Here is a 54,488-nt window from a genome sequence, read left to right as displayed (position 1 = left end):
CACAGCGGATGATGGAATAGCGCAGGCCTTTTTCGGCATCGAAGGTGGAGGCTTCCGGATTGGCATAGACGCGGGCGGCGACGTCGCAGCCCTTGATGTCGCGATAGCGGTCGCAGGCGCGCTCGGCGAACCAGGCGGCGTTTTCCAGATTGATCATGTCCGGATGGTCGCCGGAATTGCCGTCCCAGCTCCAGTCCAGCCCCCAAAGGCACGGGTTCCGGACACCCGCCTCGCAGCCGGCCCGGGCCGTGGCGACGGCGCGGCCGTAATTGCGCGCCGGTGAGCTGGCGCTGATGAAGTGGCCCAGCGAGCGGCTGCAGCCATCCTCATGCCCCATCGTGCAGGCCTGCGCCATGTATTCCACGCCCAGTTCGACATTCCGCTCGAGATTGCCCTCGCCGACGCTCATCAGATAGCCGGCCGTATTGCAGCCGTCCGGCACACCCAGATTGCAGGCGCGCAGGAAGAAATCGACGGCGCGCTGCTTGTTCTCGGGCACGCCCTGGCCCTGCGCGTACTCGGCGCCGGTATAGAAGCAGGCTTCGCCATCGCCGGTGGCACACGCGGCCTGGGATGGCGATTGCTGGGCCTGCACAGCCGGTGCGAACCCCAGGGCAAGCCCCAGGATGACAAGCGTTCTGAACATGTATTTCTCCCGTCCGATCATGGTCTTCGGAAAAAATAGGCCAGACGCCGGAGTTCCGGTCTCCCCGGTTCAGGGGAGGTGTGGCGCCGGGCGCGGCCAGCGGCATCCCGTCACGCCGCAGTTGCGCTGTCACGGGCCTGTGCTAACTGCACATGCATGGACACGACCCAATGGCCCGAGGCCCTCGTCAAATTCGGTATTGAAGACCCGTTCGAACCGGCGCGCACGGCGCCGCGCATGCGTCAGGCCCTGCGCAATGCCACGCCGCACATGGATGTGAAGGCGCCGGAACTCGAAGCGGTCGAGGACTTCGCCATTCCCGGACCCGCGGGCGATATTCCCGCGCGTCTCTATATCCCGTTCGGCTCGGTGGGGCCGGCGCCGCTGACGCTCTACATGCATGGCGGCGGCTATGTGATCGGCGATCTGGATACGCATGACCGCGAATGCCGGCGGCTGGCCGCGCACAGCGGTGCACGCCTGATGGCGATCGATTATCGCCTGGCGCCGGAACATCCCTTCCCGGCCGCGATCGAGGACACGCTGGCCGCCTTTGACTGGCTGGTCTCGGATGAGGGCCAGGCGCGCGCCGGGGCCGATCCGCAGCGCATCGCCGTGGCCGGTGACAGTGCGGGCGGCGGACTGGCCGCCATGCTCACCCAGGCGCGGCGCGAGCAGATCCGCTTCCAGCTGCTGATCTATCCGCTGTTGCAGCTGGTTGAACGGCGCAAGCCGCGGCTGAAGGCGCTGGAGGGGCATCTCCTGGCCGCCTTCACGCTGGAGAAGATCGCGCTGGCCTATCTGCCCGATCCGGAACTGGCGAAGGATCCGCGGGTCTCGCCGCTGTTCGAGAGCGATCTGGCCGGCCTGCCCAAGACGCATATCTTTGCCGCCGAGCTCGATCCGCTGCTGGATGAGGGCAAGGCCTATCGCGACCGGCTGATCGCGCTGGGCCTGCCGGTCGACTACACGCTGGGCAAGGGATTGCCGCACGGCTATTTCAACCTCACGGCCGTACTACCGGGCGCCAAGGCGCTGGTGGACGCGGCGGCCGTGGCGCTGGGTGACGGGCTGCGCGGCTGATCCGTTTGCATTCGGGCGGGCAAGCGCCTAGCTCGGTAGCATGACCGTTTCCGCGACCTACCGCCCCGATCCGCGCTTCGCGGCCCTGGGCGATGATTTCTCCGACCCGGTGCGCCCGGCCGATTTTCCCGAGGCGCATCTGCGCTTCTGGAACGACCGCTGGGCCGGACCTGTCGGCCTCGACACGCTGGATGCGGCCGAACGCGCCGCGCATTTCCACCGTTTCCAGGCCCTGCCGGACAACCAGTCCCAGCCGCGCGCCATGCGCTATCACGGCCATCAGTTCCGCACTTACAATCCTGATCTCGGCGACGGGCGCGGCTTCCTGTTCGCGCAATTGCGCGACGATCAGGATCGCCTGCTGGACCTGGCCACCAAGGGCTCGGGCACGACACCCTGGTCGCGCTCCGGCGACGGGCGGCTGACGCTGAAAGGCGCCGTGCGCGAAGTGCTGGCGGCGGAGATGCTGGAAGCGCTGGGCGTCTACACCTCCAAGGCCTTTGCCGTTTTCGAGACCGGCGAGGCCCTGCAGCGCAATGACGAGCCCTCGCCGACGCGTTCCGCCGTGCTCACCCGGCTTGGCCATTCCCATGTCCGCCTCGGCACCTTCCAGCGCCATGCCTATGAAGGCGAGCCCGAGCGCATCGAGGCCCTGATCGGACATGTGATCGAGACCTGTTATCCCGGTCTCGCGGAAGCAGAAGACCGGCCGGCCGCGCTGCTGGAGGCGGTGATCGCGGCCAATGCCCGCATGGCGGCGGGGTGGATGGCGGCCGGCTTCGTGCACGGCGTGCTCAACACCGACAATATCAATGTCACGGGCGAGAGTTTCGACTATGGCCCCTGGCGCTTCCTTCCCCATTATGAGCCCGGCTTCACGGCGGCCTATTTCGACCATTCCGGGCTTTACTGTTTCGCGCGCCAGCCGGAGGCCGTGTACTGGGCGTTGCAGCAATTTGCCGGCGCGCTGTCGCTGGTGGGAGACCGGTCGAGCCTGGAGACCGCCCTGGCCGGCTTCCCCGCCGTCTACCGCACAGCCCTGCTGGAGGCTTTCCTGGCGCGTTTCGGCCTGGCGTCTGCCGGTGAGGCGGCCGACGAGGCGCTGGTGCGGGCGTTTCTGGCCTTCATGGAGAGCTCGCAACTGCCCTGGGAAGGCGTGATCTTCGACTGGTTCTGCGGCGAGGCCTCGGCAGAGCGGGCAATGTCGGGACCGCGGGCACCGGCCTATACCGGCGAAACGTTCGATACCTGGCGCACGGCGATGGCCGCCCATGATCCGGTGCGTCCGGAACGCCTTGGCCATGCCGTGTTCGGGCAGGACGACCCGGTCGCGATGACGATCGAGGTGGTCGAGGAAACCTGGGCGGCGATCGACGCGGCCGATGACTGGTCGCGCTTCGAACAGCGCATCGCGGATATCCGGGCCGCGGGCGAGGGCTATGATCTCGGCCGGGGGCGGCTAGGATTTCGGCCATGACGCTCGATCTGATTCGCATGCCGGTGCTCGACCGGCCCGGCATTGTCCACGCCTTTACCACGCGCGCAGGCGGTGTCAGCGAGGGGCCCTATGCCGCGCTCAACCTCACCCGGTCGCGCGGCGACGATCCGGCGCATATCTCGGAAAACCGCGACCGCGTGCGTGCGGCGCTGGGGCTGGATCATCTGGTCTTTGCCGTCCAGGTGCATGGCCGCGACGTCGTCACAGTCGAGGGCTGGCCGAAGGGCGATCAGCCGGCCGGCGAGGGCGATGCGCTGATCACGGACAGGCCGGGCCTGGGCCTGGTCTGCCAGACAGCCGACTGCACGCCCATCCTGCTGTTCGATCCCGTGCGCCGTGCCGTCGCGGCGATCCATTCCGGCTGGCGCGGCACGGTGGTCAATGTCGCCGGCGCGACGATTGCGGCGATGACCGAGCGCTATGGCACGCGTCCCGCCGATCTGCTGGCCGCCATCGGCCCGTCCATATCGCCGGCGAATTATCGCGTCGGACCGGAAGTCGTGGCCGCGTTCGAGGCGGCGTTCGAGAATACCGGTGGCATCGTCTCGCCGCGCGATCCGGAAGGCGGGGCGCAGCTCGATGTCGCCGAGGCCTGCCGCCGCCAGCTGGTGCTGGCGGGTGTGCCGGAGGGCGCGATCGAACGCTCCCCCCTGTGCACCTATGCCGAAGAAGCCCGTCTGTTTTCCGCCCGCCGCGCCCACCATCGCGGCGAGAGCGGACTGTTCGGCGGCCAGGCGGGCATTATCGCCCTGACCGAGGCTTGAGCCGTCAGGCGTTCTGGACGGCCCGCGGTTTCGGCAGAAGACGGCAGGCGAGATCGCCCGAGGCCGAGCTCCATACCCGCAGCGCCCATTCCAGCGGCCCCTGTTTCGACACCGACAGCCACAGCCGGGCGAAGACGATGAGCGCGACGGTACCGATCAGGGCTGCGGCCGTGATGCCGTAGCGGTCGAACGGACCCAGCGCCAGGCCGGCACCGGTGAAGGCGAAGAGCGCGATTGCCGTGCCGCCCAGATAGAGCGTCAGGGCCAGGCGGCCGACCGGCGCCAGCGTCGCCATCAGCGCCGGGCGCAGGGCCGGGGCCCGCATGGCCAGCATGATCAGCGCGGCATGGCCCAGCACGATGAAGGGCTTGCCCAGCGTGGTCAGCGGATGGGATTTCACGACGATCTCGAACCCGCCGGCCGCCGCCATCGCGGCGACACCGCCGCACAGGGCGAAACCGATGCCATAGCCCGCGGCAAGCAGGGCCGTCAGGCGTCCGGCCGACCAGCCGGTGAAGGCGCCCAGACGGAACAGGCCCAGGCCCAGCAGCATGTAGCTGCCCGCTTCCAGACACTTCCAGACAATGCCCGTCGACAGGCTCCAGGACTGGAATTGCACCAGGGAGAGGCCGACATGATCGAGATAGGAACCGGCATGATAGGCCGCAGCATCGGCCAGGCTGGCCCCGGTCACCGGTGCGGTGGTGAGCTCATTGGTGAACTCGTGCAGCGCGAGCAGGCCGAACCCGCCCAGGCCGCCCAGCACAAGAAGGCGCGGATCCAGCCGCGACAGGGCCAGGGCGACGACACCGGCCAGCGCATAGACGTGCAGGATGTCCGAGGCTTCGGCCAGCAGGATCACGTGGAAGACCAGACCGAAGGCGAACAGGCCGGCCGTGCGGGCCAGGTAGCGCGTATAGGTCTCGGTGAGGGCGACGCCCTCGCGCGGCCGCGTCATCATCCACAGCGAGACACCGAAAAGCAGCGCGAACAGGCCGCGCATCGCATCGTCGACCAGGACCGAGTTGAGGAACCAGATCGCCTGTTCCCCGATGGACCAGCCGAGAATGTCCGGGTGTTCGATTGCGAGAATGGATCCGCCCTTCGCCGGGAAGCGCGCGAACAGCAGACCGATCACGGCCAGACCGCGCAGGACATCGAGATGATCAAGCCGTTTGCACTTGGCGACGTGTTCGGCAGCGATGGATTGGGTCATGGCGCGCTGTCTCCTCCCGGGATTTCCCCTGCGAGGCGAGCAAGAAGAATGCCAGAGGGTGCGCGAGTACAGCGGACTGCTGCGAGATCAAATCCATCGGACCGTCCCGGTCCGAAAGCGCGACCGCGCGCCGGCCGGCTAGGCCGCCCCATCGGAGGCGTCCGCGAAGCGGACTGCCGTGAGATCGAAAGACTCTGGTGACCCCGGCGCGATTCGAACGCGCGACCTACGGATTAGGAATCCGTTGCTCTATCCTGCTGAGCTACGGGGCCGCCAGACAGGCGTCTTAGCGGGTTTTTCCGGACGGCTGAAGCCTGCGATGCGGGGATGGGGTGCGGGGCTATTCCGCAATGGCCTGCGTTTCGGGCCCGACCGGTGCGTACTCGACCACATCATTGTCAGGACAGGACGCAATCGTGATCAGCTCGACCTCGGCGTCGGTCGGGTTGTGCAGGTAGTGGAAGTCGCCCCGGCCCGCCGGAAAGGCGACATAGTCGCCGGGGGCCAGGATGGTGGTTTCGCTTCCTGAGTGAACGGTCGGGGACCCTTTCAGAACGATATAGAACTCGTCCCTGGCACTGTGGACATGCGGTGAGGACGCGCGGTGCCCGGGCGCGAGCGTCTCGAACATCACGGATACCGAGCCGATGCCGGCCGGTTCCGACAAAGACTTGTAGAGCGTGAAAATCTCTGCCGTCGACCGGCTTCTGACCGGTTCGAGCGGCGCGTCCCTGAGCTTTCCGACGAGCACCTTGCATGTCTCCTGGCAACCGCGCCGCCGTCAGCGTGGCAGCACGGTTGCGAAGAGTCGCACCTCAGACCGGCGCGTATCAAGTCGTTTCCGATGACCCGTCGCGGAATATCCGCAGGAACTCCACCTTTTCCTTGATGGCATCCGCCTCTCGTTCCGAGGCGTTGAACTCGCCGATTTCCTCAAGATCGCCCTGCGCATCATAGCGGAAATGCGTGATCTTCGCCTCGCGCGGGTCGAAGTTGAACTTCGCCGAATAGCGGCAATGCAGGTCGCCGAGGAAAATATCCTTGAACTGCATGAAGTAGACGGTGTCATACCAGCCGACATGCAGGACCACGTGGCGGTCGTGCAGCATGGGGGATTGCCAGTCCCAGGCCGGCTGGACCCGCGACCGGATCATCATGTCGGACGCACCGATCTCCTTGAGGCATTTTTCGACCTGCTCATCGGTCTCGAACTGCATCTCCACCCGCGTCAGATGGGTGGGGGCGATGTCGAAATTGACCGGCGTGCCGATACTGACGAGCTCGTGCTTGGGCAGATCGTGTTTCAGGCGGCGCAGCAGTTTGGCGAAGGTGACGTCCTTGGTGACGCGTTTTGTGCGGCCATAGACGTCGGTCACGTATTGCGGCGTGTAGCCGATCGATGAGCGGACAATGACGTCTTCGGTATTGCCCGACGCGACGATGATTTCCGTCAGGCCGTCCTTGGTGATCCTCGATTCCGGTTGCATATCTCACTCCCGTTCTCAGCGAGTAAGTCAGGGTTGTATCAAATCACGATAACAATTTAAAGATAATCCGGCGCTCACAAAAAAAGCGGCGGAGCCGGGCCCGCCGCTTCTTTGTGGCACCGGCTGGCGAAAGCCTAGCCGATGGTCTGGCGCAGCGTGTTGAGCTGCTGGGCGACTTCCTGGGTCGCCTGGGTCATCTGGTCGACGGCGACCTTGCCGCGGGCGACCGACTGGCCGGAACCGCGTACACCGTCGAGGATTTCCTTCACTTCGGTGTCCAGGGCGGCGATGCGCGAGGCGATATCTTCGGTGGCCTTGGCGGTCTGGCCGGCCAGCGCCTTCACTTCGCCTGCGACAACGGCAAAGCCGCGGCCGGCTTCACCGGCGCGGGCGGCCTCGATGGTCGCGTTGAGGGCGAGGAGGTTGGTCTGGCTGGCGATCGCCTCAATGGTCGACAGGATCGCATTGATGCGCTGGGACGCGTCGGTCAGCGCCTCGACGCGACGCTCGAGAACCTGGCTGGACTCTTCCACCTGGTTCATGGCGTCGCGGGCGATCTGGGCTGCCTCGGCGCCCTGCGAGGCGCGGGCGGCCGTCTCGCCGACCGCTTCGGCGACCGCGCGGGAATTGCTTTCAGACGCGCCGGCCGGATGGGTCATCGCGTCGTCGGAATAGGCATATGCGTTCATCGTGGGAGCGTCCCTGATTGTTGGCTGCCCGGATCATTACGCCCAGATGGTAAACGGATTGGTAAACACGCGATGCGAAAGCCGGGCTTGCAATGCAATTACAGGTGGTATAACCATGGAATGAACGGAAAGCCGGAAAGCGATGCGCGCGACCATGCCCCTCCTGTTTCTACTGGCCCTGGCGGCCTGCTCCTTCGGTGCCGACCCTTTCACACCGGGCGAGACCGGACAAGTCGCTGAAGTTTCTGGCGCATTGACGCTCACCGTGGACACTGGCGAAAGCACGCTGGAGGTGCGTCTGGCCGAGCTGGATGCGCCGGACGAGGCCCTGAGCCGGACCTTGCTGGAGGCCGAAGCGACGGGTCATGCGGTGCGTCTTGCCTATGCCGGTCAGGAGCGTGATCGCTATGGCCGCGCGCTGGCGCAAGTGCATGTCCGGAACGCGGACGGAGCGGACACCTGGCTGCAGGCCCGCCTGGTCGAAGCAGGGGCGGCCCGCGTGCTCAGCCATGCGGATAACCGGGCGGCCGCGCGCGACCTGCTTGTTCTGGAAGGGTTTGCCCGGGCCGAGGGGCGGGGGCTGTGGGCGGACCCGGCCCATGCCGTGCGCGACACCCATCCGGACGCGCTGGCGCAGGACATCGGATCGGTGCAGCTGGTCGAGGGCCGGGTGCTGGAGGCGACGCAATTGCGCTCCGGCCGCATCTATCTCAATTTCGGTGCAGACTACCGCACCGACTTCACCATCATGATCGAAGCGGAGGACGCGCCGGCTTTCATCGAGGCCGGTCTGGGCCCCGATGCGCTGGAGACGCGCCGCATCCGGGTGCGTGGCTGGATCGAGGACGAGAACGGTCCGATGATCCGCATCGATCATCCTGAACGGATCGAAGTCCTCGTCGACTGACCCGGCCTCGGCTTCGGGGTCTGCGAAGAGCGACCCGGTGCCCGACGCGGGTCGGGCTTTGCCGTGATCAGTTCGGGATCAGCCCGCACGTGGCCGGGTCGCCATGCCGGTCGGTCAAAGCCCTGCGGATCTTGTCCAGGGCTGCAGTCTCGATCTGGCGGACGCGTTCCTTGGAGATACCGAGGCGGTCGCCCAGCATTTCTAGGGTCGAGCCTTCCTCGCTGAGGCGCCGTTCGCGAATGATCAGCTGTTCGCGCGGGTTCAGCGTGTCGATGGCCTGGCCCAGCCACGCCTTGCGGCGTTCGCTGTCGGTCCGGTCCATCACCTCGTCCTCCGGTGCACAGCTCTCATCGACCAGCAGGTCCTGCCACTGCATCTGGTCCTCTTCGCCGACCGGCGCGTTGAGCGAGCGGTCGACGGCGCTCAGGCGCGAGGCCATCATGTCCACATCCTCCTCGCGCACCTTCAGCTCCTCGGCGATCAGGCGGCGGTTCTCCGGCGTCAGCCCGCCGCCATCGACATCGCCCGTGCGGGCGCGGATGCGGCGCAGGTTGAAGAAGAGGGATTTCTGGGCCGAGGTCGTGCCGGTGCGCACGATCGACCAGTTGCGCAGCACATAGTCCTGGATGCAGGAGCGGACCCACCAGGTCACATAGGTGGAGAAACGGACATCGCGGGAGGGATCGAACCGCTCCGCCGCTTTCATCAGGCCGATATTGCCTTCCTGGATCAGGTCGGAGAAGGGCAGGCCGTAGCGGCGGAAGCGGGCGGCCGTGGCCACGACAAGGCGCATATGGGCTTCGGTGAGGCGGTGAAGCGCGGCTTCGTCGCGGTGCTCGGACCAGCGGCGGGCGAGGTCCTGTTCCTCCTCGCGCGACAGGAGCGGTACCGCCATGGCGGTTTTGACAAAGCGCTGTTCGCCGGCATCGCGCTGGCGCGGCGCGGCGGTTGTCTCGGGGGCAGTCCGGGTTGCAGGCATCCTCACATCCTCCTTACCGTCTCTTACGGCGGGCAGGGCGGAGCGGATCACCGGGCCAGGCAGGGGGCGGCACGGCGGCAGCGGATGCATAAAGAAAAACGCCCGGCCGGAGCCGGGCGTCTGTCTGGGCGTTACAATGCGTGACGGATCAGGCGGCTTTCTTGGCCAGCGAGACCGACAGCATTTCACGGGCCTTGTCGTGCTCGATATTCTCGACGGCAGCCAGTTCGCGGACCATGCGGTCGAGCGCGGATTCATAGAGCTGACGTTCGGAGTAGGACTGCTCGGGCTGGTCTTCTGCACGGTGCAGGTCGCGAACGACTTCGGCGATCATGATCAGGTCGCCCGAATTGATCTTCGCTTCGTATTCCTGTGCCCGGCGGCTCCACATGGTGCGCTTCACCTTGGCCTTGCCCTTCAGCGTCTTCATCGCGTCCTTCACGATACGATCGCTGGACAGCGGGCGCATGCCCGACGCGTCGGCCTTGGCGGTCGGCACGCGCAGCGTCATTTTATCCTGTTCGAACGTGACGACGTAGACTTCGATGTCGAAACCCGCGACCGTATCCTTCTCAACGCCCGTGACCTGACCGACACCGTGGGCCGGGTACACGATAAAGTCGCCTTGCTTGAAAGACTTGTTGTCGTTGGCGGTTTTTTTCGTCATGGATGCTCTCTGGTTGGGCCTTCCTTGCCGGTGGGACCCAATAGCACGCAGATCGCTCCCGAAGTTGTTCCGGCACCCACCCGGCTCCGAGATCGACTAATCCTGCGTGCAAGCCACCGCACAGAAAAGCGGGCAGCGCCACATGCACTGCCCATCAATCCGTGGAACATATCACAAACTACGGAATTTTCCAAACGGTAGCGTTTGGTTAACCCGGCGCGGCTAGTCGCCCGATCCGGGTTTTTCGGAGAAGTACTTCTCGTACTTGCCCTCTTCCTCGGCCATGGCATCGGCGTCGGCGGGCGGATCCTTGCGCACCGTGATGTTCGGCCAGACCTCGGCGAATTTCGAGTTCACGGCCAGCCACTTGCCGTCCGGGTCGTCCTCGGTGTCCGGCTTGATCGCCTCGACCGGGCATTCCGGTTCGCAGACGCCGCAATCGATGCACTCGTCCGGATGGATGACGAGGAAATTCTCGCCCTCGTAGAAGCAGTCGACGGGGCAGACTTCGACACAATCGGTGTATTTGCAGCGCACGCAGGCGTCAGTGACGATATAGGTCATGGCAGCCGGATTTCATGGACGGGGCAGGTATGCCGGCGGGACATGGGCCGCAGGCGCGGTTTTGTCAACGGGGCCGCATGTGCGCTTCTGCACGCGATCGGGCGAAGACGCGCTCCCGGTCGCCGACGGCGAGCAGGGGCGTGACGCGCCGGATGAAGGCGTCCTCGAAGGGCGATTTCTCGCCATCGGCCAGGGCAACACGCCACAGCTGTTCCACCAGCGCGACGCGTTCCTGCTTGTCCAGACAGGCCTTCACCACCTTGGTGAAGCTGTGATGATCGACCGCAGTTTCGGCCAGGCTCTCGGCCTGGTCGAGCACGCGGGCCGCCTTCTCGTCGGACATGGAAAAGGCTGCCGACAGGATGGCGCGGATCTGCTCCTGCTCGCAGTCGGCATAGATGCCGTCGGCCAGTGCCGCCTCGACGAGCAGAGCCGTCGCCGCAACATGCGGATCGAGTTCGGGATGGGATTCGCCGGTATCGGCGGTGAAGAGACGCTTGATGGATTCGAACATGGCCGGGTCCTCTAAGGTCCGGGTTTATCGGCATATTTACGCGGCGGGCTCGGCCGGCTCCCCGGCCTCGTCGAGCCGGCGATAGAGCAGGCGGGCTTCCGCCGCCGGGCCGCGCCGTTCGCCCAGGCCCAGGATTTCGAGCCGGACAATCTGATTATTCAGGGGGAGCGTCAATGTGTCGCCCTCACGAACCAGGGCCGAAGCCTTGGTGATCCGGCGCGTTGTGCCGGCGGTCTCGATACGAATCTGCCCCTTCGTCACGATACGGGTGGCCAGGGTGCGGGTCTTGAACAGGCGGGCATGCCACAGCCAGACATCCACCCGCTGTCCGCTACCCGCCTCGCTCACGGCTTGGAGGCCTTGCGGCTGCGCTTGCGGCCCGGCTTGCGGGCGTTCGCGGCACCCGTGCCGGCGACATTCAGGGCGGCCAGAGCGGCAAACGGGCTGTCGGCGGGCGGCGGGGGCGCGGCAGCCGGCTTAGGCCGCGGGCGGGCCTGGGGACGCCGCTTGCGCCGGTCCCAGCGTTCGCCTTCGGCCTTTTCCGGATCGGGGCCCTTCTGGATGCGCTTGTAACCCAGCGTGGTCAGCGTGCCGCGCAGGTCCTCCACCGAACAGCCCAGCAGCGCCGTCATGTCGGCGGTCAGCGGGAAGCCGGGCTCCTGATCCACCGCGCGGGCATCGCGCAGCGTATCGGCGAGGCGTTCGAGCATGTCGAAGCGCACGGCGCGCGGACCGCAGGGGTAGAAACCGACGGTCGCATAATCGGCACGCGAGCGGCCGCGATCATTGGCGATCGAGGTCAGGCCGGGCGCCGGCAGCCAGCTGATATCGGTCGACCCGGCGGCGATCGCCTGCAGCAGGGCGTTCAGCCGCGCCGGGGCGGGTTTCACAAGCTCGGGCACGTAGACCATGTGCTCGCCGATCCGCACGCCGACAGCGCGCAGGGCGCGGCGCTCGTCCTGGGACAGGGCGCGCACCTCCTCGGAGATGGTCAGGCGGGCGAGGGCGCCACCGGCCTCGTGCAGGCGCCAGGCGACGCCGCGGGCCGGGCCGGGCAGCTCGTCGGACTGGCCGGCTTCGCGCAGCTTGAACAGCGGTGCCAGAACCGTCTCGATATGTTCGCGCACGCGGGCTTCCAGCGTCGACTGGGCGGCTGCCTGGGCTTCCGTCGTTCCCAGGTCGCCGCCGACCAGCTTGATGGCCGGTTTCAGCGGGCCGGGGCCGGGGATCAGCTGGGCCACGGTCTCGCCGTTCCAGATGATCTGGCCATCATCGGTGAAGGTCAGGTCTGTCATGTCTGTCCTAGCCAGGGCGCCGAGGCGCCGGTTGATTTCAGGTCGCAACGCTCTCAGCGCCGCGGACTTCAGGGTGCGGGCGGCCAGCTCGCGGCCTTCTGCATCGGGCCTGAACGTCAGTCCGTCAAGACGTCCGACGAAATGACCCTCTACCGTCACCTCGCCCGTGTGCGATACGCCGGCCAGCAGGTCGCGCTCGTCGCGCAGGCCTTTCACCAGTGCACTGGTGCGGCGGTCGACGAAGCGCTGCATCAGCCGTTCGTGCAGGGCGTCGGACAGTGCGTCCTCGATCTGGCGCGTGCGGCCGCGCCAGTGATCGGGGTCCTGCGTCCAGTCGGCGCGGTGCGCGGCATAGGCCCAGGTGCGCACATAGGCGAGGCGCGAGGCCAGCGCGTCGACATCGCCGGAGGTCTTGTTCAGCCGTTCCAGATGGCCGGCCAGCCAGTCGTCGGGCAGGCGATTGCCGGGGCCGGTCAGGTGCAGATAGATCGACTTCACCAGCCGGGCATGGGCGTCCAGCGTTGCCTTGCGGAAATCGGGCAGGCGGCAGGCATCCCATAGCCGGCTCACCCCGTCGCGGCCGGTCGCGCGGTCACGCACTTCGCGATCGGCCGCCAGCACGCCCAGGGCGCGCTCGTCCATCGCTTCGCCGACCCGCTCCAGCGCCGGGTGGCGCGAGGGTTTGCCGAGCGAGAATTGCAGCGCGTCCAGCGAGCTTTCGTCGAGATCGGGATTGCGCCAGCGCAGGCGTTCCACGGGGGCAAAACTGTGGGCCTCCACGGCCTCGACGACATCCGGCTCGAACGGCCGGCAATCGGCGGTCTCGCCGAATGTGCCGTCGGACCGGAAACGGCCGGCCCGGCCGGCGATCTGGCCGAGCTCGGCCGGGGTCAGCCGGCGCCGGCGGCGGCCGTCGAACTTGCGGCTCTCGGCAAAGGCGACATGGTCGATATCCATGTTCAGCCCCATGCCGATGGCATCGGTGGCGACGAGGAAGTCCACTTCGCCGGACTGGTAGAGCTCGACCTGGGCGTTGCGGGTGCGCGGCGACAGACCGCCCATCACGACCGCAGCCCCGCCGCGCCGGCGGCGCAGGAGTTCCGCGATGGCGTAGACCGCCTCGGCCGAGAAGGCGACCACGGCCGAGCGGCGTGGCAGGCGGGTCAGCTTGGCTGGCCCGGAATAGCTCAGCTGGGAGAAGCGTTCGCGATGCTCGGTATCGGCGCGCGGCACGAGTTCGCGGATCAGCCGGGTCATCGTGCCCGAGCCGAGGATCATGGTCTCTTCGGTGCCGCGGGCGCGCAGGAGGCGGTCGGTGAAGACGTGCCCGCGTTCCGGATCAGCGGCCAGCTGCACCTCGTCGATGGCGACGAAGGCGACGCGCTTTTCCACCGGCATGGCTTCGGCGGTGCAGATGAAATAGCGCGCCGAGGCCGGCACGATCTTTTCCTCGCCGGTGATCAGCGCGACGGCGGCCGCGCCCTTGGCTTTCACCACCCGATCATAGACTTCGCGTGCGAGCAGGCGCAGGGGCAGACCGATCATCCCGGAGGACCGGCCCAGCATCCGCTCGACGGCGAGGTGTGTCTTTCCGGTATTGGTCGGTCCGAGCGCGGCCGTTATCTGGCCGGGACCGTCATTGCGCGCCAACATGACGCCCCCTCCTTAGGCCGGACGCCGGGGGCAGCGCAAGGCTGCTCACCGGCTCCCGGCATGCAGGATCAGCTTTCCTGGATCGAGCGGGCAGTGATCGTCACCCCGCCAAAACCGGCATTCGTCCGGATGCGCACGGGGACATAGAGATCGCCGCCATGCACCGGCGCCATCCAGAAGGTGATCGGATGGGAGATGGTATCCTCGTCGGGGAATTCATCCGCCTCATAGCCCGAGATCGGCTCGTAGTAGGCGTGGCAGATCTGGGCATCGCCCGACCAGGCCCGGGTGCGGACCCGTTCGGTACCGCCATCCTCGAAGCGCAGATTATAGCGCGCCCGGCCGTCGAATACGGGCAGCTGGCCGTCACACAGCGAATCGCTGCTGGAGGCAGCGCCCAGCCCGATGGCCAGCAGGGTGGAAAGCGGGTCGGAGGCCCCGGCACGCTCCTCTGCCGTCGCCGGCGGTTCACCCATATTGCCGAAGGGCGGTTCGATATTCGGCGTCGCCACCCCGTCGGGGAAGTCGATGCCGACCGTGCGATTCTTCGAGCTGGCATGATTGTAGTGGCTGTAGCGCCAGGGCTGCAGCCGGGGGCCGTAGCGATAGCCGGACACGCCCGCCTCGATATCCGCATCGGAGAACAATGCCGCCAGCCCGGCCGTCGTCAGCCGCGCCGAGGCGCTGTAGTCGTCATTGGCGAACTGGCCGTTCACGACGATATCGGCGACCTGGAAGATCATGACCGAACCGGAATACTGCACAGTGATGCCCCGCACGCCGGCAGCTGCCGCGCTATCTGCTGCATCATCGGCCGCAAGGACCGGCACGGTGCCGGTCAGGCCAAGCGCCATGGCTCCGATAACCCACGCGTTTTTCACTCGAAACTCTCCTCGGCTATGCACCGCCGCCAGCTTGACCCCGATATATCAACTGCAATAACCGAACAAAACCGGCTGCAAGATGAACGGTGCAAGCTTGACGCCGTCGCGCCGCTCCGTTATCTCGCCCGCTCTCGCGCCGCTCGCAAGATCGGTGCGCACGGATTATTCTTTGTGAAAGGTGCGACTATGGCGCGTCGCTGCGAACTGACCGGCACGGGCGTGATGACGGGGAACAATGTGTCCCACGCTCAGAACAAGACCCGCCGCCGTTTCCTGCCGAACCTGTGCGATGTCACGCTGGCTTCGGAAAAGCTGGGTCGTAACTTCAAGCTGCGCATCGCTGCGAAGGCGCTGCGGTCTGTCGACCATGTCGGCGGCCTGGATGCCTTCCTCCTCAAGGCCCGCGACGAGAGCCTCTCGGACCGCGCCCTGAAGATCAAGCGCGACCTGAAGAAGGCTCTGGCAGCCTAAGCGCTTCCGGACCTGACCGAATTCGATCAACGCCCGCTGTTCCTGCAGCGGGCGTTGTCGTATGCGCGGCATGCCGCTAGCTTCCTCGCGGTTTTCGGACGTGAAGATCCGGGGGGAGGCCGTCATGACAAACAGGATTTCCGCAATCGCCGCAGCGTTCGGCGCTCTGGCACTGGCAGCCTGCGGCAGCGGCGAGCCCGCCGCCGAGGCGCCGGCCACGCCCCGCCCGGCTGAACCGGCACCGGATGATGGCGGTATTCCCGCCGCCGACATGGTCTTCTTCGGCGGTCCCATCTACACCGCCGACGATGCGCGTCCGACGGTCGAGGCCGTTGCTGTCCAGGACGGCCGCATCGTTTTCGCCGGACCGCGGGCCGGCGCCAATATCTGGGTCGGACAGGCCACGCGCCTTGTCGATCTGGAGGGCGCGGCGATGTATCCGGGCTTCACCGACAGCCATATCCATGTGCTCGGCGTCGGCCAGCGCGAACGCCTGCTCAATCTGGATGATGTGCGCTCGGTCGCCGAGCTGGTCGAACGCGTCTCCGGCGCCGTCGACGCGGCCCAGCCGGGCGATGTCGTCTTCGGTCGCGGCTGGATCGAGACTCACTGGCCGGAAGGCCGTTTCCCCACGCGGGACGATCTGGATGCCGTGTCACCGGACAATCCGGTCGTGCTGGTCCGGGCCGACGGCCATGCGCTGGTCGTCAATTCTGCGGCACTGGAAGCCGCTGGCATTGATCGCGATTCGCAGGCGCCGGAAGGCGGGGAGATTCTGTTCGACGAGGCCGGCGAGCCGACCGGCATGCTGATCGACACCGCCATGGGGCCGGCTCACGCGCTCGTCGCCCAGCCGTCCGGTGCCGAGCGCGCCGACACCTATGCCGAAGGCGCAGACCGTCTTGCCAGCCTGGGCTGGACGGGCGCGCACGACATGTCGGTGCCCTGGTCGGATGTGGCGATGATCGAGGATCTCGCCGCAGCAGACCGCCTGCCGATCCGCGTCTATATCTCGATTAATCCGGGCGGCTATGCCGATCTGGCGGCCGGCGAGGTGCCGCGCACGGCCGATGACGGCCGGGTCATCACCCGGGCCGTGAAACTCTATATGGACGGTGCGCTGGGCTCGCGCGGTGCGGCGCTGCTGGAGCCCTATTCCGACCGGCCCGACACGTCCGGCCTGCGGATCGCGGAAGCCGACGAGACGACGGGCATGATGACCCAGGCCCTGCGCGACGGCATCCAGATGAATGTCCACGCCATCGGCGATCGCGGTAATCGCTCGTTGCTCGACTGGGTGGGCGAGGCGCTGGACCAGGTTCCCGCAGAGGGCCGCGCCCTGGCCGAACATCGCTGGCGCGATGAGCACAGCCAGATCGTCCACCCGGACGATATCCCCCGCTTTGCCGAACTGGGCGTGATCGCCTCCATGCAGCCCTCCCACGCCATCGGCGACCTGCACTTCGCACCCGACCGGCTGGGCGATGCCCGGCTGGAGGGCGCCTATGCCTGGCAGAGCCTGCTGGATGCCGGCGCACACCTCACCGGCGGATCGGATGCACCGGTCGAGCAGGGCGATCCGCGGATCGAATACTATGCCGCCACGGCACGCGCCGATCTGTCCGGCTTCCAGGGCGAGAACTGGCATGCCGAGGAAGCCCTGTCGCGCAGCGACGCGCTGAAACTCTTCACGCTCTGGCCGGCCTATGCCTCCTTCCGCGAGAACGAGCTGGGCTCGATCGAGACCGGCAAGCGGGCCGATTTCACGGTCTTCTCCGCCGACATCATGACCATCCCGGAAGCGGAGATCCTCGAGGTCGAGCCGATGATGACCGTGGTCGAGGGGGAGATTGTCTGGGAGCGGCCGGAGTAGGTGGCAAAGGCCGGCGCCCGCCCATCTTGTCATCCCGGATGAATGCCCCGCGAAGGCGGGGCGGAAGTCCGGGACCCATACGCTTCCTGCCGCTCCAGCTCGCTATGTCGCTGATATCGAGCCGGCTTTCGGGTGATTGCCGTGCTTATGGGTCCCGGCGCTGCAACCCGCCTGCGCGGGCTTCCGGCCGGGATGACACGGTGTCGAGACGAACTACTCCCCCACCGCAAATGCCATCAGCAGGGTGCGCTGGCGGTCGGAGAAATTGTCGTCGGAGATGATCAGGACCAGGGTCTCGCCGCCGCGTTCGATCACGGCGATGCCCTCGAAATTGTCGACGGGCAGGGGCGGGTCGATCCGGCCGAGCGTGTCCGGCGTGATCGCGGCCGGCGTACCAGGCTGCGGCACCGGGAAGGCGATGATGCCGATCCGGTTGCCGGCTGCGCGCGAATAGAAGCGCTCCAGGGCGTAGATCGTGCCGTCATGTGCGGCCATGCCGGTCAGCCCGAAAGAGGGGCGCGAGTGCAGGCTGTAGCGCTGCCAGCCCGTATCGTCGCCTGCCCACAGCGCGTGACCCAGTCCGAGATCGGTCGGGTATTCCACGCCCATCACTAGGCACCCCCCGTCTGTGAGGGCCAGGGATTCAAGGCCGCGATTGTCCGGCAGGCCGGACAGGGCGTCCGGGATAACCATTGTTTCGGGCAGGGCCGTGCCGGCGGCCGACCAGTCCTCGCCCAGCGCATAGGTCAGCACGCGGTGCTGGCGCTCGAAACTCACCGCATAGCGGCCATCGCCCAGCGCGGTCAGGCCTTCGCTGTCGCCGGAGCGGCCCTCGAAATGACGGCCATCGCTGTCGCGTACGGGTGAGATGGAAAGGTCGCTGAAGCCGGTCAGCGTATTCGTCGCATCGTCCCAGGCCAGCGCGCCGGTGACCCACCAGGCGCTGTCGGAGAGCGCAAGAAGGCGTGTGCCGTCTGCCGAGACTTCCAGGGCCGACAGGCCGCCGAAGCGTTCATCGTCAGACGCCAGGACGAGCCCGCCGCGATAGGCCAGCCGGCCCAGCGTGGCCTGTTCCTCGGGACCGGCCTCCAGTGGCAGGGCGGCCGCCGTCACCGACTGGGCATGGGATACCGGCTGCAGCGCCAGACAGAGAGCCGCCGCAGCAAGACCGAAACGCATCATTTCCGTGTCTCTCCTCAGCGGCCGCCGGCCAGGGAGGCCCAGTCGCCGCGCTTCAGGCCCGATGTCGCCGTTTCTCCCCGGCTGGAGAAACGCGTGCCCGGGCCGCCATCCTCTTCGAACAGGGCGGCCAGCTGGTCGGTCATGGCGCCACCGAGCTGTTCGACGTCATTGATGGTAACCGCGCGGCGATACCAGCGTGTGACATCATGGCCGATACCGATGGCCAGCAGCTCGACTTCCGAACGGTTCTCGATCAGGGCGATGGTCTCGCGCAGATGGCGTTCCAGATAGCCCGGGGAATTGGCCGATTGGGTGCCGTCATCGACCGGTGCGCCGTCGGAGATCACCATCATGATGCGGCGCTGTTCCGGCCGGGCGCCCATGCGCTTCCAGGCCCACAGCAGGGCTTCGCCGTCGATATTTTCCTTCAACAGGCCCTCGCGCATCATCAGGCCCAGATTGGTGCGGGCGCGGCGCCAGGGCGTGTCGGCGGACTTGTAGATGATGTGGCGCAGATCGTTCAGGCGGCCCGGGTGCGGCGGCTTGCCCTCGGCGAGCCATTGCTCCTTCGAGCGGCCGCCCTTCCAGGCCTTGGTGGTGAAGCCGAGAATCTCCGTCTTCACACCGACCCGCTCCAGCGTGCGGGCGAGAATGTCGGCGCAGGCCGCGGCGACCATGATCGGCCGGCCGCGCATGGAGCCGGAATTGTCCAGCAGCAGGGTGACGATCGTGTCGCGGAATTCGGTATCGCTCTCCTGCTTGTAGGACAGGGGCAGGGTGGGGTCGGCAATGACACGGGCCAGGCGCGAGCCGTCCAGCACGCCTTCCTCGAGGTCGAACTGCCAGGCGCGTTCCTGCTGCGCCATCAGGCGGCGCTGCAGGCGGTTGGCCAGGCGGCCGACGACCTGGTCGAGCCCTTTGAGGGCATTGTCGAGGTATTTGCGGAGCCGCTCCAGCTCGTCCGCATCGCACAGATCCTGGGCCTGGATCACCTCGTCGAATTCGCGGGTGAAGACCTTGTAGGCCTTGGCATCGCCCTCGCCGGAGGGCTGCCAGTTGGGCCGCATGGCGGTCTGGGCGGCGCCTTCATCATCCATGGCGTCGACGCGCGTATCGGCGTCCTCGCCCTCGGCATTGATCTCTTCCTCGTCGCCGGCCGTGCCCGAGGCATCCGGCGTGTCGGGCTGTTCGCCGTCCTTGCCGTCATCCTGCTCGTCCTCGCCGGTACGCTGCTCGCGATCGACGCCCTCATCGTCATCGTCCTGGTTTTCCGACTGTTCCGGATCGCCGCCCAGCTCGTCGGCCAGGTCGAGATCCTCGATCACGGTGCGCAGGAGATCGGCAAAGGCCTGCTGGTCGCCGGCATTGCGCGCCAGGGCGTCGAGCGATTTGCCGGCGACGGTTTCCAGCTGGTCGCGCCACAGCTTCATCAGCCCGTCGGCTTCCGGCGGGGTCGGACGCCCGGTGATCCGCTCGCGGACCAGCATCGCCACGGCCTCTTCCATCGGGGCAGCCTGGCGATCCTCGACGCGCTGCCAGCCCTTCTGCCGGCAGCGGGCGATGAGGGCGGCATCGAGATTGTTGGCCATGCCGCGCATGTCACGCGCGCCAAGGCTTTCCACGCGGGCCTGCTCGGCCGCATGGAAGATCGCGCGCGCCGTCGCGCCGGGCGGCAGGGCGCCGAGATGGGCCGCTTCGTCATGGTGCGCCAGCCGCAGCGCCAGCGCATCGGCGCGGCCGCGCACGGCTGCTGCAGCAGCAGCCGACGGTTCCGGTCCGGGATTGGGCAGCACAATGCGTCCGCCCGACAGGCCGGCAATCTCGCCGCCATAGCGGACATCGAGATCCTTGTCGCCGGCGATGGCGCGGGTGGTGATGGCGAGGGCGCGCTTGAACGCGTCCGGGTCTCTGGGCGGCTGGCTCATAAGCGCAACCTAATCCATCCGCACGAAATTGCGAGGGCGGCAAAGCGTCCCCCTGCATGGGATTTCAGCGGAACCGGCACGGCCGCCACGCGTTTTAAGAGTACCGGTTGTTTCGCAACCTGAAAGGAGGCCCGGTCATGACCAAGGTTGATTTCGAAAAAGCCCTTCTGGACCCGGCAGGCACGTTCGACGAGCCGGAAGACGTCGTGCGCAACGACGCCCTCTCGCGCGAACAGAAGAAGGAAATCCTCGAGCGCTGGCAGCATGATGCCGAGGAGCTGGTCGTTGCGTCCGGCGAAGGCATGCCCGGCGGCGGCGAAAACCAGCTGCGTAAGGTCGCCAAGGCGCTGGACGCGGTCTGAACCGCTATTCCAGCACGCCGATGGAGACCAGCCAGTCACGCGAGATCGCCGCGATATCGTAGCGCTCGCCCGTGACGGTGTTTGTGAAGTTGTGGTCGCCAAAGGGCAGGATATGGACGGTGTGGTGCGTTTCGCCGTTCTCGATGCGCGCCCCGATCAGGTCGATCGAGGGCAGGACGGGGATGACACCGTCGCTCAGTCCGAAGAACCAGAGCGTGGGCGTGTCACTGTCGTCCAGAACAGGCGCCGGATCGAAGCCCGGCTCGCCCGTAAAGGCGATGGCGGCCGCCTCGGCGGTCAGCATGTCTGTGCGGGTGATGGTGTCGCGCGCGCCCACCGACTGCATCAATGCGGCTTCGTGCGCGGCTTCTGCGCCCGCCGACACCGAAACACCCTCACCGATGATGATGAAACCGATCCCGATTCCGGTGTTCTCGCGCAGGAGGCTGTCTGCCAGGGGCATGATCCAGCCGGCCTGGCTGCCGCCGAACAGGCCGATCCGCGTTTCGTCGATACCGTCCTGACCGGCCAGCCACTGCACAGAATGGGCGACGTCCCAGGCGAGGTCGTGGAAGACACGATCGCTCGTTTCCACCGAGAAGCGTTCGTATTCGCCGGTCGATTCGCCCGTCCCGCGCTTGTCGAAGGACAGGACCGCAAAGCCCATGGCCAGCGCAGCATTGGTGTAGAAGCCGACACCGTCGCGCGTGGTCGCTGCCGAGCCGTGCGCGGTGACGATGGCTGGCAGCTCGCCGGACGCGCCGGCCGGCCGGTAGAGGGTGGCGCCCAGTTCGACATCGCCCGCCGGAATGGTGACGCGCACGGTTTCGGCCTCGCTGAGCGGTGATGCGTGAGCGGGAGAGCCGGCCACCAAGGCAAGGGTCGCGATGAAAAGGCAGACGGTCTTCCGCCATCCGGGGGTGTTGCGCATGTGACTGGTCTCCTGACGCCCGATATTGCAATCAGACCTGCCTGCCGATTCCGGATCAATTCACAAGGGGTTGATCGACGAATGACGTCCTCGGCGCGGCATAATCCATGAACAGTCCGGAAAGGAGTTGATAACCACATCACGGCATCCTGTCCGGTGGAGCCCGGAAAAAGTGGGCCCGACAGGTGGCGAGACAAAAGGCTGGATGACCTATTCGGTCCATTCCATGGCCAGCGTGAACTCTGCGCTGCAGCATATGGATATGCTGCAACGGGACAGTGTGAAAGTGCACACCCGTATCGCGACAGGGCTCAAGATTGGCAGCGCGAGCGATGGCGGCGCGATCTGGGCCCTGGCCCAGGGCATGCGCGCGTCCAACGGTGCGCGCGGCGAGGCGCTGACCTCGATGGATCTGGCCACCGGCGTCGTGGAAACGGCGCTCGCCGCCGCTGAAGGCATTTCCGATCTGATGGTTGAAATGCAGGGCAAGCTTGTCGCCGCCACCGACACTTCGCTCGACGAACAGGGCTGGCGCACCCTGATGAACGACTTTGTCGCCCTGGGTAATCAGGCCCAGCACCTCGTCGCCAACGCATCCTTCAACGATATCAACCTGCTCGAAGCCGGGGCCGCCGATATCTCGGTGCTCGTTTCGGAGAACCCCAACGCCCAGATGGCGATTGCCGCGGAAGATCTGAGCGATGGTGGCGGGATTTTCGATTCGACCCTGCCGGCCAGCCTGCCGCAAACCGATGCCAGCGGTCTCGCCACCCGGCCGGACGCAAGCATGGTCGCAGACTTCGAAACCTCGATGAACGCCGTCAATGCCGCGATCTCGCGCCTGGGCGTCAGCCTGAAGACGCTGGAGATCCAGCGCACCCTCCTGGTCAAGCAGATCGACGTGACCGATGCCGGTATCGGCAATCTCATCGACGCGGATCTCGGCCGGGAATCAGCCAAGCTCAAGGCGTTGATGGTGCGCGAGGATCTGGGTCTGCAAGCCCTTGCGATCGCCAATGAGGCCCCGCGCACCATCCTGCGCTTCTTCCAGTAGGATCAGCTAGCTATCGACCCGGGCGCCGCTTGCGTCGATCACGGGCGTGCCGTCTTCCAGTTCGAACGGGCCTGAAGGCCAGGTTTCCAGCAGGTCGAGCACGCCGGGGCTGGGCCGGCACAGGCGTACGCCGCGCGGCGTGCACACGATGGGCCGGTTCACCAGAACGGGATGCTCCAGCATGGCATCCAGGATCTGCGTGTCGGACACGCCGGGTTCGAGCAGGCCCAGCTCCGCCGCCGGCGACTTGGTCTCGCGCAGCGCCTGGCGCGGCGTCAGGCCGGCGGCTGCGAACAGGCCGAGCAATTGCGGCCGTGTCCAGCCGGTTTCCAGATACTCGATCACGACCGGGTCCTCGCCCGCCGCCTTCACGATGGCGACGACATTGCGTGATGTGCCGCAGTCCGGATTGTGATGGATGACGATCATGGCGCGGGTGTCTCCGGTCCGGGGAAATGGCTGCGTGTACGGTTGGCAAAGGCCACCAGCGACAGCATGACCGGCACTTCCACCAGCACGCCCACGACGGTCGCGAGCGCCGCGCCCGAATTGAGGCCGAACAGGCTGATCGCGACCGCGACCGCCAGTTCGAAGAAGTTCGATGTGCCGATCATCGCGCAGGGGGCGGCAACAGGGTGCGGTACGCGCCAGACCCAGGCGGCGCCATAGGCCAGGGCGAAGATGCCATAGGACTGGATCAGGATCGGCACGGCGATCAGGGCGATCAGCAGGGGACGTTCCAGGATGACATGGCCCTGGAAGCCGAACAGCAGCACGACCGTGCCCAAAAGGCCGAGGATCGAGGCCGGCTTGATGCGGCCGGTAAAGCGCGCGACAGCCTCCTCCCCGCCCTGGCGGACCAGCAGGGTACGCATCGCGATGCCGGCAATCAGCGGGATCACGACATAGAGCGCGACCGACAGGATCAGTGTCTCCCAGGGCACCGCGATATCGGTCACGCCCAGCAGCAGGGCGACGATCGGGGCGAAGGCGAACACCATGATCGCATCGTTCACGCTGACCTGGGCGAGGGTATAGGTGGCGTCGCCGCGGGTGAGTTGCGACCAGACGAAAACCATGGCCGTGCACGGCGCGGCGCCCAGCAGGATCAGGCCTGCGATATAGCCGTCAGCCTCGGCCGGCGGGATCAGTCCGGCAAAGATGTGCTTGAAGAAGGCGACGCCGAGAAAAGCCATGGTGAAGGGCTTGATCAGCCAGTTCACCACCAGGGTGATGACCAGGCCCTTTGGCCGCTCGCCGACGCGTTTCAGACTGCCGAAATCGACGGCGATCATCATCGGCCAGACCATCGCCCAGATCAGCACCGCTACGGCAAAATTGACATTGGCATATTCCAGCGCGGCGAGGGCGGCGAACAGGCCGGGCACGATTTGCGCAAGCCCGATCCCCGCCAGGATACACAGCGCCACCCAGACAGAGAGATAACGTTCGAACGTGTTCATCGATCCCGCTTCCCTCAGCCGCAGCAGGCTTTTCCGTCAGGCCGCGGTGCGGCCCTGGGCGTGCAGCAGCCACCGTCTCCGGCTTCGTGGGGAGCGTTGGCGATGACCGCCGTTTCGGGCGCCTCGCCGAGATCGTGACCGTAGTCGGTGCTTTCGCCCATCGTGCGGAAGACTTCCCAGTTGGTGCCGACGGGGTCGGCGACCCAGCTTTTTTCCGACCGCGCATAGCAGCAGGTCGTCTCGCCCTCCTCGAGAGTCTCGGCACCGGCGCGCGAGAGGCGTTCATAGACCTCGTCGAGTTCGGTCTTGTCTTCCGCCTGGATGCCGAGATGCTGGATGCCCGGACGTCCCCCGCGCGCGCTGATCGCGAAATTGACCCGCGGATCGTCGAGCATCCATTTGGCGTAGTCGGACTTGGTGGTCGTCGGACCGGCGGCGAACAGGGTCGAGTAGAAGGTGATGGCTTTTTGCAGGTCGTCGACGGCGAGATGGACGTGCAGGCGTTTCATGACAGGGACTCCTGGGGTGTGGGGCAGCAGGCGCCGCGTGCGGCAGCCTCGACAACCGGGGTGCAGATCTCCGAATGGCCCTGGCAGCAATCCTCCATCAGATAGAGGAGGAGTGCCGACATGGTTTCGAACTCGACGCTGTAGATCAGCGAGCGTCCGTCGCGGCGCTGGCGGACGAGGCCGGCCTGCGACAGCAGGTTCAGCTGGGCCGACAGCGTGTTGGGCGCGATATCGAGTGCGCGGGCGATCTCTCCTGCGGCCATCCCGTCGGGCCCGGCTTTCACCAGCAGGCGGAAGACGGCAAGGCGGCTGGGCTGGGCCAGGGCGGCGAGGCGGCGGACGGCGGTTTCTGATTCCATATTTCAACGATAATTGAACTATGGAGCCGCGCAAGCCGGTTTTTGCTGCCATGTTCAGCCGCCAGAAGTTCAGCTGCCAGTGGATCAGCCGGCGGGCGCGGTTCCCGGGCGCAGATAGGCAAACATGTGCGCCACATAGTCAGCCTTGCCCAGTTCCACGCCTTCACGGCGCAGGATCGCGTAGGCCGTCATGACGTGGAAGTAGAATTGCGGCAGGGCCCAGTCGCGCGCATAGCGCTCGCCATCGTCCAGATCGAAGGCGATACCCATCGGCAATTCCAGCGCCAGCGGCCGGCCGGCGCTGTCATCCAGCGCATCGGCGGGCAGGCTGTCGAGATAGGCCAGGGCCTCGTCGATCCGCGCGAGAGCCTCGGCCAGCGTGCCGGGATTTTCGCCGCCCTGCCGGCCTTCGTTCAGCAAGGTGTCCATCGCGTCGGGGAAGGGCTCGTGGCGAAGCCGGCGGCCGCCCTCATGGACTTGCAGGCAGGCAAAGCGGATCTGGGTCGACAGGGGGAACATGTCCGGGGCGAGGCGCGCCGCCAGCAGGGCGTCGGCATTGCCGGTCTGCTCCTCGGCCTTGCGCAGCCAGGCCGCCAGCGCGGTGAGCATCTGCCGGTAGGTCGGCAGCAAGAGATCGCTTAACGTCATGCCTGGCTCCCCGCCATTGTGATCAATCGCGGGCACCGTGCCCCCGGCGTGCGCCGGGGGTCAACAAAACCGTCAGTGACTTGCGGTGTCAGGCTGCCGAGCTTTCCGCCTTGATCGGTGCTTCCGGCAAGTCCTCGCCGAAGACGCGCTGGTAGAATTCCGCGATGGTCGGACGTTCCAGCTCGTCGCACTTGTTCAGGAAGGTCAGGCGGAAGGCGGCGCCCAGATCGCCGAAGATCTCGTAATTCTCCGCCCAGGTCAGCACGGTCCGCGGGCTCATCACCGTGGAGATATCGCCATTGATGAAGGCGTCGCGGGTGAGGTCGGCAACCTTCACCATGTCGGCGACCATCTTCTTGCCGTCCTCGCTTGCGGAGAGCTTTTTCATCTTGGCCAGCACGATGGCGTTCTCGGTCTCGCGCGGCAGGTAGTTCAGCGTCGAGACGATGGACCAGCGGTCCATCTGGCCCTGGTTGATCTGCTGGGTGCCGTGATAGAGGCCGGTCGTGTCGCCCAGGCCGATCGTGTTGGTCGTGGCGAAGAGGCGGAAGAAGGGATGCGGACGGATCACCTTGGTCTGATCGAGCAGGGTCAGCGAGCCCGAGGCCTCCAGTACGCGCTGGATCACGAACATCACGTCCGGGCGGCCGGCATCGTACTCGTCGAACAGGAGCGCGACCGGGCGCTGCAGGGCCCAGGGCAGGATGCCTTCCTGGAATTCGGTGATCTGTTTGCCGTCGCGCAGCACGATGGCGTCCTTGCCCACCATGTCGATCCGGCTGACATGACTGTCGAGATTGACCCGGACCATCGGCCAGTTCAGCCGCGCGGCGACCTGCTCGATATGGGTCGACTTGCCGGTGCCGTGATAGCCTTGGATCATCACGCGGCGATTGAAGGCAAAGCCCGCCAGGATGGACCGCGTGGTCGCCGGATCGAAGACATAGTCCGGATCGATCTTGGGCGTGTGTTCGTCCGCCCTGGAGAACATCGGCACTTCAAAGCCGGCATCGAAGCCGAACAGGGCCTTTGTGTCAGCGGTCGTATCGGGGGCAGCCAGGGGGAAGTCTTCGCTCATCGAACCGGTCTTTATCGTTGCGCGCCTTGGGGCAGGAGATGCCTGACGCCTGGATTTGATATCGACAGGTATTGCAAGGCCGCACCGGCTTCAAGTCAATGCGGCGAACACAGCCGGGGCGGCAAAACGCCCCGGCTGTCCGATGTGCGCGGTTAACAGGGTCAGGCGATCTGGCGGGCGAGTTCCTCGACGCTGCGGGTGGAGCTTTCCACGTCGCGCGTGGCGGCGTCGATTTCCTGGATCGCCTTCGAGATGTCCGTCACGCCCTGGGCGACGTCCTGCATGTTGCGGGACATGTCGGATGTCACCGATGTCTGTTCCTCGACGGCGGCGGCAACAGCCGTCGACATGCTCTCGACTTCCGAGATCGTGTTGCGGATCAAGGAGATGGCATCGGCGGCGCGTTGCGTTGCGCCCTGGACTTCGGAGACCTGCGCCGAGATTTCCCCGGTCGCCGCGGACGCCTGGTTGGCCAGGCCCTTCACTTCGGATGCAACGACGGCGAACCCCTTGCCGGCTTCACCGGCGCGGGCCGCCTCGATGGTCGCATTGAGCGCAAGCAGATTGGTCTGTTCGGCGATGGCGGTGATCAGGTTGACGATCTCGCCGATGCGTTGGGCGGCGTCGGAGAGCGTGCGGACCGTGGCGTCGGTCTTGTCGGCCTGCTCCACGGCTTCCCGGCTGACCTGGGATGCACGCGACATCTGCTGGCTGATCTCGGCGGCCGACGCGGACAGTTCCTCCGCCCCCGAAGCGATCGATTGCACCCCGGTCGAGGCCTGCTGTGCGGCCGCGGCCACGCTGGCGGTCTGCGAGGAGGTGTTCGAGGCGGACCGGGAGATTTTCTGCAGATCGGCTGCAATCGAGCGCTGGGCATCGGCGCGGCGATGCCGCTCGCTCACCTCGGCGGTGATGTCGGTCGCGAACTTCACGACCTTGAACGGCTTGCCATCCATGTCGAGGATCGGGTTGTAGCTGGCCTGGATCCAGACATCATGACCGTCCTTGGCGATCCGGCGGAACTCGGCCGACTGGAATTCGCCTCGGGCCAGTTTTGCCCAGAACTCCTTGTAGGCCGGTGCGTCGCGCTCGTCCTTCGCAACGAACAGCCGGTGGTGCTGGCCGCGCACTTCGTCGAGCGTGTAGCCCATCGTTTTCAGGAAGTTTTCATTGGCCTTGAGGATCGTGCCGTCGAGTTCGAACTCGATGATCGCCTGCGACTTGTCCAGTGCCGCCAGCTTGCCGTTGACATCGGCATTGGCCAGCTTGCGCTGGGTGACGTCGGTCGCGAACTTCACCACGCGATAGGTGCGGCCCGATGCATCCTTCACCGGATTATAGCTCGCCTGGATCCAGACGGGGCGGCCGCCCTTGCCGATCCGCTTGTACTCGGCGGCCTGGAACTGGCCGGCCCGCAGCGCGTCCCAGAACTGCCGGTATTCGGGTGTGGCGGCATATTCGGGTTCGACGAACAGGGCGTGGTTCTGACCGACGATCTCGTCCAGTTCATAACCCAGGGCGTCGAGGAAGTTGCGGTTGGCGGTCAGGATCTTGCCGTCCGGCGTGAACTCGATCACGGCCTGGGAGCGGGCGATGGCGTTGTATTTGTCGGCAATCTGGCTCTTGCCCGAATTCATCAGGTGCAGCATGGCGATGTCCCGTCGCTATCTCGTGTTGAGCCTGGGAGGCTTGTTGGCGAGAATTCTTTTATTCGAATTTGAGTCGATTTCGCGCTGCACCTGTGAACAGAAAGTTAATGGCCGAATAGAGGGCAAATATTCGGTGCTTGGTTTCCGAAGTATTTATAGAAAAACTCCAAAAAAATCAATGATTTACTATTTTAGTAGTCAACGGTCCCTTTTTGAAACAAGTATAATAATAGATTAGCATGAGTGCTTTGATCCGATTTGCGGCTATTTGAGGCTGTTTTCTGGATCAGAGGCAAACAAGGATTGCGCAGCTTGAGCGTTGTGGCTCAGGCCATGCCCGCATTCTTGAGGATCTGGTAGGCGGCGATCACGCGGCCCAGCTGTTCCTCGCTCGAGCGGTCGCCGCCATTGGCATCCGGGTGGAAGCGTTTCACCAGCTCGGCATAGCGCCGCCGCACCTTGGCCGGTTCGACATCGGCCTCCAGCCCCATCGTCTCCAGCGCCTTGGACTGGAGACGGCCCATCGATTTCTCGCGCGGGGCTTCCTTGTGCGGATCGCGGCGGTCGCCGAACATGCCGAACGGGTCGTTGAAACCGTCGGCAAAGTCGCGGCTGGCGCGCTGGGCCTTCGAGCTTGCCGAATGCGTATTGCGCCAGCTCCAGGTCGGGCGGTGGCCATAGGCGGCGCTTTCCCGGAAGGACTGGGCGGCGTGTTCGCTCATGCCCTCGAAGAAATTCCAGGACTTGTTGTATTCCGAAGCGTGCGTCTGGCAGAACCAGTAGAACTCGTTCAGCCGGTCCGTCGACTTGGGCGCGCGGCTGTCGCCGTGCTTGCGGCAACCGGGCCATTCGCACACGCGCTCTTCCGGCGCCGGCTCGTCCCGGGGCGGTTTGATGCGGATATCCTTGAACCGCGGTTTGTAGTCATAGGCGCCGGACATGCGCCAATTATGGGCATGCGTCGGTAAAGCGGCAATGAAATGCCTGTTGAAATTTGCGTCGGCGCGCAGCCTGGCCGCTGCGAAAGGCGTTCACGCCAGATTGACAGGCGAAATGGGCTCGGCTCCGCTGTCGTCAGAGCCGGGGCGTCGTGACCCGGTGACAGCGCCGGAGACCGCCATGACACTTCACCTCCGTTCCTTCCTCGCCGTCCTTGCGGCCGGCGGTCTCGGCCTGACCGGTTGCGCCTCTCTGCCGCAGGCGGAAACCGCGGCGCTGTGCGCGGGCGACGGGGTGAGCCTTCACGCCGACTTTTCCACCGCCGGCCAGCACCGCTGCCTCGTGCGCCCGGACGGTACCTTCATCGTGCGCACCGATCCGGAAGTCGCGATTGCCCCGCGCATCAATCCCAGCCCCTGGTTCGCCTTCGATATCGAGCGCGAGGAAGCAGGGACGATCGAGATCGTGCTGGACTATGGCGGCTATCGCCACCGCTACGAACCGCGCATTCTCCGCCCGGGCGGGGACTGGCAGATGGTCGATCCGGCCCGCGTCGAAGTCCTTGAGGAGGACAATCGCGCCCGGCTGACGCTCGACCTGCCTGCCGGCCGCACGCGGATTTCCGCCCAGCCCACTTATACGCCCGCCGATGTGGCCGGTTGGTCCGCGGCCTTCGCCGATGCGCATGGTTTCACCGCAATCGAATACGGCCGCTCGCTTGAAGGCCGGCCGCTGGAGGCCCTCGTCGCCGGACCCGCCGATGCCGGCCGCCTGTTGGTCGCGCTGACCCGCCAGCATCCGCCGGAATATTCCGGCGGCCGCGCCTTCGAGGCTTTTGCAACAGCGATCGGCGAGGCCCATGATGGCGGTGCGCTGGCCGGCTATCGCCTGGTACTGGTGCCGCTGGCCAATCCTGACGGCATGGCGAACGGCCACTGGCGCCTGAATTCCGGCGGTATGGATCTCAATCGCGACTGGTTCGAGGCCGACCAGCCCGAAATCGCCGCGCTGCAGGCGCTGATCCGCCGGGAGGCCGAGGGCCGCGATGTCGATGTCTTCCTCGATTTCCACTCCACCCGCCGCACCCTGGTCTACAATCCGCCTGCCGGCATTGCTGCACGCGGCGACGCACTGATGGCCGAGATGGCGGCGCGCTTCGAAGCCGCGCTCGACCCGCAACCGGACTGGATCGAGGGGCATAATACCGATGCCGGCACGTCCAAGGCCTGGGCGCTGCAGACCTTCGGCGTGGCGGGGCTGACGGTCGAGCTTGCCGACGAGGCCTCTATCGAGGAGAGCCATACGGTCGGGCGCCTGGCCGCCGAAGCGGTTCTCGCGATTGCCGCGGGGCACTGAAACCGTGCATGGCGTCGGTGCCGTCCGCGTGGTTATGGTCGGCCGCGCCCAGACTCGCGGAGTATTGCCATGTCCATGAAGGACACGATCCAGGCCCGGCTCGAAGCGGCCCTCTCGCCGCAACAGCTCGATGTGCGCGATGACAGCCATCTGCACGCCGGACATGCCGGTGCGCGGCCGGGCGGAGAAAGCCATTTCACCGTCGAGATCGTGGCGGACGCCTTTGCCGGCCGCTCGCGGGTCGAGCGTCACCGCCTGGTCAACGAGGCCCTGGCGCAGGAACTGGCCGGCCCGATCCACGCCCTCGTCATCCGCGCCCGCGCGCCGGGAGAATAATCGCGCCAGAGCGTTGAAACGACACAAGGGCGCGCTAGCTTGCCTGCCGGTAACCGGCAATAGCGAGGCGTCCTCTCCATGCGCATGTCCCAAGCGGTTCTTCCTGCAATCGGCGGGCTGGCATTCTTGCTGGCCGGCTGCAGCACGGCTTTTGAAACCCCGACCACCCTGTCGAACGACGCCCAGCTTGTGCCGGGCGAACGCCGCCTGGTGCCGGTGATGGAATATGCCGACGGTGAAGCGCTGGCCGGGCTGTCGGCGCTGCACCTGCCGCTGGTGGAAATCGCGCCCGGAGCCGAGGTCGATGACGATCTGGACAGTGCGCGCCTCGATCGCCTGCGCGCAGTCCTCTCCAAGGAAATCTGCCAGCGTTTCGCGCGCGGCGGCTTCTCCGTGCTGCCGGAACCGGAAGAGGGCGCCGCAACGGCACGTTTGAGTGCAGCTGTGACGGGGCTGCGTCGCAATAATGTTGCAACGACGGGGCTGTCACGGGTGATCGGCACAGCAGTACCGGGGCCGCTCAATCCGCGCGTTCCGATCGGCATCGGCGCGCTGGGGGCAGAGGGCGAAATCCTCACCGAGGACGGAACCCAGCTCGCCGCGATCCGCTGGGCGTCCCAGAACCACCTCGCCTCCGGCGGCGGTTTCACAACCGTGCTCGACGGCCCCGCGGCCTTCGGCGATCTGGCCGACGCCAACGAGCTCGCCAGCATCTTCGCCGACGCCTTCGGCGATCTGGTCGTTGAGGCAAGGGCCGGCTATGAGGTCAGCGAAGGCGAGACGCCGCGCGGCACGTGCGACGCCTATTTCGACCAGATCGGCCAGGATGAAGACGATGCTGCGGAGGCCGCCGGTTAAAGCGCGTCCAGCTCGTCCGGGCTCACCGAAACCCGTAGCCTGGTGATCTGGTTACGGCGGCGTTCGACGACTTCAAAGCGCGCGCCGTGGAACTGGAAGACCTGACCGCGTTCGGGGATCGTCTGGGCCTCGTGGATCACAAGGCCGGCAATGGTGACGGCTTCCTCGTCGGGAAGCTCCCAGTCCAGCGCCCGGTTGAGATCGCGGATCGGCACCGCCCCGTCGACCAGCCAGGAGCCGTTCTCATTGTCCGGCTGGATGCCCTCGACGGCGATATCATGCTCGTCCTCGATGGCGCCGACGATCTCCTCGAGAATATCCTCCAGCGTCACCAGACCCATCAGCGCGCCATACTCGTCGACGACCAAGGCAAAGTGCTCGCGCTTTTCGCGGAAGGCGTTGAGCTGGTCGAGCACTTCGGTGGTTTCCGGCACGAACCAGGGTTCGCGGCGCAGCGCATCGATATCGATCACCGACGCATCGCCATCGGCCTCGTGCAGGGCGCGGGCAATGTCGCGCACATGCAGGATGCCGACGATATTCTCGGTGTCCTCGCGATAGAGGGGCAGGCGGGTGTGCGGGCTGTGCAGCGCCTCGGTAACGATCTCTTCCGGCTTCTTGTCGGCATCGATCATCACGATCGACTTGCGGTGCACCATGATGTCGTCGACCGTCAGCTCGCGCAGGTCGAGCACGCCGCCCAGCATGTCGCGGTCATCCTTCACCACGCCGCCTTCCTCATGGTGCAGGGCGATGGCGCCGCGCAACTCGTCATGGGCGGACAGGACCGGGCCTTCCACATTGGCACCGAAAATGCGCAGCGTGCCGCGCACCACGACCTGAACGGCCCGTACCACCGGCGCGAAGACTTTCACCGCCAGCAGGATCGGCCGCGCCACGGTGAGCGCGAAACGGTCCGGATTGGACAGGGCGTAGGTCTTGGGCAGGACCTCCGCGAAGATCAGCACCGTGAAGGTCATGATCAGCGTGGCCCACAGCACCGAATTGCCGCCCAGCAGGTCCTCGAACAGCTGGCCGGCAATCATCGAGGCGGCGATATTCACCAGATTGTTGCCCAGCAGGATCGAGCCGAGCAGGCTTTCCCCGTCACCGATCAGCTTGTTGACCACGGCCGCGCCGGGATGCTTGTCGCGCTCCATCTGCAGCATGCGGGCCCGCGAGGTCGCGGTCAGCGAGGTTTCGGATCCGGAAAAGAAGGCGGACAGGCACAGAAGGCCGATAATCATCAGCACCGGGCCGATCAGGGTCCAGTCGAGGCTCATGAGAGCTGGGTCTCCACAAAGCGTTGCAGGTCGGTCTCGTCGGTATCTCGGTCGATGAAGGCCTCGCCGATACCGCGCGCCAGGACGAGGGCGATACGCCCGTCCCGGTTCTTCTTGTCATCGCGCATGCGGTCGATCAAGCGTTCCGCATCCCAGCCTGTATGGGCCAGCGTTTGCGGACTGTCGGGCAGGCCGGCTGCGCGCAGGTGCGCCCGTACGCGTTCGGCATCCCCGGCCGGGCAAAGCCCCTTGTGCACCGAGAAGCCGAAGGCCAGCGCGAGGCCCGCGGCGACGGCTTCTCCATGGCGGATCCTGTCCTTGGGCGCTTCGGCCTCGAAGGCATGGCCGAAAGTATGGCCGAGATTGAGCAGGGCGCGGGCACCGGCCTCGCGCTCGTCCTCGGCGACAATGCGCGCCTTGAACGCCACGGCCGCCGCCACGGCTTCACTCAATGTCTCACCGTCGAGGGCTGTCTCGCCGGCGGCCTCCAGCCGGTCGAACAGCGGGCGGTCGCCGATCAGGGCGGCCTTGACGATCTCGGCATAGCCGGCGCGGCGTTCGCGCAGGGGCAGGCTGGCCAGCAGGTCGGCATCGGCGATCACCAGGCGGGGCTGGTGGAAGGTGCCGACGAAATTCTTGCCATGGCTGGTATTGATGCCGGTCTTGCCGCCGACCGAGCTGTCGACCTGCGAGAGCAGCGTTGTGGGGATCTGGATGAAGTCGACGCCGCGCTTGGCAATGGAGGCGGCGAAGCCGGTGAGGTCGCCGATCACGCCGCCGCCCAGCGCGATGACCGCCTCGGAGCGTTCGATATTGCGGTCGAGCAGCGTGTCCACGAGGTGTTGCAGGCCGGCCCAGCTCTTTGTCGTCTCGCCCGGTTCCAGCACGATCGGATCGGCGCGCAGCCCGGCGCCTTCCAGCCAGTCGGACACGGTTTTCAGGTGCAGGCCCGCAACCGTGCGGTCGGTCACCAGGATGGCGCGGCCACGCGGGAAATGCGCGGCAAGCCTCGATTGCGCGGCCCTCAGCGCGCCCGCCCCGACCAGCACGTCATAGCTGCGCGCGCCCAGCCCGACGGAGACGGAAAGTATGTCGCTCACGCCTCGGCCTCCCGGGCTTCCAGTGCCTGCATGATCAGGTCCAGTGTCGTCTGATGCGATCCGGCGGATGCATCGACATGGATGTCCGCCTCTGCATACGCGGGTGTGCGGGCTTCGAGCAAGCGTTGCAGAACGCTGTGCGGGTCCTGATCCCGCAATAGCGGACGGGTATCGCGCCGGGAGACGCGTTTGACCAGCGTGTCGACATCGGCCTGAAGCCAGACCGACACGCCTTTCTCCTTGATGCGCGCACGCGTCTCCGGATCGACAAAGGCGCCGCCGCCCAGGGCGATCACCATCGGCGGCTCGTCCAGCAGACGGGCGATCACCTTGCGTTCGCCATCGCGGAAGGCGGCCTCGCCGAAATCGTCGAAGATCTCGGAAACCGAACGCCCGGCGGCGCGTTCGACTTCCTCATCGGCATCCCGGAATTTCAGGCCAAGCGCCTTGGCCAGCCGGCGGCCGACCGTGGTCTTGCCGACCCCCATCAGGCCGATCAGCACGATGGGACGATCCGTTTCGAGAGTTCGCGTCATGCCTAGCGGTATAAACGGTCTGGAAATCGCCGCAATCACGGTTAGGCTCCGCACGGAGGTCCGGTGCAGCCGATCGCACCGGTTTCAAACGTCATGGAGTAGGGCGAATGCGGGGTTTCCTGATTGGAGTGCTGGTTGTCGGCGTGCTGGTTCTGGCCGGCTTCGGGACGCTGGCCGTGATCGCGAATGGGCTGGAACCCACCCGGGAGAGTGTACGTGTCGAGTTGGAAGACAATTTCCCGCGCTAGCCTGCTGGCAGCGCTGCTGGGCGGCACCGCCCTGGCTCAGGATCCGATCGAGGTGGAGCGCCTGGACGCGCTCGATCCGCTGGAAGTCGGCCTGCCCGGCGCTGCGATGAGCAACCGCCTGTGGGCGGGCACCGACCGCGCGATGGCGCAGGCCGTCCTGTCGCGGCTGCCGGCCGCTGAAGGCGACGGCTATGCTAGCGAAACCCTGGCCGAGATTGCCCGCTCTGTTCTGGTATCCGGCGGCCGTCCGCCCGCCGGCGGGCGCGGCGATGCCGCGCTTGCGGCATTGCGGATCGACCGGTTGCTCGCTGCGGCCGGTGCTGACGACACGTTCGACCTGCTTGAACGTACACCGGGCGTGAACCGCACGCCGGCCCTGGCGCGCTGGCATGCCGAGCTGGCTTTTGCCACCGGCAATGCCGAACGCGCCTGCCGCACGGCCGACGCGATGACGCAGGGCCGCGAAGATGCCTACTGGCTGCGGGTACGGGCCTATTGCCTGGCGCTCGACGGTCGGGACGGTGCGGCCGAGCTGACGGCCGAACTCGCACGCAGCCAGGAACCGGATGCCGGTTTCGAGGCGCGCCTGTTCGCCATCATGCTCGACACGCCGCTGGATGCGGATGCGCCCGCAGCCGACAATGGTCTGGAATGGGCGATGAGCCGGGCTCTTCATACGCCGGGCGAACCGGTGCCGGCCGTCGACCAGACCGCGCCGTCCTGGCTGCGCGACGTCGCCCATCACGGCATGGAGCGACGCTCGTCCTCCAGCGAGGATCCGATGGCGCTGTTTGTCGCTGCCGGTTCGATGGACGGCATGGAGCGCCACCACGCGCTCGAGGAGATCATCGCCCAGGGTTATGATCGCGAGCTGGCTGGCCAGGCGCTCGGGCTGATGCTGGCGGATACGGGCGGCGGTGCCCGCTTTGTCCATGTCGCACGCCATCACGGCCGCGAAATCGAAACCGTGCCGATCACGCGCGTGACGCTGGAACATGGCTACGAGATCGCCCTGGCCGCGCTGCTGGTCGGCGAGACCGGTCTGGCACGTGAATGGCGCGATGCGCTGGTCAATGGTCCCGCCCGTCCGCAGCCTGCGCCGGGTTTTGCTCCGGCCGGTCCCGACATGGACGGCAAGCCGTCTGCCGCTGGTGAGCCCGCGCCGATGTCGCTGCCGCCGCAACCGGAATGGGTACCGCCCAGCCCGCGCCGCATGGTCGCGCTGGACATGGCCATCGCGATTGCCGGCGATGATCTGCGCGGTGGCACCTATGAGGCCGTGCAGGCGGCCTGGTTCGAGTCCCATGGCCCCGCCGTGGCGGCCGACATGCTGGCTCTGACGCGTCTGGGGGCGCCGATGCCCGAAGGCTTGCGCCCGATGCTTCTGGCACAGGAAGCGGCGGCGGCGCCGGCCGGTCTGGCGGCCATGGATGCTGCCGTGCGGGCCGATGCGCGCGGTGAGGCGGCCTTGCTGGCTATCTCTGTCCTGGCCGATCCGGCTGCGGCCGGAAATGCCGATGCGACGGCGCGGGCGATTGCCGCGCTCGATGCGGCGGGATTGCGCCGGGCGGCCTTGTCGGTCTTGCTGGAACGGGTTGTCAGGTCGGCCCTGTGAGCGCCAACCGGGACATCGCGCTTTTCCTGGACATGATGGCCGCAGAACGCGGTGCTGCATTTAATACGCTGGAGGCCTATCGCCGCGATCTCGACGATATCGCGGGCCGGCTGGCAGCCCGCGGCACGGCTCTGTCTGACGCCTCGACGGCAGATCTTGAAGCCATGCTGGCAGGGCTCGCCTCGGACGGGCTGTCGGCCTCCACTGCGGCGCGCCGCCTGTCGGCGATGAAGCGCTTTTACCGCTTTCTCCTGTCCGACGGACGCCGGACCGACGATCCGGCCGCGGCGCTCAAAGGGCCGAAGAAGGGCCGCAGCCTGCCCAAGGTGCTCAGCGAGGCAGATGTCGACGCGCTGTTCGATGCGGCCGGCCGTATCGAGGGCGCGAATGGTGTGCGTACCCGCGCGCTGATGGAAATCCTCTATGCCGGCGGTCTGCGGGTCAGCGAGCTGGTCTCGCTGCCGCTCAACGCCTTCGTGCGGGCCGAGCGCTGTATCCATGTCACCGGCAAGGGCGGCCGCGAGCGCCTCGTTCCCCTGACACCGAACGCGCTGGAAGCCGTTGACGCCTACAGGGCGGTGCGCGAGACGCATCTGCCGCCCGATGCGGGCCGTGCCAAGCGGGCGCAGCGCTTTCTCTTTCCGTCCCGGACCGCAAAGAGCGGCCATATGACCCGCGAGCGTTTCGCCCAGATTCTCGGCGATCTGGCTGTTGCGGCCGGGCTCGATCCGGCGAAAGTATCGCCGCACGTGCTGCGTCACGCCTTTGCCACGCACCTCCTGGCGCGCGGGGCCGATCTGCGCAGTGTGCAGATGCTGCTGGGGCATGCGGATGTGTCGACGACACAGATCTACACGCACGTCCTGGACGAGCGGCTGAAGACGCTGGTGCAGACGGCGCACCCGCTGGCACGCGGCTCCGGCGGCGATTGACGGGATTGACGTATGCGTAAGCACGGTCACGAAGGCTTGTGACCATGTCGCTAGCTGGCTAGGTTGCCGGCTCCTTTTTGCGTTCACAGGCGTTGGCAGGGCATGTCCGACCCCACACGTACCTATCTCGATTTCGAGCGGCCGCTGGCCGAACTGGAAGCCAAGATCGAAGAGCTGGAGTCGCTGGCCGGATCCTCCGGCGAGGATTCGCCCGACACGGCGGAAGAGACGGCGCGCCTGCGTCACAAGGCGAATGAACAGCTCGCCGCGCTCTATTCCAAGCTCGACCCCTGGCGCAAGACGCAGGTGGCCCGGCATCCGGAACGCCCGCATTTCCGCGATTACCGCAAGGCGCTGATCGAGGATTTCGAGGAGTTGTGCGGTGACCGCCGCTTCTCCGAGGACGCGGCCATTGTCGGCGGTCTCGGCCGTTTCCGCGGCCGTTCGGTCGTGGTGATCGGTCACGAGAAGGGTCACGACACCGAAACCCGCATCAAGCACAATTTCGGCATGGCGCGCCCGGAAGGCTATCGCAAGGCGATCCGCCTGATGGACATGGCGGAGAAGTTCGACCTGCCGGTGCTGACCTTCGTCGACACGGCCGGTGCCTATCCGGGCCTCGGTGCGGAAGAGCGCGGCCAGTCCGAGGCGATTGCCCGTTCGACCGAGCGCTGCATCAATCTCGGCACACCGCTGATCTCCACTATCACCGGTGAGGGCGGGTCCGGCGGCGCGGTGGCGCTGGCCTCCGGCAATGTCGTGATGATGCTGGAACACTCGATCTATTCGGTGATCTCGCCGGAAGGCTGCGCCTCGATCCTGTGGAAGGATTCGGCGCGGGCCAGGGATGCGGCCGTTGCCATGAAGGTGACAGCGCCGGACCTGCTGGAGCTGAAGATCGTCGACGAGGTGATTCCCGAGCCGATCGGTGGCGCACACCGTCACCCGGCGGAGATCATGCGCGCTGTCGGCAATGCGATCGAGAAACACCTGATCGCGCTCGACGGGCTGTCGCCGGAAGCCCTGCGCAAGCAGCGCCGCGAACGCTTCCTCGCCATCGGCCGCATGGAGAATGGCGGCTAGTTCTCCGCCGTCTCCATCGATCGCCGGCTGACCCGCATCGGAACCTCATTGTCCGGCTGCAGGGTGATGCGCATGACGGGGCGTGGATCGCGCGGACCGTCGAATTCGAAGCGAACGCGCCGCAACAGGCAGGCGAGCACGATCACCATTTCCATCATCGCGAAACGCGCGCCGATACATACCCGCGGGCCCAGGCCGAAGGGCAGGTAGGCGTCGCGCGGGATCGCCTTGCCGGCCTCGCCCAGGAAGCGCTCGGGCCGGAAGCTGTCGGGCTCGGCCCAGATATCGCGCTGGCGATGCAGCAGCCAAGTCGAGACGAGGACGTCGGTCTTGGCGGGCACCGGCAGGCCGGCGACGATATCCCACTCCCGTGAGGTGCGCGCCAGCATCGGGGCGGACGGATAGAGGCGCAGGCTTTCCTTGATGACAGCCTCGGTCCAGGGCAGCGCCTGCGACCATGTCGCCGGATCGGTATCGTCCAGCGCAGCCGCGTCGATCTCCGCCTCCAGCCGGTCGCGCACATCGGGCGCGCGCGACAGCAGATAGAGCGTCCAGGCCAGCGAGCGGGCGGTCGTCTCGTGTCCGGCGGCGAGGAAGGTGAGCAGGTTGTCCGTCACCGCCGTGTCGTCCAGGCCCGCGCCCAGCAGCAGGTCGAGGAAGTCCGGCGCGCGGCCGCTTTCCTCGGGCGAGAGGGCAGTGCGGCGCTGCGCGGCGACGCCGGAGACCTGGCGCCGCAGATCGGCGATCACCCGCCGCGACTTGCCCTGGCCGATCCGCGGGATCCAGCCGGGCAGGTGCGCGAGATCGAACGGATGGGGAATGCCGCTGATCTCCAGCAATTGGTGGATGCCCGCCGTGAAGCGCGCCTTGTCCAGCGCCTCGTCGCCGGAGAACAGGGTCTCGATCAGCACGTCCAGCGTCAGGTCGACCATGGCGTCGGAGACCGGGATGGTGCGCCCGTCGATCGCTTCGAACGCCGCCGCGGCGTCTTCGCAGACCTGCCGGATCTGCGGCGCGAAAGCGTTGACCTTGCGCGGGGTGAAGACCGGCGAGACCGCCTTGCGCGCCTTGCTCCAGGTCTCGCCCTCGGCGGTCAGCAGCCCGTCGCGCAGGAAGGGTTTCAGCACGGCCTGGCGCAGCGGGTTCATGGTGAAGTTGTCCGACCGCGTGACGAAGCAGTGATGGATGGCGTCCGGATCGTTGACGATCAGGCTGGAGCGCCCGAGGAAGCGGAAGGGTGCCAGCCGGATCGAGAAATGGTGCTCGCCCCACACTTCCAGCGGATTGCGGCGCATCGCCCGGAAATAGATCCAGTAGTCCGACGGGCGCAGCTTGCCGACGCCGCTATAGACGGCATAGGGCGGTTTGGGCGGCTGGAAGACCTGGTTCATCGCGTTCTCGCCTGACATTTTTCTCAATCTAGTGCGGCAGGCGCGCGCCGCCCATGCGCGAAAGGTCGCGGCTTGCTACTGGCTGGCCCAGACGATGCGCGCCATCCAGTCCAGTTCGGCCAGGGCCAGCTTGCGGTCCGGACGGGCGGGGTTGAGGGCGTGCAGGGTCAGCGCCTGGACAGTCTGGACGCCCAGCCTCCAGGCACAGATCGCCCCGCTGCGCTCACGCACCACGACGCGGTCGCCTTCGCGGGGTGGATTGTCGGGTGTGACAACCAGGCGGTCACCGGCCCGATAGACCGGTTCCATGTCGTCGCCCTCGACGGTCAGCGCATAGGCCTTGTCAAACGCCAGACCGGGGAAGGGGATGCGCGCCCAGCCCTCGCCCCGGGGTAGGCCGCCAGCGTCGAAAGCGCCCGCACTGTCAGCCAGGCTGTGGGTTCTCAGATTGTCCGCCCGCGACCGGCCGGCCACCAGATCGGCAAAGCCGGAGAAGTCCATATGGGCGGCGGCGAGGGCCTTGGCGAGGCTCTCGGTCGAGGGCCAGCGTGGTTTCTCTCCGTCACGTGAAAAGCGCTTGGAGGGGTTGAAAGTGGTGGAGTCCAGCCCGGCGCGGCGCGCCAGCCCGGACGGGCTGGTCTGGGCGTGGGCCGCCAGGCGGTCGATCCCCCGCCAGATCTCTTCGTGCGTGAACATGGCCCGAGTTTAGTGCGGCGAGCGGATTTGGGAAAACGCGAAGCGGCTTGCAACCGGAGAGCGCCTGCCCGGATTGATATGCGCGTATAAAGTGCATTATATGGCATATGTGCGCAATCCGGGTGCTCAGGAGTGCTGATTGTGGATCGGTTTGAAGGTGAAAGCAGCAGCGCCGGGGCCAGCGGCGCGCTCGGGGAGGATGGGCCGCCCCGACCGAGGCGAGAGGGCCTCGCCTTCAGATTGGAGTGATGTGATGTGGTCTATCCCACTTAGCATCACCTTGGAAATGAAAAAGACCCGGACCAGCTGGTCAATCCGGATCCGGGTCCTATTCATGATCTAAGGAAAGCGGGCGGGCCGTGAGGCTCGTCCGCACTCCAACAACCAATATAGCGCCGGGCTTGTGGATCGCAACATGCTGGCCGGGCACACACCCTTGCCACGTCTGGCGGGCAGGGCTACCCCGTCTGACATGACACCGAAAACCGCATACCGACTCGCCGTGCCCGAACGCTGGGCCGCCGTCATGATGGAGGGCGCCTTTTCCGGCGATCCGCACGACGTCGCTGACGGTTTCATCCACCTGTCCGCTGCGGACCAGGTCGAGGGGACGCTGGTCAAGCATTACAACGAGCATGAGCGTCTGCTCCTCGTCGAGATCGACCTGGAAGCACTCGGCGATACGGTGAAATGGGAGACGTCGCGCGGCGGCGCACTCTTCCCGCATGTCTATGGCGATATCCCGGCCAGTGCGGTGCGGGGCCTGCGCCATGTGCGCCGCAATGACGAGGGCGACTGGGTGCTGCCCGCCGATCTGGAGCGAGACTGATGCTGCACGACAGGGCGACACACTGGCTGAAAGGACTGGATCCGGAGCGTGCCCACAAGCTGGGCATTCTCGGCCTCAAGGCCGGGCTGGGACCGCGACAGCGCGGCGCGGACGATCCGCGTCTGGCGACGCGCCTTGCGGGAATCGATCTGCCCAATCCGGTCGGTCTTGCGGCCGGTTTCGACAAGAATGCCGAAGCGCCGGACGCACTGCTCGCCATGGGGTTCGGTTTTGTAGAATGCGGCGCCGTCACGCCGCGGCCGCAGGATGGCAAGCCGCGCCCGCGCATTTTCCGGCTTGAGGATGACGAGGCGGTGATCAACCGCATGGGCTTTCCCAATCAGGGGCTGGCCCGCTTTCGCAGCAATTTTGTCCGCCGTGCCCGCCGGGACGGGGTGGTCGGCGTCAATATCGGCGCCAATCTCGACAGCGAGGACCGCATTCCCGACTATGTGACCTGTCTGGAGGCGCTGCAGGGGCTGGCGCAGTTCTTCACGGTCAATGTCTCCTCGCCCAACACGCCCGGCCTGCGCACGCTGCAGTCGTCCGGCGCGCTGGACGATCTTCTGCATGCGGTGGCGGCCGTCGGCAGCTCGGCGCCGGTCTTCCTGAAAGTGGCGCCGGATATCGACGACAGCGAGGCCGGTGTGATGGTCGAAGCGGTTGTCCGGCATGGTCTTGACGGCGTGATCGTCTCGAACACCTCCATCCTGCGTCCGGAAAGCCTGAAAAGCGCGAATATGGGCGAGGCTGGCGGATTGTCGGGACCGCCGATCTTCGAGCGCTCGACGCAGCTGGTGCGGTTGTTCCGTGAGGCGGCAGGACCCGATCTGGCAATCATCGGCGTGGGCGGCGTCGACAGTGCCGATGCGGCCTATGCCAAGATCCGCGCCGGCGCCAACGCGATCCAGCTCTATACCGGCCTCGTCTATCACGGGCCCGGCCTGGTGCAGCAGATCAAGACCGGCCTGGTCGAGCGGCTTCAGGCCGACGGTTTCGCTTCGGTGTCCGAGGCTGTCGGCGCGGGCTGAAGCCGGCGCTCCAGCGCCGGATAGGCGGCGGCCAGTGCGGCGCCGCGCGCCACGTAGAAGATCAGGAAAGCGGCCCAGACGCCGTGATTGGCAAACATCGGCGACAGGATTGCATCGGCGGCCAGGTAGACGGCAACGGCAGCCAGACCGGCATTGCGCAGAATCTTGCCGCTTGTCGTGCCGATGAATACGCCGTCCATCAGCCAGGCGCCGGCGCCCAGGAAGGGCACGATGGCACACCAGGGCAGATAGGCCTGGGCGGCGGCGCGTGTATCGGCATCCTCGATCACCAGCGTCAGCGCATCGGCGCCGAACAGGAAGGTCAACACCGCGAAGACCGCGCCGGCCGCGAACATGGGTTCGCCGGTCAGGCGCACGGCCCGGCGCAGGGCGGGCAGGGATTTGCGCCCGAAGGCACGCCCGGCCTCGGCTTCGGCCACGAAGGCGAAGGCATCCAGCACGAAGGCCCACAGCGAGATGATCTGCAGGAGCACGTGATTGCCGGCCAGCGGCGCCGTGCCCTGGCGGGCGCCGGCATTGGCGAACCAGGTAAAGCCGATCACCAGCGACCAGGTGCGGATCATCAGATTGATATTGACCTGGAACATCTCGCGCAGCGCGCCCGTCTCCATCAGCCGGGCACGGTCGGTTGCGCCCTCGGCCCAGCCGCCCTGCTGCCGCAGCGCCAGCGCCACGAAGATCAGGCCCACGACAAGGCCGACCCATTCTGCGATCGCCGTCGCGGCGCCGACGCCCCCGGGACCATAGCCAAGGTCCAGGACGAACCAGAGGTCCAGTCCGATATTGGTCAGCGAGAAGACGACATAGAGGGCCAGTGTGGCGCCGTTGCGGCCCAGCCCGATCAGCCAGCCGGACAGTGCGAAGGCGCCCAGGGCCGCTGGCGCGCCCCAGGCGCGGGCGAGCAGGTAGTGCGCGCCTTTCTCCTCGACATCGGCCGTGCCCTGGAGAACGGCGAAACCGCCCCAGGCAATCAGGTCGCGCAGGATGAAGAGTGCGAAACCCAGCAGGCCCGCGATGGCGAAAGCCCGTATCAGGATGCGCTGGGTTTCCGCCGTATCGCCAGCGCCGTCGGCCTGGGCGGTCAGCCCGGTCGTGCCCATGCGCAGGAAATAGAAGCTCCAGTAGAAGACCGAGAAGATCGCGCCGCCCAGCGCCACCCCGCCCAGATCGGCAGTCTCGCCGGACAGGCCGAGAACGAAGGTGTCGGTCACGCCGGCCAGCGGCACGGCCGCATTGGCAAAGACCAGCGGCCAGGCGCGTTTGAGAACATCGGTGCGGGTGAGGGGCGCGATCGACATGCCGGGCACCTAACGTGTTTCCGGCGCGAGGGGAAATGTCTTTCGCGGGAGATGGGCGTTGCCCGGCCGGGAGGGGCCGGGCAACGAACGGGTCGCCTAGTGTTCGGAGCTGGCGACCTGGTTTTCGGCTGCGGCCAGGGTGGTGACGCCGCGGCGGGCGTCCAGCTGGGCCATGGCGTGTTCGGTGGTGGCCTCGATACAGTCCCGCAGCGTGTAGGCGCGCAGCAGGTCGGACATGACCTGTTGGCGGCAGACCTGTTCGGCGGCTTCGCCGATGCGGGTTTCGATCCGGGCGAGGCGGGCGGCATCATTCAGGTCGGCGTCGGTGACCTCAATGGCGATGCCGTTGACCGGCTGCGACGCAAAAGCGGCGGGCGCTGCGAGGGTGATGGCAAGGGCGGCGATGGCGATGCGGGTCATGAGGAAACTCCAGTCGGGATAGCGCTATGCGCAATTGAATGGGGTTGATGAGCTTACATTATTGCGCCCAAGGCGATTGTCCACGGCGATGTGGCGAAAAATGATGCAGCGCAGCAATTCAATAATGCATGAGCGCTTGGTCGCTGCGGGGTATCGTGGGTTCGGCCTGGTCGGCGGCTCTCAGCGCTTCGAGCTGGTTCATGGCCTGTGCTGTCGTGGCCTCGATGCAGTCATGCAGGGTGTAGGCCCGCAGCAGGTCGCCGATGACATATTCGCGGCACACGCGCCTTGCTGCGTCGCGGATTTGCGATTGCAGGGCGGGCAGTCTGTCCGGATCGGCGAGCTCGCGTCGATCGAGTTCGATCTCGATGGACGGGGGTGGTGCGAGGGCGTGCGACGCGGGAGCACAAAGCAGGGTCAGCGCCATTGCGGTCGGGGAAAATCTGGGCATTGAGGTCTCCGTGACAAAGTCATTCAAATTTGAATGCTGACAGAGGCTATCTGGGACAGAGAAAAATTTAATCCAGAGCGGGGTGGGTCTCTCGGGTGTTGGTTATATATACAAATTTGTATTTACGTGCGTCGGGCGACGGTATCCCGTTCTTGTTTGTCTTTCGCCCAACGATGGATCGCGCAAGTCCGGTACAATGCCCAGCGCAGGACGGGCTACCGGTTGTCAACGGCTTCCGCCAGCATTCGGTCGCTGGAACGCGGCGCCAGCTCGGCGATCGGATAACCCAGCTGCATCTCGACATTTTCGCGGGCGTTGCGCTCGCACTGCTTCTCGCGTGTGAAGGCCGCAAGCGTCCGGTGACCGCGCGTATTGCAGACCGCGCGGATCTCGCGTTCCAGACGGTCGCGCAGGGCCGAGCGGTTCTCGGGGTCGGCGAGTTCGCGGGCCTGGAAAGAAACGACGGTGGTCGGCGCTTCGCTTTCCTGCGCCTGGGCTGCAGCGGTAGCAATGAGCGCTGCCGATGCTGAAATGAGTGTGCGAACAACCATGATGGGAGCCTCCCTTGGGGCGGCTGGCTCACCCGTTGTGAACCGCATGCCGCAGGAGGATGGTCGCAATTCTCGTCTGACGGTGGTGTGACCTGCACCCTAAAACGGTGAAAGCTCGTGTTCACAAACTGTCGTCGCGGTAATGCGCAGGTCTGCCGGGGCTTGCAGGCGGAGAGGAGAAAGCGGACCGCATGCAGCGGCCCGCTTTCCGCAAACAGGATCAGTTGGTGGATGTTTCGGCCGATGCGGGACGCAGGGCCGGCTCGCCGGCCTTGGCGCGAACCGAAGCCAGGGCGTCCGCGACGGTTTCGGCTTCGCAGCGGCGTTCGGCCTGGCGGTCGGACAGGCGGCGCGAGTCCAGTTCGCAGACCTGTTCAGCAGCATCGGCGATACGGGCTTCGAGCTCCCGGATGCCTTCCGGGCGGGTCAGGTCGCGGACGTCATAGCGGATCTCGACGGTACGGGTATCGTTGGCGAAAGCCGGGGCGGCAGGGGCGGCAGGGGCGGTCAGTAGGGCGGCGGCGAGCAGAGCGCGGATCATGTGGGGTCTCCAGGACGGGTCGGTTCGGGGCCAGGCGCAGGCGATTGCCGGCGCGGCGTCCTCTTCGCGTACCTGCGTCTCAGGGGCGTGACAGATCGCACCTCACGCGTGCAGGCCCGCCATGCGGAAGCGCTGTGCCGCTTGACATGGCGCCGTCATCGAAACCTGTCTTGCGTGTCGGGATGTTTCTGCGTCAGCGCTGGACTGGTGCGGGATCGCTGCTTTCCGGCGTGATCAGGAAATGACCGTGCAGGGTGGCGACCGGTGCGTCGGTGCGGCCCTGCCACGCTTCCGCCCGGACATTCGCGACCCGGCGTCCCGATCGAGCGACGATCGCCCGGGCATAGACGTCCTGGGCCCGCGCTGGACGCAGGTAGTCGATGGCGACGTCGATCGGCTTGGGCAGCTTTTGCAGCGGCTGGCTGAGCAGCAGCGAGCCCGAGGCCACGATCTCCAGAAACGCCCCCACAGCGCCGCCATGCAGTGCCGGGATCAGTGGATTGCCCACCAGGTCATTGTCGAAGGGCAGGACACCGGTCAGCTCGGTCCCCTTCACTTCCAGGCGTACGCCGAAACGGGCGACGTAGGGCGCTGTCATCAGCGTGTCGAGCAGGGCGCGGCTCACAGCGGGTGCTCCCCGCGCATGGCTTTCATGGCGCGTTCCTGGGCGGCCTTGGAAGCACGGGTGATCATGAAGGCTGCCTGGGCGATGGCGACCGGATCGTCGATGTCGCCGTCATGGGCGGTGGCGCGCACAAAGGCGACAAGCCCGTGCGACTTCAGGCATTCGGCCTCGGCGTGGATGTCCTGTCCCGGTTTGGCGGGGCGCATATAGTCGATCCGCAGGTCCAGCGTCGCCGGCGTATCCTTGGCACCCAGCCCGCCGAAGGCGGCCATGCCGCACACATGGTCCAGGAGGGCGGTGATGACACCGCCATGCAGCGTACCCGTCTCCGGGTCGCCGATCAGGGCTTCGCTGTAGGGGGCGCTCATCGCGGCCTTGCCCGGCGTCAGCCGGTCGATGCGGAAGCCCAGCGCCACAGCGTGGGGAGACCCGTCCACGATCAGCGGGGCGATCGTGTCGAGACGGTGCTGAATATCGTCGTCCATGGCGGTTCCGTATCCGGTTTATCCGGTGATACGGCAGGGGCGTCCGGTCTGCCAGACTTGTTTTCAGGACAGGATCGCGTGAGATCGGGGGTGTCGTCAGCGTCGCATGCGCTTGTCGACGACCTGTTCCAGACCGGTCACGACGGGTTCGCGCAGCGGATTGCCGTCTTCCGCCATCCGCGTCAGCTGCGCCAGCGCGGCCCGGTGCATGTTGGCAACCTCGGCCTCGACAAAGGTGTAGTCGCGGATATGGGAGATGAAACGCTGCAGCGACCGGCCGACCCGAACAGCAAGCGGATCGCCGCTCAGCTGGGTCTCGTTGACCAGCGCAACGGCGGCGGCGCGGGCTGCGGCCATCGGCGTTGTCAGGCCCGCATCGACATCGGCGGTGCGCTTGTAGCTGGGGCCTGCGGCATGGCGTTTGCGGCGCCGGCGGTCCGGTCCGTTGAAGCGCGGCGAGGCCACGAATTCGCGCGGTGTCTCGTAGAGCGAGCGGATACGCGTCTGCAGCGTGATCGGGGCGATGGGCGTGATGATGAACTCGGTGACGCCGACATCGCGCGCCATCTCGATCTCGCGGCGCGAACGCGGCTGCGAGACCATGATGATCGGCGTCCGGCGGTATACGGCGCTCTCGCTCTCGCGGATCCGGCGCACCAGGCGGAGCCGGTCTTCCGATGCCTCTTCCTGATCGTTCCAGTCGGCGACGATCATGCTGGGCAGGCTCTGGTCCATCACGGTCAGGGCGCTGTCGGCACAGCGCGCGACAAGCACATCCTGCGAGCCGGCCTCGCGCATCAGCGAGATCAGGATGGAGCGCAGGAACGGGTTGGACTGCAGCAGGAGCGGCCGTCCCCTGGAGGGCGGCGCGGCCGGTTCGCTCGACGTCATGTCGATGCCGAGAATATCGTGGGCTGCAGCGTTCATGCGCCCGGTCTTAGCAACTCAATATTGCCAAGTCGCAAAGCAAACCGGTTAACAGGGGATTGATTTCAGGGCGCTATTCGCGACCGAGCGTGCGCAGAAGGCGGAACACGATCCAGATCGGGATCACCAGAACGGCGCCAAGCAGGAAGTATTCGATGGCCCAGCCGGCGCTTTCCGTGATGAAGCGGATGAAGCGGTCCCAGCTCTCGGCCAGCGTGCCGAAGAAATCGACCCACAGATCGCGCGGATTGACGTTGAGCGCGGCCAGCAGGAAGCCGGCGAGAACGCACAGGAAGACCAGGCGCAGGATGTCTGCGGTGGACATTCTGACGAGGCGCTGCACGAAGCTGCGGCGCTGCGGTGTCGAATTCTCGCTCATGGGCTCACTCTACGTCCAAATGGGGCGCAATCGGGGCCGCTTTGACCCCGATTGCAAAAGACCGGTCAGTCTTTCTTCTCGACATTGACCTGGTGCGGATAGGGGATGGAAATGCCGTTCTTGTCGAAGGCTTCCTTGACGCTCTTCATGGCGTCGAAATGTACACCCCAGTAATCGCCGGTATCGACCCAGACCCGCGTGACGATATCCACCGAGGACGAGCCGTGGGCTGCGACCGCGGTGAAGATTTCCGGATCCTTGTGGATGCGCGCATCGGCGCCCAGCGTCGACTTGATCACGTCCATCGCCTTGTCGATATCGTCGGAATAATCGATCGAGAAGGTGAAATCGACGCGCCGGGTCGGGTTGGCGGAGTAGTTCGTGATGATATCGCCCCAGGCCTGGCCGTTGGGGATGATGATCTTCTTGTTGTCGCCCGTTGCCAGCACGGTGGTGAAGAGGTTGACGTCCTTCACGGTGCCGGACACGCCGGCCACTTCCACCCAGTCGCCGATGGAGTAGGGGCGGAAGGCGATGATCATCACGCCGGCGGCGATGTTCGACAGCGTGCCCTGCAGGGCAAAGCCGATGGCCAGGGTGATCGCACCGAGCGCGGCGACCAGGCTGGCCGTCTGCACGCCGAAGCGCGCCAGCACGGCGATACCCACCACGGCGATGACGGCATAGTAGGCGATCGAGGAGAAGAAACCGGCCAGCGTTGCGTCCATGCGGCTGGACCGTTCGACGGCCTTGCGCACGCCGCCCTTCACCATGCCGGCCACGATGAAGCCGATGATCAGGATCAGGATGGCCAGAACAAGGTTCGTGCCGGCGGCGATGGCCCGCTCGGCGAGAACCGCCATGGTTTCCGGATTGAGGAATTCTTCGACGTTCATGCTCTCGCTCTCCGCTTGCAGGTCGTCCCGTATTCGCTCCTACCACCCTTGGGGGAAGAGGGGAATGCGGTTGCAGCGGGGCGGGCGCTCGCGGATCAGCTGGCGGCGACGACGGCGGTCGAGGCGGCCACGGCGGCGATCATCGCCGCCTGGGCGGCGAGGATGGCGGCCAGGTCGCGCGCTGCGGCGATCGGCGCGGTCTCTCCGGTCTGGGCCTGGGCGAGGCGCATGGCGAGTTTCGCCGCGACATCGCCGGACGGTTTCGGCTTCAGCGCGCGCACGGCTTCGAAACTGGCGACAAGGGCGTCGGCCGTGGCGCGGCCATCGCCATGAGCGGCCAGCACCGCCAGCCCGGTCTTGCCCACGCCATGACGCAGGGCCGAGCGGCCCCGCACAGCGGTGTTCAGCGTGGTCCAGGCCGGGGCAATGGCGGCCGGGTTGAAGTCGAAAAAGGCGATCTCGCAGGCGGCGGCCTCGGCATGGCTTTTCGGTACACCGGCGGTACGCAGGGCCTGGCGGGCCGTGTCGAGCCGTTCCAGCGCCTCGTGCGGCATCTCGCCCATGGCGGCAAAGATGGCCGCGACCATTTCCTCTCGCGCACTGTCGCGGCGCCACCAGGGCGCGGCGATGGCTTCGAGGATGTCGTAGAAGGCGTCGACATGGTGCGGCAGGCCACCAGCAGACACCAGGGCCAGCGCCGCGCAGGAACCGCCATGATTGAGGCCGCGCCCGCCGCGTTCCTTGCGGCGGCGGTTCAGCGCGCTGCGCGTGTCGAAAAAGTGCGGCGCCGTACGGCCGGCCGCGGCCAGGGCCGCTGCGAAGACGAGGCGCATCGATTTTCCGGGCTCTTTCCAGGCCCCAAGACCCGCATCGAGCTCGTCGCGGATGGCGATGGATCGGGAGACGAGGAATTCCGGCGGCGCGTCGCTCGACAGGCCCGAGAGGGCCGCAAAGCGCGCATACATGCGTTCGCCGCGGCGCGCATGGTCGCGGAAGGCGCTGTCCAGCGCCACAAAACGATCGATGACGGAAGCCGTCATGGTCCCAATTCCCTCGCTGCCCTACTCTACGCCTGCAAGCATGGCGAAAACGGGGCAGGCTTTGCAGAGGGACGCTGTTTGCGCCTGTCCCCCGTTCGTTCCGCCTCGCGGCTCGCGCGGGCGTCTGCAATGCGCTAGATCATCGATCCAGGAATCCGACGCCTCATATACCGTCATCCCGGCGAAAGCCGGGACCCAGGTCTCAAAGCTGGATCGGGCCAGGTTTGGCTCAAGCCAGCCTTGCGAACTGGGCCCTGACTTTCGTCAGGGTGACGGTTTGGGTGGTCGGCCGCATACACTTTGTCGCCCGAAGCGCCAGCGAACCCTCATGCCCGATACGCAAGGTCCCGCCCTCCTGCCGCCCCGTTTCGCCGACTGGTTCGCCAGCCGCGGCTGGGCGGCGCGTGCGCACCAGCTGGAGATGATCGCCGCCGCGCAGGCCGGCGAGGATGCGCTGCTGATCGCGCCCACCGGTGGCGGCAAGACGCTGGGCGGTTTCCTGCCCAGCTTGATCGAGCTGGCGGAGATCGTGTCCGAGCGGCCCGGCAAGCAGCGCCCGCATCGGCTGCACACGCTCTATATCTCGCCGCTGAAGGCGCTCTCGGTCGACGTGGCGCGCAATCTCATGACACCGGTCAGCGAGATGGGGCTGGATATCCGCATCGAGACGCGTACCGGCGACACCTCGCCGTCCAAACGTCAGCGCCAGCGCGCCCACCCGCCGGACATACTGCTTACCACGCCGGAACAGCTCGCCCTGTTCTGCGCCACGGCGAATGCCGAGGCTTTCTTCCGCGACCTCAAACGCATCGTCATCGACGAGATCCACGCCATCGCACCGCAAAAGCGCGGCGACCTGCTGAGCCTTGGCCTCGCCGCGATTGCGCAATGGGCACCGGATGTGCGGCGGGCCGGACTGTCCGCGACGGTGGCCGACGAGGGCGGGCTGGCCCGCTGGCTGACGCCGCAGATGGGAGAGGATGCCCGCTTTGCCCGCATCGTGCGCGGCCAGGCCGGTGCGCGGCCGCAGGTGGAGATCCTCGATCCCGGCGAGCGCATCCCCTGGGCCGGCCATTCCGGCCGCCACGCCATGGCCGACGTCTATCAGCGTATCAAGGCCGCGAAGATGGCGCTGGTTTTCGTCAATACCCGCTCCCAGGCCGAGATGACCTTCCAGGAACTCTGGAACATCAATACCGACAACCTGCCCATCGCCCTGCATCACGGCTCGCTCTCGCCGGAACAGCGCCGCAAGGTCGAGGCGGCGATGTCGGCGGGCAAGCTCAAGGCGGTGGTGTGCACCTCGACGCTCGATCTGGGTATCGACTGGGGCGATGTCGATCTCGTCGTCCAGATGGGCGCGCCGAAAGGCTCCTCGCGCCTGATCCAGCGTCTGGGCCGCTCCAATCACCGGCTCGACGCGCCCTCGAAAGCCCTGCTGGCGCCGACCAACCGGTTCGAGCATCTGGAATGCCAGGCCGCTGCCGAGGCCGTCACGGCGAATGCGCTCGATGGCGAGCCCTTGAAGGCCGGCGCGCTGGATGTACTGGCCCAGCACATCATGGGCCGCGGCTGTGGCGAACCTTTCGACGAAGACGAACTCTATGACGAGATCCGCAGCGCGGCGCCCTATGCCGAACTCGACCGCGAGACCTTCGACAAACTGCTCGATTTCACCGCCACGGGCGGCTACGCGCTGAAGACCTATGAACGCTTCCGCCGTCTCATCAGGCGCAAGGACGGCCGCTGGGGCGTGCGCACGCCCCAGATCGCCCAGCGCCACCGGCTCAATGTCGGCACCATTGTCGAGGCGCCGATGCTCGATGTGGTCGTTTCCTCGAAGGGGCGGGGCGGTTTCAGGCTGGGCCAGATCGAGGAATGGTTCCTGGAACAGCTCGTGCCCGGCGACACCTTCCTCTTCGCCGGCCAGGTGCTGCGCTTCGAGGGCATCGAGGAGATGACCGCCCGCGTCACCCGCTCCAGCGATACCGATCCGCGCATCCCCTCCTATCAGGGCGGCAAGTTTCCGCTCTCCACCTATCTCGCCGCCCGGGTGCGCGACATGGTGCAGGACCCGGCCAAATGGCACGCCCTGCCGGAGCAGGTGCGCGACTGGCTGGAGCTGCAGAAGCGGCGCTCGCGCCTGCCCCGGGCCGACGGCCTGCTGGTGGAAACCTTCCCGCGTTCGGCGCGCTTCTATCTCGTCTGCTACCCGTTCGAGGGGCGTCTGGCGCACCAGACGCTGGGCATGCTCTTGACCCGCCGGCTCGAGCGCATGCGGATGCGGCCCATGGGCTTCGTCGCCAATGAATACGCGCTCTCGGTCTGGGGGCTGCGCGACATGTCCGGGGTCGATCTCGACGCGCTCTTCGCCGAGGACATGATGGGCGATGATCTCGACGCTTGGCTGGCGGAAAGCCAGCTGATGATGCGCACTTTCCGCAATTGCGCCGTCATTGCCGGCCTGATCGAGCGCCGCTTTCCCGGCCAGGAGAAGACCGGCCGCCAGGTCACCATCTCCACCGACCTGATCTACAATGTGCTGCGCGAGCACGAGCCAGACCACATCCTGCTCAAGGCCGCCTGGGCCGATGCCGGCACCGGCCTCCTGGACATCCACCGTCTCGGCACGGCGCTGGCCCGTGTCCAGGGTCATATCGAACATGTCGATCTCGACCGCATCTCCCCGCTCGCCGTGCCCGTCATGCTCGAGATCGGCAAGGAACCGGTCTATGGCGAGGGCCATGAAAGCATCCTGGAAGATGTCTCGTCCGAAGACCTGATCGCGGAGGCGATGCGGCTTGATTGAGTGTGGTTTGTTCTCGCGCGGCGGTGTCTCCCCCCTCATCCGCCCCTCCGGGGCACCGTCTCCCCGGGGAGAAGGGATAACCCCGGTGCGAGGGACATGTACCTTCGGTACGTGTCCCTGGGACAAGCGAAATCCTGACGTCTGGCGCCGGGGCTGGTCATTCCGGGACACGTACCGAAGGTACATGTCCCGCTTCCACCGTCGTGAAGTCTGAGAAATAACCGGAGCCATGAGCGCGCCACTGCATCCCCCGGCCGACATGTTAAAAACCGCCATCGCCGGCACCCCTGTCCTCGCCGATCCGGCGGGCCTGCTCGCCGTGCCGGGGGGCGGCATTCTCGTTGCCTCGGATCTGCATTTCGAGAAGGGTTCGGCCTGGGCGGCCGGCGGCCAGCTGATGCCGCCCTACGACACCCGCGCCACGCTGAAGCGTCTGGCCGCCGGCATCGCCCGCCACGCCCCCTCCACCGTCATCGCCCTGGGCGACAGTTTCCACGATCTGCGTGCCGCCGGCCGCATGCACGCCGACGACTTAGCCGCACTCGCCGCACTGGTGGCGTCGGTGTCACGCTGGATCTGGATCGAGGGCAATCACGACCCCGCCCCGCCACCGCAATTCGGCGGCGAAGTCCACGAGACCGTCGAACTCGCCGGCCTCGTCTTCCGCCACGAGCCCACGGAGGGCGAGGCCAGAGGCGAAATCGCCGGCCACCTCCACCCCGCCGCCAAAATCCGCCGCAACGGCCGCGCGCTGAGACGCAGATGCTTCGCCACAGACGGTTCGAGGCTGGTGATGCCGGCTTTCGGCGCCTTCACCGGCGGGCTGAATGTCTGTGATGACGCCTTCGTCCGCTGTTTCGGGCGCGTGCCGGATGCGCTGGTGATGGGCCGGGAGAAGGTCTGGCCGGTGTCGGGCCGCAAGTGTGTGGGGGATGGGTGATCCCCTGGATGCCCAAATAGCCCTCCGTTTTTCCCGGCCGGAAGCCCGGCGAAAGCCGGGCGAAGTGACGGGATCTACGGGAAGCTCGTCGCTTGAAATGACGCACGGTCGGTCCCGGATCTGCAGCCCGCTTCCGCGGGCCTCCGTCCGGGAAAAATGGAGAGAGCGGTGAAAAGAGAGCGCAAACGCCACAACACGCACCGTCACCCTGACGAAAGTCAGGGCCCAGTTCATAGAGCGCGGTGGCCGCGGGATCGCACTTATCCCGCACATCGCCACCGCTCAGACCAAGCCCGCCTGGCGAGAATCTCCCTTTACGATCTGGGTCCTGACTTTCGTCAGGATGACGGTGCGTGGGGCGGGTCGGGAAACTTATCCCCACCCTCTCAACTGCGCGTAAGATCGTCAGCGGTTTCCGGGATGGGAGGCATGAGCTCAGTCCCTTGTGCCCGGGAGCGTGCGGAGCTCGTCCGCGCCTGGTGGGTGACAGCATCAGGCTCCGGCGTGGCCATCTGCGGGGAC

58 protein-coding genes and 1 tRNA gene (1 of these 59 running past the window's edge) are annotated in these 54,488 nt (G+C 66.4%); 19 read left to right on the top strand and 40 right to left on the bottom strand.

The features are described from left to right. Positions 1-646, bottom strand: partial view of a hypothetical protein gene (locus ABJO18_RS00295; protein WP_348507101.1) — the start only. The gene continues 653 nt to the left of window position 1, outside the view; 646 of the gene's 1,299 nt are visible here — the first part of the coding sequence; the start codon lies at positions 644-646; its stop codon lies off the left edge, out of view. A 156-nt stretch (positions 647-802) separates the two neighbouring features. Between ABJO18_RS00295 and ABJO18_RS00290 the strand changes: the two genes are divergently transcribed. Genes ABJO18_RS00290 through pgeF form a run of 3 tightly spaced genes read left to right on the top strand, consistent with a single transcriptional unit; the run spans position 803 to position 3,991 of the window. Beyond that, on the top strand, positions 803-1,729 hold the full coding sequence (locus tag ABJO18_RS00290) for an alpha/beta hydrolase (protein WP_348515679.1): 927 nt from the start codon (positions 803-805) through the stop codon (positions 1,727-1,729). A 40-nt stretch (positions 1,730-1,769) separates the two neighbouring features. Beyond that, the gene (locus ABJO18_RS00285) at positions 1,770-3,206 is read left to right on the top strand and encodes a protein adenylyltransferase SelO (protein ID WP_348507103.1); all 1,437 of its coding nucleotides are present in this window, start codon (positions 1,770-1,772) and stop codon (positions 3,204-3,206) included. Further along, the gene (pgeF, locus tag ABJO18_RS00280) at positions 3,203-3,991 is read left to right on the top strand and encodes a peptidoglycan editing factor PgeF (RefSeq protein WP_348507104.1); all 789 of its coding nucleotides are present in this window, start codon (positions 3,203-3,205) and stop codon (positions 3,989-3,991) included. Before ABJO18_RS00285 ends, pgeF begins: the two co-directional genes overlap by 4 nt. 4 nt (positions 3,992-3,995) lie before the next feature. Here pgeF and ABJO18_RS00275 read toward each other — a convergent pair whose 3' ends face one another. The 5 genes from ABJO18_RS00275 to ABJO18_RS00255 all read right to left on the bottom strand — a co-directional run bounded on the left by ABJO18_RS00275 (position 3,996) and on the right by ABJO18_RS00255 (position 7,383). Then, positions 3,996-5,207 (bottom strand): DUF418 domain-containing protein, encoded by a 1,212-nt coding sequence (locus ABJO18_RS00275; RefSeq protein WP_348507105.1) that lies wholly within the window; start codon positions 5,205-5,207, stop codon positions 3,996-3,998. 195 nt (positions 5,208-5,402) lie between these two features. Continuing rightward, positions 5,403-5,479 (bottom strand) — tRNA-Arg (locus ABJO18_RS00270). A gap of 68 nt (positions 5,480-5,547) precedes the next feature. Beyond that, positions 5,548-5,958 (bottom strand): cupin domain-containing protein, encoded by a 411-nt coding sequence (locus ABJO18_RS00265; protein ID WP_348508733.1) that lies wholly within the window; start codon positions 5,956-5,958, stop codon positions 5,548-5,550. A gap of 79 nt (positions 5,959-6,037) precedes the next feature. Next, positions 6,038-6,694 (bottom strand): hypothetical protein, encoded by a 657-nt coding sequence (locus ABJO18_RS00260; protein WP_348508734.1) that lies wholly within the window; start codon positions 6,692-6,694, stop codon positions 6,038-6,040. Positions 6,695-6,828: 134 nt separating this feature from the next. After that, positions 6,829-7,383, bottom strand: a complete 555-nt coding sequence (locus ABJO18_RS00255; RefSeq protein ID WP_348508735.1) for a methyl-accepting chemotaxis protein — start codon at positions 7,381-7,383, stop codon at positions 6,829-6,831. A gap of 154 nt (positions 7,384-7,537) precedes the next feature. Between ABJO18_RS00255 and ABJO18_RS00250 the strand changes: the two genes are divergently transcribed. Beyond that, complete coding sequence (locus tag ABJO18_RS00250) at positions 7,538-8,290, top strand: thermonuclease family protein (RefSeq protein ID WP_348508736.1); 753 nt, start codon at positions 7,538-7,540, stop codon at positions 8,288-8,290. 67 nt (positions 8,291-8,357) lie between these two features. On the opposite strand, the gene ABJO18_RS00245 is transcribed toward ABJO18_RS00250, so the two are convergent. From ABJO18_RS00245 to ABJO18_RS00215, 7 genes are all read right to left on the bottom strand, one after another. Next, positions 8,358-9,269 carry an RNA polymerase factor sigma-32 gene (locus ABJO18_RS00245; RefSeq protein ID WP_348508737.1) on the bottom strand — a complete coding sequence of 304 codons (912 nt, stop codon included), beginning with the start codon at positions 9,267-9,269 and terminating at the stop codon, positions 8,358-8,360. Positions 9,270-9,417: 148 nt separating this feature from the next. Further along, positions 9,418-9,936, bottom strand: coding sequence for a CarD family transcriptional regulator (locus ABJO18_RS00240; RefSeq protein WP_271186421.1), 519 nt, complete (start codon positions 9,934-9,936; stop codon positions 9,418-9,420). A 222-nt stretch (positions 9,937-10,158) separates the two neighbouring features. After that, positions 10,159-10,500: a ferredoxin FdxA gene (gene fdxA, locus ABJO18_RS00235; protein ID WP_348508738.1), complete on the bottom strand. Its 342-nt coding sequence runs from the start codon at positions 10,498-10,500 to the stop codon at positions 10,159-10,161. 64 nt (positions 10,501-10,564) lie between these two features. Next, positions 10,565-11,014: a TerB family tellurite resistance protein gene (locus tag ABJO18_RS00230; protein ID WP_348508739.1), complete on the bottom strand. Its 450-nt coding sequence runs from the start codon at positions 11,012-11,014 to the stop codon at positions 10,565-10,567. A gap of 36 nt (positions 11,015-11,050) precedes the next feature. Next, positions 11,051-11,362: an RNA-binding S4 domain-containing protein gene (locus ABJO18_RS00225; protein ID WP_348508740.1), complete on the bottom strand. Its 312-nt coding sequence runs from the start codon at positions 11,360-11,362 to the stop codon at positions 11,051-11,053. Then, a complete protein-coding gene (locus tag ABJO18_RS00220; protein ID WP_348508741.1) occupies positions 11,359-13,962 on the bottom strand; it encodes a helicase-related protein in 2,604 nt (867 codons plus the stop codon). The genes ABJO18_RS00225 and ABJO18_RS00220 overlap by 4 nt, the downstream gene beginning before the upstream one ends. A gap of 68 nt (positions 13,963-14,030) precedes the next feature. Further along, positions 14,031-14,843, bottom strand: coding sequence for a DUF3108 domain-containing protein (locus tag ABJO18_RS00215; protein WP_348508742.1), 813 nt, complete (start codon positions 14,841-14,843; stop codon positions 14,031-14,033). Between the two features lie 189 nt (positions 14,844-15,032). Here ABJO18_RS00215 and rpmB point away from each other — a divergent pair, with 189 nt between their 5' ends. Then, positions 15,033-15,317 (top strand): 50S ribosomal protein L28, encoded by a 285-nt coding sequence (gene rpmB, locus ABJO18_RS00210; protein WP_271186427.1) that lies wholly within the window; start codon positions 15,033-15,035, stop codon positions 15,315-15,317. Positions 15,318-15,441: 124 nt separating this feature from the next. Continuing rightward, positions 15,442-17,190: an amidohydrolase gene (locus tag ABJO18_RS00205; protein WP_348508743.1), complete on the top strand. Its 1,749-nt coding sequence runs from the start codon at positions 15,442-15,444 to the stop codon at positions 17,188-17,190. Between the two features lie 213 nt (positions 17,191-17,403). Here the strand turns inward: ABJO18_RS00205 and ABJO18_RS00200 are convergent, their stop codons facing one another. Continuing rightward, positions 17,404-18,372, bottom strand: a complete 969-nt coding sequence (locus ABJO18_RS00200) for an esterase-like activity of phytase family protein (protein ID WP_348508744.1) — start codon at positions 18,370-18,372, stop codon at positions 17,404-17,406. Between the two features lie 14 nt (positions 18,373-18,386). Next, positions 18,387-20,297, bottom strand: coding sequence for a cobaltochelatase subunit CobT (cobT, locus tag ABJO18_RS00195; RefSeq protein ID WP_348508745.1), 1,911 nt, complete (start codon positions 20,295-20,297; stop codon positions 18,387-18,389). A 137-nt stretch (positions 20,298-20,434) separates the two neighbouring features. Here cobT and ABJO18_RS00190 point away from each other — a divergent pair, with 137 nt between their 5' ends. Continuing rightward, a complete protein-coding gene (locus tag ABJO18_RS00190; RefSeq protein WP_348508746.1) occupies positions 20,435-20,659 on the top strand; it encodes a hypothetical protein in 225 nt (74 codons plus the stop codon). A gap of 4 nt (positions 20,660-20,663) precedes the next feature. Here the strand turns inward: ABJO18_RS00190 and ABJO18_RS00185 are convergent, their stop codons facing one another. Then, positions 20,664-21,590: a CocE/NonD family hydrolase gene (locus ABJO18_RS00185; RefSeq protein WP_348508747.1), complete on the bottom strand. Its 927-nt coding sequence runs from the start codon at positions 21,588-21,590 to the stop codon at positions 20,664-20,666. A 205-nt stretch (positions 21,591-21,795) separates the two neighbouring features. Here ABJO18_RS00185 and ABJO18_RS00180 point away from each other — a divergent pair, with 205 nt between their 5' ends. Next, positions 21,796-22,644, top strand: a complete 849-nt coding sequence (locus tag ABJO18_RS00180) for a flagellin (RefSeq protein WP_348508748.1) — start codon at positions 21,796-21,798, stop codon at positions 22,642-22,644. 6 nt (positions 22,645-22,650) lie between these two features. Here the strand turns inward: ABJO18_RS00180 and arsC are convergent, their stop codons facing one another. The 8 genes from arsC to ABJO18_RS00140 all read right to left on the bottom strand — a co-directional run bounded on the left by arsC (position 22,651) and on the right by ABJO18_RS00140 (position 29,291). Next, on the bottom strand, positions 22,651-23,073 hold the full coding sequence (gene arsC, locus ABJO18_RS00175; RefSeq protein WP_348508749.1) for an arsenate reductase (glutaredoxin): 423 nt from the start codon (positions 23,071-23,073) through the stop codon (positions 22,651-22,653). Further along, positions 23,070-24,107: an ACR3 family arsenite efflux transporter gene (arsB, locus tag ABJO18_RS00170; protein ID WP_348508750.1), complete on the bottom strand. Its 1,038-nt coding sequence runs from the start codon at positions 24,105-24,107 to the stop codon at positions 23,070-23,072. The genes arsC and arsB overlap by 4 nt, the downstream gene beginning before the upstream one ends. A gap of 14 nt (positions 24,108-24,121) precedes the next feature. After that, positions 24,122-24,616: an ArsI/CadI family heavy metal resistance metalloenzyme gene (locus ABJO18_RS00165; RefSeq protein ID WP_348508751.1), complete on the bottom strand. Its 495-nt coding sequence runs from the start codon at positions 24,614-24,616 to the stop codon at positions 24,122-24,124. After that, positions 24,613-24,975 (bottom strand): metalloregulator ArsR/SmtB family transcription factor, encoded by a 363-nt coding sequence (locus ABJO18_RS00160; RefSeq protein WP_291888504.1) that lies wholly within the window; start codon positions 24,973-24,975, stop codon positions 24,613-24,615. Before ABJO18_RS00160 ends, ABJO18_RS00165 begins: the two co-directional genes overlap by 4 nt. Positions 24,976-25,059: 84 nt before the next feature. Further along, the gene (locus ABJO18_RS00155) at positions 25,060-25,623 is read right to left on the bottom strand and encodes a DUF1993 domain-containing protein (RefSeq protein WP_348508752.1); all 564 of its coding nucleotides are present in this window, start codon (positions 25,621-25,623) and stop codon (positions 25,060-25,062) included. An 88-nt stretch (positions 25,624-25,711) separates the two neighbouring features. Continuing rightward, on the bottom strand, positions 25,712-26,701 hold the full coding sequence (gene cobS, locus ABJO18_RS00150) for a cobaltochelatase subunit CobS (RefSeq protein ID WP_348508753.1): 990 nt from the start codon (positions 26,699-26,701) through the stop codon (positions 25,712-25,714). Positions 26,702-26,862: 161 nt separating this feature from the next. Continuing rightward, a complete protein-coding gene (locus ABJO18_RS00145; RefSeq protein ID WP_348508754.1) occupies positions 26,863-28,350 on the bottom strand; it encodes a PAS domain-containing methyl-accepting chemotaxis protein in 1,488 nt (495 codons plus the stop codon). A 326-nt stretch (positions 28,351-28,676) separates the two neighbouring features. After that, positions 28,677-29,291: a J domain-containing protein gene (locus ABJO18_RS00140; protein ID WP_348508755.1), complete on the bottom strand. Its 615-nt coding sequence runs from the start codon at positions 29,289-29,291 to the stop codon at positions 28,677-28,679. Positions 29,292-29,469: 178 nt separating this feature from the next. Between ABJO18_RS00140 and ABJO18_RS00135 the strand changes: the two genes are divergently transcribed. The 3 genes from ABJO18_RS00135 to ABJO18_RS00125 all read left to right on the top strand — a co-directional run bounded on the left by ABJO18_RS00135 (position 29,470) and on the right by ABJO18_RS00125 (position 31,839). Then, positions 29,470-30,645, top strand: coding sequence for a succinylglutamate desuccinylase/aspartoacylase family protein (locus tag ABJO18_RS00135; protein WP_348508756.1), 1,176 nt, complete (start codon positions 29,470-29,472; stop codon positions 30,643-30,645). Between the two features lie 69 nt (positions 30,646-30,714). Continuing rightward, positions 30,715-30,981: a BolA family protein gene (locus ABJO18_RS00130; protein WP_348508757.1), complete on the top strand. Its 267-nt coding sequence runs from the start codon at positions 30,715-30,717 to the stop codon at positions 30,979-30,981. A gap of 78 nt (positions 30,982-31,059) precedes the next feature. Next, positions 31,060-31,839 carry a DUF3313 family protein gene (locus ABJO18_RS00125; protein ID WP_348508758.1) on the top strand — a complete coding sequence of 260 codons (780 nt, stop codon included), beginning with the start codon at positions 31,060-31,062 and terminating at the stop codon, positions 31,837-31,839. On the opposite strand, the gene ABJO18_RS00120 is transcribed toward ABJO18_RS00125, so the two are convergent. Genes ABJO18_RS00120 through ABJO18_RS00110 form a run of 3 tightly spaced genes read right to left on the bottom strand, consistent with a single transcriptional unit; the run spans position 31,836 to position 34,758 of the window. Then, complete coding sequence (locus ABJO18_RS00120) at positions 31,836-33,122, bottom strand: HlyC/CorC family transporter (protein WP_348508759.1); 1,287 nt, start codon at positions 33,120-33,122, stop codon at positions 31,836-31,838. The genes ABJO18_RS00125 and ABJO18_RS00120 overlap by 4 nt on opposite strands. Further along, complete coding sequence (gene aroB / locus ABJO18_RS00115) at positions 33,119-34,222, bottom strand: 3-dehydroquinate synthase (protein WP_348508760.1); 1,104 nt, start codon at positions 34,220-34,222, stop codon at positions 33,119-33,121. The genes ABJO18_RS00120 and aroB overlap by 4 nt, the downstream gene beginning before the upstream one ends. Next, on the bottom strand, positions 34,219-34,758 hold the full coding sequence (locus tag ABJO18_RS00110) for a shikimate kinase (protein WP_348508761.1): 540 nt from the start codon (positions 34,756-34,758) through the stop codon (positions 34,219-34,221). The genes aroB and ABJO18_RS00110 overlap by 4 nt, the downstream gene beginning before the upstream one ends. A 107-nt stretch (positions 34,759-34,865) precedes the next feature. Here ABJO18_RS00110 and ABJO18_RS00105 point away from each other — a divergent pair, with 107 nt between their 5' ends. The 4 genes from ABJO18_RS00105 to ABJO18_RS00090 all read left to right on the top strand — a co-directional run bounded on the left by ABJO18_RS00105 (position 34,866) and on the right by ABJO18_RS00090 (position 38,636). Next, on the top strand, positions 34,866-35,006 hold the full coding sequence (locus tag ABJO18_RS00105) for a hypothetical protein (protein ID WP_271186448.1): 141 nt from the start codon (positions 34,866-34,868) through the stop codon (positions 35,004-35,006). Then, positions 34,975-36,621 carry a hypothetical protein gene (locus ABJO18_RS00100; protein WP_348508762.1) on the top strand — a complete coding sequence of 549 codons (1,647 nt, stop codon included), beginning with the start codon at positions 34,975-34,977 and terminating at the stop codon, positions 36,619-36,621. Before ABJO18_RS00105 ends, ABJO18_RS00100 begins: the two co-directional genes overlap by 32 nt. After that, positions 36,618-37,553 (top strand): site-specific tyrosine recombinase XerD, encoded by a 936-nt coding sequence (locus tag ABJO18_RS00095; RefSeq protein WP_348508763.1) that lies wholly within the window; start codon positions 36,618-36,620, stop codon positions 37,551-37,553. The genes ABJO18_RS00100 and ABJO18_RS00095 overlap by 4 nt, the downstream gene beginning before the upstream one ends. Before the next feature lie 102 nt (positions 37,554-37,655). Next, positions 37,656-38,636, top strand: a complete 981-nt coding sequence (locus ABJO18_RS00090) for an acetyl-CoA carboxylase carboxyltransferase subunit alpha (RefSeq protein WP_348508764.1) — start codon at positions 37,656-37,658, stop codon at positions 38,634-38,636. Here ABJO18_RS00090 and ABJO18_RS00085 read toward each other — a convergent pair. Next, positions 38,633-40,045: a cytochrome P450 gene (locus tag ABJO18_RS00085; RefSeq protein ID WP_348508765.1), complete on the bottom strand. Its 1,413-nt coding sequence runs from the start codon at positions 40,043-40,045 to the stop codon at positions 38,633-38,635. The genes ABJO18_RS00090 and ABJO18_RS00085 overlap by 4 nt on opposite strands. Positions 40,046-40,102: 57 nt before the next feature. Further along, a complete protein-coding gene (locus ABJO18_RS00080; RefSeq protein WP_348508766.1) occupies positions 40,103-40,723 on the bottom strand; it encodes a helix-turn-helix transcriptional regulator in 621 nt (206 codons plus the stop codon). Between the two features lie 472 nt (positions 40,724-41,195). Here ABJO18_RS00080 and ABJO18_RS00075 point away from each other — a divergent pair, with 472 nt between their 5' ends. Continuing rightward, a complete protein-coding gene (locus tag ABJO18_RS00075) occupies positions 41,196-41,552 on the top strand; it encodes a DUF952 domain-containing protein (protein WP_348508767.1) in 357 nt (118 codons plus the stop codon). After that, positions 41,552-42,583, top strand: a complete 1,032-nt coding sequence (locus ABJO18_RS00070) for a quinone-dependent dihydroorotate dehydrogenase (protein WP_348508768.1) — start codon at positions 41,552-41,554, stop codon at positions 42,581-42,583. Before ABJO18_RS00075 ends, ABJO18_RS00070 begins: the two co-directional genes overlap by 1 nt. Here the strand turns inward: ABJO18_RS00070 and ABJO18_RS00065 are convergent. From ABJO18_RS00065 to ABJO18_RS00015, 11 genes are all read right to left on the bottom strand, one after another. Beyond that, positions 42,535-43,902: an MATE family efflux transporter gene (locus tag ABJO18_RS00065; RefSeq protein WP_348508769.1), complete on the bottom strand. Its 1,368-nt coding sequence runs from the start codon at positions 43,900-43,902 to the stop codon at positions 42,535-42,537. The genes ABJO18_RS00070 and ABJO18_RS00065 overlap by 49 nt on opposite strands. Positions 43,903-43,998: 96 nt before the next feature. After that, positions 43,999-44,322 (bottom strand): UrcA family protein, encoded by a 324-nt coding sequence (locus ABJO18_RS00060; protein WP_348508770.1) that lies wholly within the window; start codon positions 44,320-44,322, stop codon positions 43,999-44,001. 118 nt (positions 44,323-44,440) lie between these two features. Then, a complete protein-coding gene (locus tag ABJO18_RS00055; protein ID WP_348508771.1) occupies positions 44,441-44,773 on the bottom strand; it encodes a UrcA family protein in 333 nt (110 codons plus the stop codon). 215 nt (positions 44,774-44,988) lie between these two features. Then, complete coding sequence (locus ABJO18_RS00050) at positions 44,989-45,324, bottom strand: UrcA family protein (protein WP_348508772.1); 336 nt, start codon at positions 45,322-45,324, stop codon at positions 44,989-44,991. A 220-nt stretch (positions 45,325-45,544) separates the two neighbouring features. Beyond that, positions 45,545-45,865, bottom strand: coding sequence for a UrcA family protein (locus ABJO18_RS00045; RefSeq protein ID WP_348508773.1), 321 nt, complete (start codon positions 45,863-45,865; stop codon positions 45,545-45,547). Positions 45,866-46,058: 193 nt separating this feature from the next. Continuing rightward, positions 46,059-46,490 (bottom strand): PaaI family thioesterase, encoded by a 432-nt coding sequence (locus ABJO18_RS00040; RefSeq protein WP_271186461.1) that lies wholly within the window; start codon positions 46,488-46,490, stop codon positions 46,059-46,061. Next, the gene (locus ABJO18_RS00035; RefSeq protein ID WP_348515678.1) at positions 46,487-46,975 is read right to left on the bottom strand and encodes a PaaI family thioesterase; all 489 of its coding nucleotides are present in this window, start codon (positions 46,973-46,975) and stop codon (positions 46,487-46,489) included. The genes ABJO18_RS00040 and ABJO18_RS00035 overlap by 4 nt, the downstream gene beginning before the upstream one ends. Before the next feature lie 96 nt (positions 46,976-47,071). Further along, on the bottom strand, positions 47,072-47,902 hold the full coding sequence (locus ABJO18_RS00030; RefSeq protein WP_348507330.1) for a hypothetical protein: 831 nt from the start codon (positions 47,900-47,902) through the stop codon (positions 47,072-47,074). 73 nt (positions 47,903-47,975) lie between these two features. Continuing rightward, complete coding sequence (locus tag ABJO18_RS00025; protein ID WP_348507331.1) at positions 47,976-48,281, bottom strand: DUF6460 domain-containing protein; 306 nt, start codon at positions 48,279-48,281, stop codon at positions 47,976-47,978. A 65-nt stretch (positions 48,282-48,346) separates the two neighbouring features. Continuing rightward, positions 48,347-49,177 (bottom strand): mechanosensitive ion channel domain-containing protein, encoded by an 831-nt coding sequence (locus tag ABJO18_RS00020; RefSeq protein WP_348507332.1) that lies wholly within the window; start codon positions 49,175-49,177, stop codon positions 48,347-48,349. Positions 49,178-49,272: 95 nt separating this feature from the next. Continuing rightward, positions 49,273-50,217, bottom strand: a complete 945-nt coding sequence (locus ABJO18_RS00015) for a hypothetical protein (protein ID WP_348507333.1) — start codon at positions 50,215-50,217, stop codon at positions 49,273-49,275. A gap of 328 nt (positions 50,218-50,545) precedes the next feature. Between ABJO18_RS00015 and ABJO18_RS00010 the strand changes: the two genes are divergently transcribed. Both ABJO18_RS00010 and pdeM read left to right on the top strand, forming a co-directional pair. Next, positions 50,546-53,026, top strand: coding sequence for a ligase-associated DNA damage response DEXH box helicase (locus ABJO18_RS00010; RefSeq protein WP_348507334.1), 2,481 nt, complete (start codon positions 50,546-50,548; stop codon positions 53,024-53,026). A gap of 229 nt (positions 53,027-53,255) precedes the next feature. Next, positions 53,256-53,966, top strand: a complete 711-nt coding sequence (pdeM, locus tag ABJO18_RS00005; RefSeq protein ID WP_348507335.1) for a ligase-associated DNA damage response endonuclease PdeM — start codon at positions 53,256-53,258, stop codon at positions 53,964-53,966. Positions 53,967-54,488: the final 522 nt, after the last annotated feature.

Origin of the sequence: Maricaulis sp. (genome assembly GCF_039978735.1) — a bacterium.
Taxonomy (GTDB): Bacteria; Pseudomonadota; Alphaproteobacteria; order Caulobacterales; family Maricaulaceae; genus Maricaulis.
Note: the sequence above shows the minus strand (reverse complement) of the source record. Positions and strands in the feature narration are given on the sequence as shown.

Bases quoted from the DNA above. Each gene is read 5' to 3' on its own strand.
- ABJO18_RS00290 (WP_348515679.1), top strand. From the start codon at position 803: ATGGACACGACCCAATGGCCCGAGGCCCTCGTCAAATTCGGTATTGAA.
- ABJO18_RS00285 (WP_348507103.1), top strand. From the start codon at position 1,770: ATGACCGTTTCCGCGACCTACCGCCCCGATCCGCGCTTCGCGGCCCTG.
- pgeF (WP_348507104.1), top strand. From the start codon at position 3,203: ATGACGCTCGATCTGATTCGCATGCCGGTGCTCGACCGGCCCGGCATT.
- ABJO18_RS00275 (WP_348507105.1), bottom strand. From the start codon at position 5,207: ATGACCCAATCCATCGCTGCCGAACACGTCGCCAAGTGCAAACGGCTT.
- ABJO18_RS00260 (WP_348508734.1), bottom strand. From the start codon at position 6,694: ATGCAACCGGAATCGAGGATCACCAAGGACGGCCTGACGGAAATCATC.
- ABJO18_RS00255 (WP_348508735.1), bottom strand. From the start codon at position 7,383: ATGAACGCATATGCCTATTCCGACGACGCGATGACCCATCCGGCCGGC.
- ABJO18_RS00250 (WP_348508736.1), top strand. From the start codon at position 7,538: ATGCCCCTCCTGTTTCTACTGGCCCTGGCGGCCTGCTCCTTCGGTGCC.
- ABJO18_RS00245 (WP_348508737.1), bottom strand. From the start codon at position 9,269: ATGCCTGCAACCCGGACTGCCCCCGAGACAACCGCCGCGCCGCGCCAG.
- ABJO18_RS00240 (WP_271186421.1), bottom strand. From the start codon at position 9,936: ATGACGAAAAAAACCGCCAACGACAACAAGTCTTTCAAGCAAGGCGAC.
- fdxA (WP_348508738.1), bottom strand. From the start codon at position 10,500: ATGACCTATATCGTCACTGACGCCTGCGTGCGCTGCAAATACACCGAT.
- ABJO18_RS00230 (WP_348508739.1), bottom strand. From the start codon at position 11,014: ATGTTCGAATCCATCAAGCGTCTCTTCACCGCCGATACCGGCGAATCC.
- ABJO18_RS00220 (WP_348508741.1), bottom strand. From the start codon at position 13,962: ATGTTGGCGCGCAATGACGGTCCCGGCCAGATAACGGCCGCGCTCGGA.
- rpmB (WP_271186427.1), top strand. From the start codon at position 15,033: ATGGCGCGTCGCTGCGAACTGACCGGCACGGGCGTGATGACGGGGAAC.
- ABJO18_RS00205 (WP_348508743.1), top strand. From the start codon at position 15,442: ATGACAAACAGGATTTCCGCAATCGCCGCAGCGTTCGGCGCTCTGGCA.
- ABJO18_RS00200 (WP_348508744.1), bottom strand. From the start codon at position 18,372: ATGATGCGTTTCGGTCTTGCTGCGGCGGCTCTCTGTCTGGCGCTGCAG.
- cobT (WP_348508745.1), bottom strand. From the start codon at position 20,297: ATGAGCCAGCCGCCCAGAGACCCGGACGCGTTCAAGCGCGCCCTCGCC.
- ABJO18_RS00190 (WP_348508746.1), top strand. From the start codon at position 20,435: ATGACCAAGGTTGATTTCGAAAAAGCCCTTCTGGACCCGGCAGGCACG.
- ABJO18_RS00185 (WP_348508747.1), bottom strand. From the start codon at position 21,590: ATGCGCAACACCCCCGGATGGCGGAAGACCGTCTGCCTTTTCATCGCG.
- ABJO18_RS00180 (WP_348508748.1), top strand. From the start codon at position 21,796: ATGACCTATTCGGTCCATTCCATGGCCAGCGTGAACTCTGCGCTGCAG.
- arsC (WP_348508749.1), bottom strand. From the start codon at position 23,073: ATGATCGTCATCCATCACAATCCGGACTGCGGCACATCACGCAATGTC.
- arsB (WP_348508750.1), bottom strand. From the start codon at position 24,107: ATGAACACGTTCGAACGTTATCTCTCTGTCTGGGTGGCGCTGTGTATC.
- ABJO18_RS00165 (WP_348508751.1), bottom strand. From the start codon at position 24,616: ATGAAACGCCTGCACGTCCATCTCGCCGTCGACGACCTGCAAAAAGCC.
- ABJO18_RS00160 (WP_291888504.1), bottom strand. From the start codon at position 24,975: ATGGAATCAGAAACCGCCGTCCGCCGCCTCGCCGCCCTGGCCCAGCCC.
- ABJO18_RS00155 (WP_348508752.1), bottom strand. From the start codon at position 25,623: ATGACGTTAAGCGATCTCTTGCTGCCGACCTACCGGCAGATGCTCACC.
- cobS (WP_348508753.1), bottom strand. From the start codon at position 26,701: ATGAGCGAAGACTTCCCCCTGGCTGCCCCCGATACGACCGCTGACACA.
- ABJO18_RS00145 (WP_348508754.1), bottom strand. From the start codon at position 28,350: ATGCTGCACCTGATGAATTCGGGCAAGAGCCAGATTGCCGACAAATAC.
- ABJO18_RS00140 (WP_348508755.1), bottom strand. From the start codon at position 29,291: ATGTCCGGCGCCTATGACTACAAACCGCGGTTCAAGGATATCCGCATC.
- ABJO18_RS00135 (WP_348508756.1), top strand. From the start codon at position 29,470: ATGACACTTCACCTCCGTTCCTTCCTCGCCGTCCTTGCGGCCGGCGGT.
- ABJO18_RS00130 (WP_348508757.1), top strand. From the start codon at position 30,715: ATGTCCATGAAGGACACGATCCAGGCCCGGCTCGAAGCGGCCCTCTCG.
- ABJO18_RS00125 (WP_348508758.1), top strand. From the start codon at position 31,060: ATGCGCATGTCCCAAGCGGTTCTTCCTGCAATCGGCGGGCTGGCATTC.
- ABJO18_RS00120 (WP_348508759.1), bottom strand. From the start codon at position 33,122: ATGAGCCTCGACTGGACCCTGATCGGCCCGGTGCTGATGATTATCGGC.
- ABJO18_RS00110 (WP_348508761.1), bottom strand. From the start codon at position 34,758: ATGACGCGAACTCTCGAAACGGATCGTCCCATCGTGCTGATCGGCCTG.
- ABJO18_RS00105 (WP_271186448.1), top strand. From the start codon at position 34,866: ATGCGGGGTTTCCTGATTGGAGTGCTGGTTGTCGGCGTGCTGGTTCTG.
- ABJO18_RS00090 (WP_348508764.1), top strand. From the start codon at position 37,656: ATGTCCGACCCCACACGTACCTATCTCGATTTCGAGCGGCCGCTGGCC.
- ABJO18_RS00085 (WP_348508765.1), bottom strand. From the start codon at position 40,045: ATGTCAGGCGAGAACGCGATGAACCAGGTCTTCCAGCCGCCCAAACCG.
- ABJO18_RS00080 (WP_348508766.1), bottom strand. From the start codon at position 40,723: ATGTTCACGCACGAAGAGATCTGGCGGGGGATCGACCGCCTGGCGGCC.
- ABJO18_RS00075 (WP_348508767.1), top strand. From the start codon at position 41,196: ATGACACCGAAAACCGCATACCGACTCGCCGTGCCCGAACGCTGGGCC.
- ABJO18_RS00070 (WP_348508768.1), top strand. From the start codon at position 41,552: ATGCTGCACGACAGGGCGACACACTGGCTGAAAGGACTGGATCCGGAG.
- ABJO18_RS00065 (WP_348508769.1), bottom strand. From the start codon at position 43,902: ATGTCGATCGCGCCCCTCACCCGCACCGATGTTCTCAAACGCGCCTGG.
- ABJO18_RS00060 (WP_348508770.1), bottom strand. From the start codon at position 44,322: ATGACCCGCATCGCCATCGCCGCCCTTGCCATCACCCTCGCAGCGCCC.
- ABJO18_RS00055 (WP_348508771.1), bottom strand. From the start codon at position 44,773: ATGCCCAGATTTTCCCCGACCGCAATGGCGCTGACCCTGCTTTGTGCT.
- ABJO18_RS00050 (WP_348508772.1), bottom strand. From the start codon at position 45,324: ATGGTTGTTCGCACACTCATTTCAGCATCGGCAGCGCTCATTGCTACC.
- ABJO18_RS00045 (WP_348508773.1), bottom strand. From the start codon at position 45,865: ATGATCCGCGCTCTGCTCGCCGCCGCCCTACTGACCGCCCCTGCCGCC.
- ABJO18_RS00035 (WP_348515678.1), bottom strand. From the start codon at position 46,975: ATGGACGACGATATTCAGCACCGTCTCGACACGATCGCCCCGCTGATC.
- ABJO18_RS00030 (WP_348507330.1), bottom strand. From the start codon at position 47,902: ATGAACGCTGCAGCCCACGATATTCTCGGCATCGACATGACGTCGAGC.
- ABJO18_RS00025 (WP_348507331.1), bottom strand. From the start codon at position 48,281: ATGAGCGAGAATTCGACACCGCAGCGCCGCAGCTTCGTGCAGCGCCTC.
- ABJO18_RS00020 (WP_348507332.1), bottom strand. From the start codon at position 49,177: ATGAACGTCGAAGAATTCCTCAATCCGGAAACCATGGCGGTTCTCGCC.
- ABJO18_RS00015 (WP_348507333.1), bottom strand. From the start codon at position 50,217: ATGACGGCTTCCGTCATCGATCGTTTTGTGGCGCTGGACAGCGCCTTC.
- ABJO18_RS00010 (WP_348507334.1), top strand. From the start codon at position 50,546: ATGCCCGATACGCAAGGTCCCGCCCTCCTGCCGCCCCGTTTCGCCGAC.
- pdeM (WP_348507335.1), top strand. From the start codon at position 53,256: ATGAGCGCGCCACTGCATCCCCCGGCCGACATGTTAAAAACCGCCATC.